This window comes from Marichromatium sp. AB31, from assembly GCF_003718685.1.
Lineage (GTDB): Bacteria > Pseudomonadota > Gammaproteobacteria > Chromatiales > Chromatiaceae > Marichromatium > Marichromatium gracile.
Map to the genome: position 1 here is coordinate 57,672 of NZ_RHFI01000009.1, position 57,671 is coordinate 115,342.

General features: G+C 67.0%; 46 protein-coding genes, 1 tRNA gene and 1 pseudogene (2 of these 48 cut by a window edge). 30 read left to right on the plus strand and 18 right to left on the minus strand.

Annotated elements, in window-relative coordinates:
* Both ychF and EBL84_RS08730 read left to right on the plus strand, forming a co-directional pair.
* Nucleotides 1-64, plus strand: partial view of a redox-regulated ATPase YchF gene (ychF, locus tag EBL84_RS08725; RefSeq protein ID WP_123140470.1) — the final stretch only. Its footprint begins 1,028 nt before the window's first position; only the last 64 of its 1,092 coding nucleotides appear in the window; its start codon lies beyond the left edge, outside the window; it ends in the stop codon at nucleotides 62-64.
* Between the two features lie 51 nt (nucleotides 65-115).
* Nucleotides 116-192, plus strand: a tRNA-Met gene (locus tag EBL84_RS08730).
* Nucleotides 193-919: 727 nt separating this feature from the next.
* Here the strand turns inward: EBL84_RS08730 and EBL84_RS08740 are convergent.
* Nucleotides 920-2,089 carry a class I SAM-dependent methyltransferase gene (locus EBL84_RS08740; RefSeq protein WP_123140471.1) on the minus strand — a complete coding sequence of 390 codons (1,170 nt, stop codon included), beginning with the start codon at nucleotides 2,087-2,089 and terminating at the stop codon, nucleotides 920-922.
* A 282-nt stretch (nucleotides 2,090-2,371) separates the two neighbouring features.
* On the opposite strand from EBL84_RS08740, the gene EBL84_RS08745 reads away from it, so the two are divergent.
* Both EBL84_RS08745 and EBL84_RS08750 read left to right on the plus strand, forming a co-directional pair.
* Nucleotides 2,372-2,839, plus strand: a complete 468-nt coding sequence (locus tag EBL84_RS08745) for a BON domain-containing protein (RefSeq protein WP_123140472.1) — start codon at nucleotides 2,372-2,374, stop codon at nucleotides 2,837-2,839.
* A gap of 339 nt (nucleotides 2,840-3,178) precedes the next feature.
* Nucleotides 3,179-4,552: a mechanosensitive ion channel family protein gene (locus tag EBL84_RS08750; RefSeq protein WP_223806981.1), complete on the plus strand. Its 1,374-nt coding sequence runs from the start codon at nucleotides 3,179-3,181 to the stop codon at nucleotides 4,550-4,552.
* Between the two features lie 80 nt (nucleotides 4,553-4,632).
* Here the strand turns inward: EBL84_RS08750 and EBL84_RS08755 are convergent, their stop codons facing one another.
* The 3 genes from EBL84_RS08755 to EBL84_RS08760 all read right to left on the minus strand — a co-directional run bounded on the left by EBL84_RS08755 (nucleotide 4,633) and on the right by EBL84_RS08760 (nucleotide 6,755).
* The gene (locus tag EBL84_RS08755; protein ID WP_123140474.1) at nucleotides 4,633-5,382 is read right to left on the minus strand and encodes a Crp/Fnr family transcriptional regulator; all 750 of its coding nucleotides are present in this window, start codon (nucleotides 5,380-5,382) and stop codon (nucleotides 4,633-4,635) included.
* A 110-nt stretch (nucleotides 5,383-5,492) separates the two neighbouring features.
* On the minus strand, nucleotides 5,493-5,651 hold the full coding sequence (locus EBL84_RS17060; RefSeq protein WP_165913520.1) for a hypothetical protein: 159 nt from the start codon (nucleotides 5,649-5,651) through the stop codon (nucleotides 5,493-5,495).
* A gap of 387 nt (nucleotides 5,652-6,038) precedes the next feature.
* Nucleotides 6,039-6,755, minus strand: a complete 717-nt coding sequence (locus EBL84_RS08760; protein WP_223806982.1) for a Crp/Fnr family transcriptional regulator — start codon at nucleotides 6,753-6,755, stop codon at nucleotides 6,039-6,041.
* Nucleotides 6,756-7,032: 277 nt separating this feature from the next.
* Here EBL84_RS08760 and EBL84_RS17280 point away from each other — a divergent pair, with 277 nt between their 5' ends.
* From EBL84_RS17280 to EBL84_RS17555, 7 genes and pseudogenes are all read left to right on the plus strand, one after another.
* Nucleotides 7,033-7,221, plus strand: a complete 189-nt coding sequence (locus EBL84_RS17280; RefSeq protein ID WP_123140527.1) for a Thivi_2564 family membrane protein — start codon at nucleotides 7,033-7,035, stop codon at nucleotides 7,219-7,221.
* A gap of 307 nt (nucleotides 7,222-7,528) precedes the next feature.
* Complete coding sequence (locus EBL84_RS08770) at nucleotides 7,529-8,602, plus strand: DUF2333 family protein (protein WP_223806983.1); 1,074 nt, start codon at nucleotides 7,529-7,531, stop codon at nucleotides 8,600-8,602.
* 241 nt (nucleotides 8,603-8,843) lie between these two features.
* Nucleotides 8,844-9,284, plus strand: a complete 441-nt coding sequence (locus EBL84_RS08775) for a hypothetical protein (RefSeq protein ID WP_190287921.1) — start codon at nucleotides 8,844-8,846, stop codon at nucleotides 9,282-9,284.
* A gap of 167 nt (nucleotides 9,285-9,451) precedes the next feature.
* Nucleotides 9,452-9,628, plus strand: a complete 177-nt coding sequence (locus EBL84_RS17065; protein WP_165913519.1) for a Thivi_2564 family membrane protein — start codon at nucleotides 9,452-9,454, stop codon at nucleotides 9,626-9,628.
* Between the two features lie 115 nt (nucleotides 9,629-9,743).
* Entirely contained in the window at nucleotides 9,744-10,034 is a 291-nt protein-coding gene (locus tag EBL84_RS08780; protein WP_123140477.1) for a hypothetical protein, read from the plus strand.
* A gap of 235 nt (nucleotides 10,035-10,269) precedes the next feature.
* Nucleotides 10,270-18,906 (plus strand): glycoside hydrolase family 94 protein, encoded by an 8,637-nt coding sequence (locus tag EBL84_RS08785; RefSeq protein WP_223806984.1) that lies wholly within the window; start codon nucleotides 10,270-10,272, stop codon nucleotides 18,904-18,906.
* 92 nt (nucleotides 18,907-18,998) lie between these two features.
* Nucleotides 18,999-19,517: pseudogene (locus EBL84_RS17555) on the plus strand (IS3 family transposase); the annotation flags it as partial.
* A gap of 171 nt (nucleotides 19,518-19,688) precedes the next feature.
* Here EBL84_RS17555 and EBL84_RS08790 read toward each other — a convergent pair.
* The 4 genes from EBL84_RS08790 to EBL84_RS08805 all read right to left on the minus strand — a co-directional run bounded on the left by EBL84_RS08790 (nucleotide 19,689) and on the right by EBL84_RS08805 (nucleotide 25,218).
* Nucleotides 19,689-19,901 (minus strand): entericidin A/B family lipoprotein, encoded by a 213-nt coding sequence (locus EBL84_RS08790; protein ID WP_338086186.1) that lies wholly within the window; start codon nucleotides 19,899-19,901, stop codon nucleotides 19,689-19,691.
* A 593-nt stretch (nucleotides 19,902-20,494) separates the two neighbouring features.
* Complete coding sequence (locus EBL84_RS08795; protein WP_123140529.1) at nucleotides 20,495-22,189, minus strand: diguanylate cyclase; 1,695 nt, start codon at nucleotides 22,187-22,189, stop codon at nucleotides 20,495-20,497.
* Between the two features lie 30 nt (nucleotides 22,190-22,219).
* Nucleotides 22,220-22,594, minus strand: a complete 375-nt coding sequence (locus tag EBL84_RS08800) for a response regulator (RefSeq protein WP_123140479.1) — start codon at nucleotides 22,592-22,594, stop codon at nucleotides 22,220-22,222.
* The gene (locus tag EBL84_RS08805) at nucleotides 22,591-25,218 is read right to left on the minus strand and encodes a CHASE domain-containing protein (protein WP_123140480.1); all 2,628 of its coding nucleotides are present in this window, start codon (nucleotides 25,216-25,218) and stop codon (nucleotides 22,591-22,593) included. Before EBL84_RS08805 ends, EBL84_RS08800 begins: the two co-directional genes overlap by 4 nt.
* A gap of 714 nt (nucleotides 25,219-25,932) precedes the next feature.
* On the opposite strand from EBL84_RS08805, the gene EBL84_RS17560 reads away from it, so the two are divergent.
* On the plus strand, nucleotides 25,933-26,445 hold the full coding sequence (locus EBL84_RS17560) for an IS1 family transposase (RefSeq protein ID WP_223806985.1): 513 nt from the start codon (nucleotides 25,933-25,935) through the stop codon (nucleotides 26,443-26,445).
* Here the strand turns inward: EBL84_RS17560 and EBL84_RS08820 are convergent.
* The 4 genes from EBL84_RS08820 to EBL84_RS08835 all read right to left on the minus strand — a co-directional run bounded on the left by EBL84_RS08820 (nucleotide 26,408) and on the right by EBL84_RS08835 (nucleotide 30,302).
* On the minus strand, nucleotides 26,408-28,633 hold the full coding sequence (locus EBL84_RS08820) for a copper-translocating P-type ATPase (RefSeq protein ID WP_123140481.1): 2,226 nt from the start codon (nucleotides 28,631-28,633) through the stop codon (nucleotides 26,408-26,410). The two genes, EBL84_RS17560 and EBL84_RS08820, sit on opposite strands and share 38 nt — an antisense overlap.
* 20 nt (nucleotides 28,634-28,653) lie before the next feature.
* The gene (locus EBL84_RS08825; protein WP_190287922.1) at nucleotides 28,654-28,911 is read right to left on the minus strand and encodes an SHOCT domain-containing protein; all 258 of its coding nucleotides are present in this window, start codon (nucleotides 28,909-28,911) and stop codon (nucleotides 28,654-28,656) included.
* A gap of 222 nt (nucleotides 28,912-29,133) precedes the next feature.
* Nucleotides 29,134-29,424: a hypothetical protein gene (locus EBL84_RS08830; RefSeq protein ID WP_123140482.1), complete on the minus strand. Its 291-nt coding sequence runs from the start codon at nucleotides 29,422-29,424 to the stop codon at nucleotides 29,134-29,136.
* Nucleotides 29,425-29,906: 482 nt separating this feature from the next.
* The gene (locus EBL84_RS08835) at nucleotides 29,907-30,302 is read right to left on the minus strand and encodes a hypothetical protein (RefSeq protein WP_123140483.1); all 396 of its coding nucleotides are present in this window, start codon (nucleotides 30,300-30,302) and stop codon (nucleotides 29,907-29,909) included.
* Nucleotides 30,303-30,577: 275 nt separating this feature from the next.
* Here EBL84_RS08835 and EBL84_RS08840 point away from each other — a divergent pair, with 275 nt between their 5' ends.
* Together EBL84_RS08840 and EBL84_RS08845 are read left to right on the plus strand one after the other, a co-directional pair.
* Entirely contained in the window at nucleotides 30,578-31,255 is a 678-nt protein-coding gene (locus EBL84_RS08840) for a heavy metal response regulator transcription factor (protein ID WP_123140484.1), read from the plus strand.
* Entirely contained in the window at nucleotides 31,252-32,670 is a 1,419-nt protein-coding gene (locus tag EBL84_RS08845; protein WP_123140485.1) for a heavy metal sensor histidine kinase, read from the plus strand. The genes EBL84_RS08840 and EBL84_RS08845 overlap by 4 nt, the downstream gene beginning before the upstream one ends.
* Nucleotides 32,671-32,779: 109 nt before the next feature.
* Here EBL84_RS08845 and folK read toward each other — a convergent pair whose 3' ends face one another.
* The 3 genes from folK to metE all read right to left on the minus strand — a co-directional run bounded on the left by folK (nucleotide 32,780) and on the right by metE (nucleotide 37,462).
* Nucleotides 32,780-33,322 carry a 2-amino-4-hydroxy-6-hydroxymethyldihydropteridine diphosphokinase gene (gene folK / locus EBL84_RS08850; protein WP_123140486.1) on the minus strand — a complete coding sequence of 181 codons (543 nt, stop codon included), beginning with the start codon at nucleotides 33,320-33,322 and terminating at the stop codon, nucleotides 32,780-32,782.
* Nucleotides 33,323-33,433: 111 nt separating this feature from the next.
* Nucleotides 33,434-34,681: a serine hydroxymethyltransferase gene (glyA, locus tag EBL84_RS08855; RefSeq protein ID WP_123140487.1), complete on the minus strand. Its 1,248-nt coding sequence runs from the start codon at nucleotides 34,679-34,681 to the stop codon at nucleotides 33,434-33,436.
* A 486-nt stretch (nucleotides 34,682-35,167) separates the two neighbouring features.
* The gene (metE, locus tag EBL84_RS08860) at nucleotides 35,168-37,462 is read right to left on the minus strand and encodes a 5-methyltetrahydropteroyltriglutamate--homocysteine S-methyltransferase (protein ID WP_123140488.1); all 2,295 of its coding nucleotides are present in this window, start codon (nucleotides 37,460-37,462) and stop codon (nucleotides 35,168-35,170) included.
* A gap of 112 nt (nucleotides 37,463-37,574) precedes the next feature.
* On the opposite strand from metE, the gene EBL84_RS08865 reads away from it, so the two are divergent.
* From EBL84_RS08865 to EBL84_RS08935, 16 genes are all read left to right on the plus strand, one after another.
* The gene (locus EBL84_RS08865; RefSeq protein WP_123140489.1) at nucleotides 37,575-38,483 is read left to right on the plus strand and encodes a LysR family transcriptional regulator; all 909 of its coding nucleotides are present in this window, start codon (nucleotides 37,575-37,577) and stop codon (nucleotides 38,481-38,483) included.
* Nucleotides 38,484-38,533: 50 nt separating this feature from the next.
* The gene (locus EBL84_RS16890) at nucleotides 38,534-38,830 is read left to right on the plus strand and encodes a hypothetical protein (RefSeq protein WP_148040279.1); all 297 of its coding nucleotides are present in this window, start codon (nucleotides 38,534-38,536) and stop codon (nucleotides 38,828-38,830) included.
* A 102-nt stretch (nucleotides 38,831-38,932) separates the two neighbouring features.
* Complete coding sequence (locus EBL84_RS08870; RefSeq protein WP_123140490.1) at nucleotides 38,933-39,619, plus strand: hypothetical protein; 687 nt, start codon at nucleotides 38,933-38,935, stop codon at nucleotides 39,617-39,619.
* 483 nt (nucleotides 39,620-40,102) lie between these two features.
* A complete protein-coding gene (locus EBL84_RS17070; protein ID WP_132230197.1) occupies nucleotides 40,103-40,714 on the plus strand; it encodes a DUF502 domain-containing protein in 612 nt (203 codons plus the stop codon).
* Nucleotides 40,715-41,013: 299 nt separating this feature from the next.
* Nucleotides 41,014-43,797, plus strand: a complete 2,784-nt coding sequence (locus EBL84_RS08880; protein ID WP_190287923.1) for a PAS domain-containing protein — start codon at nucleotides 41,014-41,016, stop codon at nucleotides 43,795-43,797.
* Between the two features lie 232 nt (nucleotides 43,798-44,029).
* Entirely contained in the window at nucleotides 44,030-45,478 is a 1,449-nt protein-coding gene (locus EBL84_RS08885) for a sigma-54 dependent transcriptional regulator (RefSeq protein WP_123140493.1), read from the plus strand.
* A 310-nt stretch (nucleotides 45,479-45,788) separates the two neighbouring features.
* Nucleotides 45,789-45,983, plus strand: coding sequence for a CsbD family protein (locus EBL84_RS08890; RefSeq protein WP_123140494.1), 195 nt, complete (start codon nucleotides 45,789-45,791; stop codon nucleotides 45,981-45,983).
* Between the two features lie 70 nt (nucleotides 45,984-46,053).
* Entirely contained in the window at nucleotides 46,054-46,221 is a 168-nt protein-coding gene (locus tag EBL84_RS08895) for a DUF1328 domain-containing protein (protein WP_123140495.1), read from the plus strand.
* Between the two features lie 53 nt (nucleotides 46,222-46,274).
* A complete protein-coding gene (locus tag EBL84_RS08900; RefSeq protein ID WP_123140496.1) occupies nucleotides 46,275-47,252 on the plus strand; it encodes a YihY/virulence factor BrkB family protein in 978 nt (325 codons plus the stop codon).
* A gap of 26 nt (nucleotides 47,253-47,278) precedes the next feature.
* Nucleotides 47,279-48,313 (plus strand): sodium:calcium antiporter, encoded by a 1,035-nt coding sequence (locus EBL84_RS08905; RefSeq protein ID WP_123140497.1) that lies wholly within the window; start codon nucleotides 47,279-47,281, stop codon nucleotides 48,311-48,313.
* Nucleotides 48,314-48,397: 84 nt separating this feature from the next.
* Nucleotides 48,398-50,056 (plus strand): magnesium transporter, encoded by a 1,659-nt coding sequence (gene mgtE / locus EBL84_RS08910; RefSeq protein WP_123140498.1) that lies wholly within the window; start codon nucleotides 48,398-48,400, stop codon nucleotides 50,054-50,056.
* A gap of 237 nt (nucleotides 50,057-50,293) precedes the next feature.
* On the plus strand, nucleotides 50,294-50,812 hold the full coding sequence (locus EBL84_RS08915) for a hypothetical protein (RefSeq protein WP_123140499.1): 519 nt from the start codon (nucleotides 50,294-50,296) through the stop codon (nucleotides 50,810-50,812).
* Between the two features lie 76 nt (nucleotides 50,813-50,888).
* Nucleotides 50,889-51,077, plus strand: a complete 189-nt coding sequence (locus EBL84_RS08920; protein WP_123140532.1) for a CsbD family protein — start codon at nucleotides 50,889-50,891, stop codon at nucleotides 51,075-51,077.
* Nucleotides 51,078-51,485: 408 nt separating this feature from the next.
* Nucleotides 51,486-51,896: a DUF1523 family protein gene (locus tag EBL84_RS08925; protein WP_123140500.1), complete on the plus strand. Its 411-nt coding sequence runs from the start codon at nucleotides 51,486-51,488 to the stop codon at nucleotides 51,894-51,896.
* Between the two features lie 318 nt (nucleotides 51,897-52,214).
* Complete coding sequence (locus tag EBL84_RS08930; protein ID WP_190287924.1) at nucleotides 52,215-53,807, plus strand: sensor domain-containing diguanylate cyclase; 1,593 nt, start codon at nucleotides 52,215-52,217, stop codon at nucleotides 53,805-53,807.
* Nucleotides 53,808-53,817: 10 nt separating this feature from the next.
* Entirely contained in the window at nucleotides 53,818-55,512 is a 1,695-nt protein-coding gene (locus EBL84_RS08935; protein ID WP_165913516.1) for a diguanylate cyclase, read from the plus strand.
* On the opposite strand, the gene EBL84_RS08940 is transcribed toward EBL84_RS08935, so the two are convergent.
* The 3 genes from EBL84_RS08940 to arsB form a co-directional block, all read right to left on the minus strand.
* Nucleotides 55,485-55,721, minus strand: coding sequence for a thioredoxin family protein (locus EBL84_RS08940; protein WP_123140502.1), 237 nt, complete (start codon nucleotides 55,719-55,721; stop codon nucleotides 55,485-55,487). The genes EBL84_RS08935 and EBL84_RS08940 overlap by 28 nt on opposite strands.
* Before the next feature lie 10 nt (nucleotides 55,722-55,731).
* Nucleotides 55,732-56,685: a permease gene (locus EBL84_RS08945; RefSeq protein WP_123140503.1), complete on the minus strand. Its 954-nt coding sequence runs from the start codon at nucleotides 56,683-56,685 to the stop codon at nucleotides 55,732-55,734.
* Between the two features lie 207 nt (nucleotides 56,686-56,892).
* A protein-coding gene (arsB, locus tag EBL84_RS08950; RefSeq protein WP_123140504.1) for an ACR3 family arsenite efflux transporter crosses the window boundary here: on the minus strand, nucleotides 56,893-57,671 show its 3' portion. The gene runs 304 nt beyond the window's last position; 779 of the gene's 1,083 nt are visible here — the last part of the coding sequence; its start codon lies beyond the right edge, outside the window; the stop codon is at nucleotides 56,893-56,895.

Here is a 57,671-nt window from a genome sequence, read left to right on the forward strand (position 1 = left end):
TTCCGAGGGTAAGGAGTACGTGGTCAAGGACGGCGACATCGTCCACTTCCGCTTCAACGTCTGAAAAAGGGGTTGACAGCAGAGGCCGGGGTCCGTAACATTCTCGGTCTCTTGAGGCTACGTAGCTCAGTTGGTTAGAGCATCGCACTCATAATGCGAGGGTCCCCTGTTCGAGTCAGGGCGTAGCCACCAAATTTCAAAGACTTAGACGCGCATGGATGCGCGTCAGTTGTCTCAAACCGCGTCCTGCGGTGGTACTTGGATTGGTGCTCAGCCTTTAGATCCCTCGATCAAGATCTCCACGGCCTGCCTTCCTGCTTGTTTCTAGCCTTCGCATACGCTTCTGTTGCGGGGTTACGTTCTCGTCTCTGCGAACTCGAGAAGCGCGTGCTGCTCCTGGCTGTGTCCCCAAGAAATATTAGTACTACAGTCGCACATTTTCACGGCGCCCCAGCCCCACGCGCTCGATAATGACACGCCCTGACATGCGCCTGATGCCGTCGTCGCCGATCCGACTAGGCGATGATGGCCTCCGGCGGGGCGCGTTCGCGCCACAGCAGTACCTCGCGCGCCGCCTCGGCGTCCCAACGCGCCGTATTGAGCAACCTTGCACCCTGCCCGGACGCCGCTCGCCCAAGGTTTCGGTCAGCTGCCAACCGTTCTTGCGCGACACCGTCGTCGTCAGCAGCCCTTGCAGATAACCCCGGCGCGGGCGCACGGCTCGGGGCGACGAACACATTCCGTCAACCGCTGATGGAGCACATCCAATTCTGCCTCCCAGGCAGAGGCCTCACTGTGCTTCAGTGTGTTTGCAAATCAAGCTGTTGAGTGCGGGGATCACAACACAAAGTGACGTGCGGCTGTCGTAGGATGCTCCGTCCCGCCGTGGAGCCGTCACCCGAAGCGGTCCGCCCGACCCTTATGTCTCCCGCGGAAGCTCCAACACCACTCGAAAGGCCTCCGCGCCGCAGCTCAGAAAGGCCTGGGCCGAGCCCCAGAGATAGAGTCGGAAGCGGCGGTAGAGCGTCTCGCCCCAGCGGGCGATGATGTCCGTGCGGGCAGCCTCCAGATTCTCTGCCCATGCCTTGCATGTGAGGAAATAGTTGTAGCGGTCGTTGTCAACCTTCAGCACCTCCAGCGGACTTTTCGCTACCGCGCGCAGGAAGTCATGCAGACAGAGGAAGGCGTGGTCGGCAGGAAAGATATAGCGGGCGATGAAGTTGGGCTTGTCGTACTTCTCCCGCGAGGCGCTGGCATCGAGATAGACGCGCCCACCCGGTTTCAGCAACCGCCGGAACTGTCGCAGTACCGCCGAATAATCGGGCAGATGCTCCATCACGCCCAGAATGACGATGGCGTCATAGGGCTCGGGCGAGCGGTAGGCCAGGAAGTCCTGGTTGACGACTCGGCAGGGCAGTTGGCGCCGCTCGATCAACTCCGTCAGGAAGGCCTCCGACTCGCGGGAGATCGTCAGTGAGGTGACCTGAATCCCGCGGGCGCCGGCCCGTTCCGTGAAGCTCCCCCAGCCGCCGCCGACATCCAGCACACGATCCCCTGGCGCGAGTCGACAGGTGTCGATCGCGACATCCAGCTTACGGCGCTGTGCCGTCTCCAGGGGCTCGTCATCGCGCTCGAACAGGGCCTGCGAATAGCAGCGGGTCGGGTCCAGGAACTGGAAATAGAAGTCGCTGGCGAAGTCATAGTGCGCGGCGATGGCGTGCCGGTCGGTCGTGATCCTGCCGGCGAGCCAGGGGGCGACCCGTTGCCACAGGTGGTGGACCGGGTGACGGTCATGCAAGCCGGGGCGCAGACTGGCGAAGCCCAGCATGTCGCCCTGGACATCCAGACTCCCGTTCATATAGGCCTCGCAGATGCGTAGCTCATCGAGCCGGCGCAGCGCGCTCAAGCCCTGGCGATCCTTCACCAGGATCTTCACCGCCGGCTCGGCATCGCCGAAGCGATAGGTTCGGCCGCCCCACAGGCGAATTTCCAAGGGGATTTTGACCCGGTCGCCGAAGACCCGTTTCTGAATCAGGCGAGCGAGTCGGTCGTGGGCCGAAGCCCCGGAAAAGGTTGCGCATTGGCTCATCGAGGGTGCCTCCGCAGGGTAGGGCCGGCACCCGCTTGGTCAGCCCGCGGCCAGATGCTCTGCCCGGTCACGGCCGTCAAGTGGGTGTCGTGGATTTCGATTCCACCTCGAGTCTGCCCGAGACGTTCTTGTTCGTCTGTTCGGTCGCGAACATAAGAAATGTGACGTCTATGTTCGTTGCCGAACCGAACGCCATCCGTCGTTCGCGTATTTTTATCCTCGGTAAAGGGAAATCAGATTTCACGCCGATGTGATGGCGCAATGCATTGACAGGATAAACAGATGAACCAAGAACAGATCAGCAACCTTCAGATTGAAGGCCGGTACGAAGCAGCCAGGGGCTCGTCGTTGCTGACCCTATCGGGAATCGTGGTCGTGGCCGCCTGCCTGTCGGTCAGTCTCGGGCTCGCTGGCTGTGAAAAGGAGGGCGGCGCCGAGGAGGCCGGCCGCAAGATGGATCTGGCCGCGGAGCGAATGGGCGATCAGCTTGAGGCGACCAAGGAGTCCATGGACGAAAAGGCCGCCCGCGGCGGCAGCTATCTGGAAGACGCGGCGATCACCGCCAAGATCAAGGCCGCAATCCTTCGAGAGCCGGCGCTGAAGGTCTTGCAGATTGACGTGACCACCACCGACGGCGTGGTGACGCTGAGCGGAACCGTCGATTCGCCGCTCAGTCGTGAGCGGGTGACGGAAGTGGCACGCAATCATCAGGGTGTGAAATCGGTGGAGAACAACCTGGTTGTCAAATAGGGGCTGGACTTTTTCGGCTGGTCCTCACGGGGATCGGCGGGAGATCAGAATCGGCAGGGACGCCCGTAGGCTCAGGCACCGACCAGACGCGTGCTCACCGAGGTGCCAGAACGAGCAATCCCAGCGTAATCCGCGACGCATGGATCTGCACACACGAATCCATGCCCGGCCGACCGCAGAAACAGCAAGACGTTGGCGGGCAAGTACCCTCGGGGTCTCTGGGATCCCCCGCGTCCGATGGAGGGCGTTCAAGTGCGACGATGGCGCTGTCGCGGGGCTAGGTCCTGTGTGCTGGCGATATTGCTCGGATCCATGTGCAGCGGAGGCATTGATGCCGTCATGGCGCAGGCAGCGGTCGACAACGGAGCGTCGCCGCACAAACTCATCACCCCCACCAAGGAGGAGCTTTCCCCAGCAGCCGCCCAGGTTGACGTCAAACCCGTTGCGCAAGACGAAGAGATTCGCAAACGGCTGCAAACCGTGTTGAACGCGACCGACTGGTTCACCGACCCTCGGGTCAGGGTTGAGGAAGGCGTCGTCTTTCTCAATGGTCAGGTAGCGTCGGAGGAGCTCAGAGCATGGGCTGGCGATCTGGCGCGCAATATTCAGGACGTCGTCGCCGTTGCCAACCGGCTCGAGGTACCGGAGCCCTCGGCCTGGGATTTTCGCCAAGCGTCTAGCGGTATCTCCGCTCTCTGGCGTGATTTCATTCGCGCGATCCCCTTTGTCCTTTTCGGATTGCTCATCCTGGCGCTGTCGGTGGGGATCGCTCTGTTGGTGACACGAGGCGTCCGCGCACTGCTCCGCCAAAGGGTTCGAACGAACCTCTTGCAAAATGTGATCGCGCGCGCGGTAGGCGGGCTCGTGATCCTCTGTGGCGCCTATCTGATTCTGCGGGTCGCCGGCCTGACTCAACTGGCATTGACGCTGGTCGGAGGGACCGGATTGATCGGCTTGGTCCTCGGTATCGCATTCCGCGACATCACCGAGAATTTCCTGTCCAGCATCTTCCTGAGCATCCAGCGGCCGTTCGAGGCGGGTGACCTGGTCGAGATCTCCGGCGTGACCGGGTATGTGCAGCAGTTGAATATGCGCACGACCATCGTGATGACCCTCGATGGCAACCTCGCGCAGATCCCAAACGCCACCGTTTACAAGAGCATCCTCAGCAATTTCACGACCAACGCCAACCGGCGCGAGGACTTCGTTGTCGGCATCGGCTACGACGATGCGATCCACGAGGCTCAGGAGATCGCGCGCAAGGTGCTGGCGAACCACCCGGCGGTGCTGAAAGACCCGGAGCCCTCGGTGCTGGCGGACAGCCTCGGCAGCGTGACAGTCAACCTGCGCGTTTACTTTTGGCTGAACGGGCGCGCGCACAGTTGGCTGAAGGTGCGATCTTCGGTCATCCGGCTGGTGAAGCGAGCCTTTCAGAACCAAGGCATCTCGATGCCCGCCGAGGCCCGAGAGGTCGCCTTTCCTCGCGGCTGCTCTGTCGCCATGCTCGCCGAGAAACCGGCGGACGCTCAGAGTCCCGTGCCGGGACAGCGGCTCCCCGCCGAATCGCTGCCCGAAGAGTTTGAAGTGGTGTCGACGAAAGCGGAAGCGGGCTTGTACAGCGAATCGATCGTCATCGAGGAGCAGGCACGAGAGGCAAGGCCATTGCAGGAAGGGGAAAATCTCTTGCCTGTCGCCTCGTCGGAAAGGGTTTGAACTTCGCCGCCTTGCCGCCAGCGGTCACGTGCGGCACGGGTTGAAGACGTCGTCCCGCTGAGTGCCTTCAGTAAAACGCCCTATTTCCCGGGCGTTTCGGGAAGCAGGCGCTGGAACTCCTTTCTGACCACCTCGTAGCACTCGCACACGCGCGCCTCCAGACCCGGTCGATCCAGCACCGTGATGTGCCCCCGGCTGTACCGGATCAACCCGGCCTTCTGCAAACGTCCGGCCGCCTCGGTCACGCCCTCGCGCCGGACCCCCAGCATGTTGGCGATTAACTCCTGAGTCATGTGCAGCTCGTTAGCGGGCAGGCGATCGAGGCTGAGCAAGAGCCAGCGACAGAGCTGCTGGTCGACCGTGTGGTGGCGGTTACAGACGGCGGTCTGGGCCATCTGGGTCAGCAAGGCCATGGTGTAACGCAGCAACAGCGGCTGCAGCGCCCCATGACGACGCCCGCCGAAGCGGCTGAATTCCTCTTTGAGCACCCGTCCCTTCAGGCGATATGCGTGGCCCGCGCTCTGCACCACGGCGCGATTCGGCACGGTGCCGCCGCCCATGAAGAGGGCGATGCCGACGATGCCCTCGTTGCCGACCACGGCGATCTCGGCGGAGGCGCCGTTCTCCATGACGTACAGCAGCGAGACGATGGCGTCGGTGGGAAAATAGACATGGTTCAATTCCACGCCCGGCTCGTAGAGGGCCATGCCGAGTGGTAGTTGGACCAGCTCCAGCTCGGCGCTCATGTGCGTGTATTCGCCCTCGGGCAGGGCGGCGAGCAGATGGTTTTGGCGTGGGCTGGGAGGTGGTCGATCAGGCGTGCTGGCCATGCGTCAACTCCAGGATCGGACGGCGTGTATTGCATCCCTGGTGACGGCGCGTTGTCAATACGGTCAGTGTGTACGCAGGCGTACAGACCGAAGGTCGCCGGTAGCGTCCGCTACTCGCCCAGCAACTCCGCCATCGGCTGCAAGGGCTCGACATGCTTGGACACGACCTTGACGATGATCAGCACGCTGAGCTGCATGCTCCAGATGCCCCAGAAAAGCAGCGAGATGAACACTGCCGCGGAATTCATGCGGGCGATCCGCCCGGTCATCCCGGCGCTACGATCCAGGCCCCGGCGTTGTCCAGAGCGAGCCAGCGGAACGCGATCCAGCCGAGCAGCGCGACCAACAGGTTGGTGATCAGCAGCATGTGCATATAGCGCTGGACGAACGATTGATATCACCGAGGACCTGCACGGTGCTCTTCTTGCGCGCGAACAAGGCCATGGCAACCACCGCCACACCTTGTACATCGACGGCGAGACGGGCGCGGCGCCACGCGGGAGACTGTGTCCGTGCCCGAGGTCGCCGAATCGCGCTGGTCGTTGGCGCCCGTCTGCGCAGTCGTCACGGTGAACACCGTCAGGAAGGGGGCATCGCAGCTCATGCTGCCCTTTCAACAAGAGACTCGCCCGCTCGCGCTTCCGCGCCCTGCAGCCTCAACCCAAGACCTGCTCATACAACGCCTCCGCCGCGCCATAACAGCCGCAGGCGGTGCCTTGCAGGCCGGCGCGGTTGAGTACGGTGATCTCCCCGCGCCGGTAGTGAATTAGCTCGCGCGCCTGCAGCGCGCTCGCCGCCTTGGTGACGCCAACGCGGCGCACCCCCAGCAATAGGGCCAGGATTTCATGGGTGACATGGAAGTGGTCCGAATGCGCCCGATCCTGCGACATCAACAGCCAGCGGGCGAGGCGTGCCTCCACCAGGTGGAAGCGTGTGCAGGCGAGCAACTGCGTGCACTGGTTCATCAACACGTCGAGATAACAGTGGAGCCTCGCCTCTAGGGCTTCGCTCTGGCGCAGCGCCTCGTGAAATCCTTCGTTAGACAGACGCCAAGCCGGCCCCGCGCCCTGGACGAAGGTTCGGATCTGGGTGATCTCGACCCCCAGTATGAGCGGTGTCCCGATCATGCCTTCATTGCCGACCAGTCGCACCTCCAGGCCACTGTGATCCGCGGGCGGGGTCACGAGGGAGAGGAAGCAGTCGGTGGGGAAATAGGCATTGCGAATCCGCTCGCCCGGCTCGCTGATCACCTCGCCACGACGCAGCTCGACAGGCTCGCTGCGTGACAGGATCAGTCGCCGATCGCGTGTTGGCAGCGCGGCCAGGAGCCGATTCTCAAGGCGGGCGGGTGTCTTCTCGGAATCCGGTGGCACGTGCGCGCTCCTTGTTGATCCGCGATGGTCGAAGAACAGCCAACACCAGAGGACGGATTGTTCGCAAATCGGCTGTGATGGGTAAGCAATACGCCCAATGATCCGTCCAGTCGGTACGCTGGCAAACATAGCGCACGCTTGATACCAGGGTCGGACAGGCGAGGGCGCACCTGACCGAAAGTACATGGCTTTGTGTGTTAGCGAACAGACGCTGGCCAATGGCAGGGGCCATCGTGACGCGTACCCAATGCTTATATCGTCTGACAGGGGAAGCGCCATGTCTTTAATAACATTGATCGTTACGCTCGTCGTCGTAGGCCTGATTCTTTGGGGAATCAACAACTACATCCCGATGGATGGAAAGATCAAAAAGATCTTGAATTTGATTGTCGTGGTTGTTGTGATCCTTTGGCTGCTGTCGGTCTTTGGACTCATAACGCCGATATCGGGAATGCGGATCGGGTAGCGCTTGGTGAGTGACGTTTCAGCCATTGAAAAGGTAGCAAAGCGAATGCCATCAAGATTGCCGCGATTGTCTTGATCATCATCGCAGGCTTGAGTTTGGGTTGTGACGGATTCGGCTATACGCGGGAATCGCAGCAGGCCATGGTGGGGTCAGTCGAGTTGAATGTGAATAGCCAGTAGTAGAGCGGCATTGCGATTTGGGCGGGCATGGCGGCTACCGTGGTTGCTGGTGGTGCCCAAGAAATCCAGGCGCGACTGATGGTATAGAACACATCACGCCTTCCTTTGGGAGGGCCATGGAGATTGCCGTGAACGCCGATACATTATCTAAAAGTCAGGTGCTGACCAAGAAAGCCGCCAAGGTCGCCACTTACTACCATCCCCGCACCTGGAAGGAGAAGGGTGTCTGGTGGACCGGCGGGCTGTTTCTGGTTACCTATCTGATTGTCGTCTTCATCCTTGGAATCTATTGGTCGCGCTCGCCAGGCGTGTATGACGTGCGCGAGCAGGCGCTGTCTTTGGTGAATCAGGACGAGAACCAACTGGTGACCGGGACGGCCACCACGGCCACCGCTATCCGCATCGGCGAGACCCTGCTCGACAAGCCCGGCGGTTATTTGACCAACGACATCAGTCCTCCGGGTCTCTACCTGGATAACATGCCCAACTGGGAATTTGGTGCCCTGACCGCGTGGCGCGATCTGCTCAACGCCCTGCGCAACGACTTCAGTCGAGCTCAGTCGCAGTCGGTCGAGGAAAAGGATCTGGCCATCGCGCAACCCCAGTCCAACTACCAATCGGATTCATGGATCCTACCCTCCACCGAGTCCGAGTACCGTAAAGGCATCGCCGCTCTCTATCGGTATAACCAGGGACTCTCAGACACCGCAGTCACCCATTCCCAGTTCTATGCCCGCGCCGACAATCTGACCACCTATCTCGAAGTGGTCGAAAAGCGCCTCGGCAGCTTCGCGCAGCGTCTGTCCTACGCGGTCGGCCAGGCCAGTCTCGATACCGCATTGGCCGGCGATCCTAGTGCTCGTCAGTCAAAGCCGGTTCCCACTCAGACGCGGACCAAGACCCCCTGGACCAAGATCGACGACATCTTCTTCGAGGCGCGCGGCTATACCTGGGCCTTGCTACATGTGCTGCAGGCGATTCAGATCGATTTCGCCCCGGTGCTCAAGGACAAGAATGCCGTGGTTTCGGTGGAGCAGATCACCCGCGAATTGAAAAATACCCAGAACACCATCTGGAGCCCACTGATTCTCAACGGCACTGGATACGGGCCAATGGCGAATCATTCGCTGGTGAGCGCCTCCTATATCTCACGGGTCAATGCCGCGATCACCGATCTGCGCAGTCTGTTGCAGCAGGGTTGAGTCATGGCTTGAAATAGAGTGTCCGTTGGACGGCTCGCGCATGTCACGGTGAAACAACCAAAATCCATCAACCACGGGCGGATATCACCATGTTCCATCTGCACGGAATCAATTTGATGGCAACGAGATTGGTCTTGGGCGCTGGCCTTTGTCAGCCGGTCGGCGCGCATCCGGGGTATGAAGCACCGGCCCAGCTAACCCTCGGTGGAGGAGAGGTGCAGTTGGCGGATGCCTCGCGCGAATGGGCTATTCGCCCGGTCGTAGAAGCGAATCCCATCTCGCAGGGCGCGGATGCCGCCAGGCCCAGGGGGTGCCGACAGACGGGCAGTCGTCACAGATCAAGACCGATGGCGGCATTCGCTACGTCTCGGGCGGCGTGGGCGAGAGCGAGCGCAGTGAGCTCAATGCCCTGTCCAGCCAGTTCAACCTGCACCTGATGTTTGCGACGCAGGGCAGCGGTGAGTCTTTCTCGGCGATGCGGGTGAACATTCTTGATGGGCGTCATGGCTCTGTGCTGACGGCCGTTTCTCAAGGTCCCTGGTTCTACGCACAACTGCCGCCTGGGGACTACAGCGTGGAGGTTATCCCCTCCGGCGAGCGAGGCGAAGACCAGATCCAGCGCAAGGCCGTGCATCTCGACGGGGCGAATCCATCCAAGTTGGATTTCTACTGGAAAAGATAGGGGCGAGAGGGCTCGGCCTTGGCCATGAGTGCGGCCAGTCGGTGGGAACGGCGTGCGATTCGAAAATCGATCCTGCTGCCTTTTTCGTCCTCTGTACGCTGGCGAACAGACGCCGCTGCTGGTGTGCCATAGAGTTCCTCTAAGTGGATTTGATAAGGAGTCACGTCGTGGCCTACATCCAGCTCATGATCAACCTGATCGCCTTCTCAGCCATCCTCTGGGCAGTGAATGTGCATATCCCAATGAACGCGACCGTCAGGAAGGTCGCGAATACGATCGTCGTCGTCATCGCGGTGCCATTCGTGCTTGGCGCCTTTGGGTTTTTTGGACCGATAGCGTGGTGATTGTATCAGGGCACGGTAAGCCAATGGCGGCGATGCAGATGCCGCGCCCATGCGATGACTAGGTCGTTGTATTCCGGCAGCCCGCCGGGCGAATGATCAAAAACAGGAGGTTCTCATGTTTTCGTCAAAAGATGACTATGTCGCAAAAATGAAGTCGCAGCTCGATGAATGGAATGCGAGCATTGCTGCCATGGAGGAGAAGGGGGATGAAATCAAGGGAGAAGCCAAGGTGAAATATCAGGAACAGCTCGCTGCGCTGCGCGTTCAGCGTGCGGAAGGCGAGAAAAAGCTGAAGGAGGTACAGGCCGCCTCCGAAAACACCTGGGAACAGGTCAAGCGGGAAAGCGACAATGTCTGGGAGGCGTTCAAGGACTCCTATCAGGCATTCGCGGCGCATTTCAAATAGCCCCCCCTGCGGCAAGCCGACCTGAAGAGAGCGCGCAGGTTCTGAATATCTCTCCGGGCATCGGGTCCGGAGAGGGCATGCACTCGAAAAAGGAGTCTGCACCTTGAATCTGAGCAGCCCGTCCCTGCGTGAAGTCCTGCTCAACCTGAGGGTGCGGCTCCCCGATGGCCGCGTGATCGGTCAATCCATCGGCGCGGAGCCACCCTTGCGCTCGGAATTGTTCAGTGCCGTTCAGATGGAGCAGCATGGCAAGGAGCTTGCCGCCGCACACCTCCTGATGCAAGGGCATCCGCCGGACCGGCTGCTGGCACGTCTCACCGCGAATGAAAGAGTTCTGCAGGATGTCTGCCGGCTCCTGATGGTTGCGGTCACGGAGAATCGTCGGATCGCCCCGGCCGGCGAATGGCTGCTCGATAATTTCTATCTGATCGAAGACCAGATCCGCACCGCCAAGCGACATCTCCCCAAGGGCTATAGCCGGGCGCTGCCGCGTCTACGCCAGGGTTTCGCGGCGGGTCTGCCGCGCGTCTATGACCTGGCGCTGGAGAGCATCGCCCACGGCGATGGCCGGGTCGACCTGGAGAACCTCAACCGTTTTGTCGCCGCCTATCAGAGGGTCACCACACTCAAGCTCGGAGAGCTCTGGGCGATCCCCATCATGCTGCGTCTGGCGCTGATCGAGAATCTCCGGCGTGTCGCGTCGCGGATCGCCGCCAGCCGCACCGATCAGAATCTGGCCGACGCCTGGGCCGACCGGATGCTCGCGATGGCCGAGCGCGATCCCAAGAACCTGATCCTGGTGATCGCGGACATGGCACGCTCCGATCCGCCGATGTCCGGCACGTTCGTCGCGGAGCTGGCGCGCCGACTTCAGGGCCAGAGCGCCGCACTCGCCTTGCCGCTGACCTGGATCGAGCAGCAGCTCGCGGAGTCGGACCGCACGATCGAGCAGTTGGTGCAGGCCGAGAACCAGCAACAGGCCGCCGACCAAGTCTCCATCGGCAACAGCATCGGCAGTCTGCGCGCCCTCGGGGCGACGGACTGGCGCGCCTTCGTCGAGACCATGAGTGTGGTCGAGCAGACGTTGCGCGGCGATCCCGGCGGGGTCTATACCCACATGGAGTTCGCCGCGCGTGATCGCTATCGCCATGTAGTGGAGACGGTCGCGAAGGACAGCCAAAGCGCCGAGGCCGAGGTGGCCCAGGCGGCGGTCGAGCTGGCGCGCGAGGGTGCGCGCGGTCCCGACGCGGCCGCGCGCGAGGCGCATGTTGGCTTCTACCTGATCGGTCGCGGATTGCCCTTGCTCGAACGCCGGATGCAGGCCAGTCCCGGTCCCCTGGAGTCATTGCGACGACAGGGACGCCAGTTCCCCTTGTCGCTGTATCTGGGGGCGATTGCGCTGCTCACGGTCCTCTTCACCACGGGCTTGCTGGCATCCGTGCGGGCCGAGGGACTGCCGGGTTGGGTGCTCGCGGTGCTGGGGTTGCCCGCCCTGCTGGGCACCAGTCAACTGGCGGTGGCCCTGGTGAACTGGGTGGCCACGCTGCTGGCGACCCCCGAGCCCCTGCCGCGCATGGACTTTTCGGGCGGCATTCCGCCGGATCGGCGCACTCTGGTCGTGACCCCGACGCTGCTCACCAGCGCCGGGGGCATCGAGTCACTGGTCGAGGCGCTGGAAGTGCGCTTTCTGGCCAATCGCGACGAGGGTCTGCACTTTGGCCTGCTGACCGATTTTCGCGATGGGCCGGCGGCAACGCAGCCGGAAGACGCGGCGCTGGTTGGGTTGGCCGCGCAGCGCATCGCCGCGCTGAATGCCAAGTACCCGCGTGCGCGCGGCGACACCTTTTTCCTCTTCCACCGCTCGCGCCGTTGGAATCCGCGCGAGCGGATCTGGATGGGCTACGAGCGCAAGCGCGGCAAGCTCGCCGACCTCAACGCGCTGCTGCGCGGCGACGCGGGAGAGCGCTTCGACTCGATCGTGGGCGAGACGGCGATCCTTGCCGACGTGCGCTACGTTATCACCCTGGATACCGATACCCAGCTTCCGCGTGACGCAGCCCGCCAGTTGGTGGGCGCCATAGCGCACCCGCTCAATCGGGCGGTCTACGACCGCGACCGCCAGCGCGTGCGCGAAGGCTACGGCATCCTGCAGCCCCGGGTGGCCGTGAGCCTGCCCGGCGCCAGCCGTTCGCGCTATGCGCGCCTGCACGGCAGCGATGCCGGGATCGACCCTTATACCCACGCCGTCTCCGACGTCTACCAAGACTGGTTCCAGGAAGGCTCCTTCATCGGCAAGGGCATCTATGACGTCGATGTCTTCGAGCAGACGCTGGCGGGGCGCTTTCCCGAGAACCGCATCCTCAGTCACGACCTGCTTGAAGGCTGTTACGCCCGCTCCGGGCTGCTCTCCGACGTGCAGCTGTACGAGGACTTCCCTGCCTGCTACGGCGCCGACGCGAGCCGCCAGTATCGCTGGATGCGCGGGGACTGGCAGATTGCGCACTGGTTGCTGCCGTGGGCTCCCGGGGTCGATGGACGTGCGCGGCGCAATCCGCTCTCGTCCCTGTCGCGCTGGAAACTGGCCGATAACCTGCGGCGCAGTCTGGTGCCCGCCGCCCTGACCCTCTCGTTGGTCCTGGGCTGGGTCGTGCTGCCGGCGCCCGCTCTCTGGACCCTGGCCGTGATCGGCATCCTGCTGCTCCCGGCGCTCATGACCGCGCTGCTGAACCTGGTGCGCAAGCCGGGCGACGTGCACTGGCACACCCATCTCGCAGCGGGTCTCCGCGCGGTGGTGCGGCAAGTCGCGCAGGCGCTCTTCTCGCTCGTCTGTCTCCCCTATGAGGCCTTTCTCGGTCTGGACGCGATGCTGCGCACCCTCTGGCGATTGTGGATCTCCCACCGCGGGCTGCTGGAATGGGTCTCCTCCGCCGATCAGGATCACCAGGGCTGGGGTGTCGCCTCCTTCTATCGTCGAATGTGGGTCGGCCCCGCGCTGGCCGCCGTCACCGCCCTGGGGCTGGCGATGGCCAACCCCGTCGCTGTCTGGCCAGCCGTGCTCTGGGCGGCGGGACCCATCTTGGCGCTTTGGCTGAGTTCGCCGGCGATTGCCTGGTGGTTGAGTCAGCCGCTGACGCATCGCGAGGCCCGCCTGACGTGCGAGCAGGTCCAGTTTCTGGGCCGGGTGGCGCGCAAGACCTGGGCCTTCTTCGAGACTTTCGTCGGCCCGGATGACCATTGGCTGCCGCCGGACAACTACCAGGAGCATCCCGCGCCCGTGGTGGCGCATCGCACCTCGCCGACCAATATAGGGCTCTCGCTGCTCGCGAATCTGGCGGCCTATGACTTCGGATATTCGACCGTTGGCGGGCTCATCGCGCGTACGAGCGGTGCCTTGAGCACCATGTCCGCTCTGGAGCGCTATCGCGGTCATTGCTACAACTGGTACGACACCCGGACGCTCAAGCCGCTGCCGCCGCTCTATATCTCCTCGGTGGACAGCGGCAACCTCGCGGGCCATCTGCTGACTCTGCAACCGGGTCTGCTGGGGCTGATCGACGCACCCATCCTCAGCCCGCGCTGGCTGGAGGGGATCGACGACAGCTTCCGCATTCTGGTGGAGGCGCTGGCAGCGGGCTCCGAGCATCGCAGGAAGCCGGTCTTGGCCTTGCCCGATGCGTTGGTGCCTTTCCGGCAGCGGCTGGAGTCGGCCATCCAGACGCGGCCAACCGGGCTGGTGGCAACGCGTGACTGTCTTGGGGCGCTGGCGACGGCGGCCGAGGCGGCGGCACTGGATCTGAGCGCGCGCACCGAGGCTGATGTGATCGCCTGGGCGGGGTCCTTGGCCCGGCAGTGTCGGGGAATCCTGGAAGATCTGCTGTTTCTGGTGCCTTGGCTCGAGGATGAGCCGGGTTTGGGGCCGGTTGATGCGGTGGCTGGGCTTGGTGCGATTCCGACTCTGCGGGAGTTGGGGCGGGCAGGGTTGGTTTCGGACGATGCAAAGGAGAGTAAGCACAGTCAGGACGACAAGATCCAGGTCGCCGGTCGGCGCGCCCGGGAACGGATTGCGGTCATCGAGGGGCTGGCTCAGCAGGCTGGCGAGCTGGCGGCGATGGACTACGACTTCCTCTTCGACGAGGCGCGTCAGCTGCTGGCGATCGGCTACAACGTCAGCGAACGCCGCCAGGACACGAGCTACTACGACCTGCTGGCCTCCGAGGCGCGTCTGGCCAGTTTCGTGGGGATCGCGCAGGGGCAGTTGCCGCAGGAGAGCTGGTTCGCCCTGGGGCGTCTGCTGACCCTCGCCGTCGGCGAGCCGACGCTGCTGTCCTGGAGCGGCTCCATGTTCGAATACCTGATGCCGCTGCTGGTGATGCCGACTTACGAGCACACCCTGCTGGATCAGACCTATCGCACGGCGGTGGCGCGACAGATCGCCTATGGCAAGGAGCGCGGCGTGCCCTGGGGCGTCTCGGAGTCCGGCTTCAACATGGTCGACCTGCAGCTCAACTACCAGTACCGCGCCTTCGGCGTGCCAGGACTGGGGCTCAAGCGCTGGCTGGCGGAGGATCTGGTGGTCGCTCCTTATGCCTCGGCGCTCGCGCTCATGGTCGCGCCGGAGGCCGCCTGCCAGAATCTCCAACGCCTCGCGAACAGCGGTTTCGAAGGCCGTTACGGCTTCTACGAGGCTATTGACTACACCCCCTCGCGCCTGCCCCGTGGCCAGGCAAACTCCGTGGTGCGCTCCTTCATGGCCCATCACCAGGGCATGAGCTTCCTCTCCCTGGCTTACTTGTTGCTGGAGCGTCCGATGCAGCGCCGTTTCGCCTCGGCGCCACTGTTTCAGGCGACCGCCCTGCTGCTGCAGGAGCGTATCCCCAAAACGCCGGCCTTCTACACCCACGCCAGCGGCGAGCCCACCGACATCCGCACTACCGCCAGCGGTCAGGAGTCGCAGATGCGGGTGTTCACCAGCCCGCACACCCTGACCCCCGAGGTGAAGCTGTTGTCGAACGGGCGCTACCACGTGATGGTCACCAACGCCGGTGGCGGCTACAGCCGCTGGAAGGATCTCGCCGTGACCCGCTGGCGCGAAGACACCACCCGCGATGCCTGGGGCAGCTTCTGTTATCTTCGCGACCTGGCGAGCGGGGCGCTCTGGTCGACCGCCTATCAGCCCACGCTCAAAACACCGGAACGCTACGAGGCCATCTTCTCGGAGGGACGCGCCGAGTTCCGCCGCCACGACCACGAGATCGAGTCCTATACCGAGATCTCCGTCTCGCCCGAGGACGACATCGAGCTGTGCCGGGTGCGCCTCACCAACCGTTCACGGGTGCGCCGGGTCATCGAGGTCACCAGCTACGCCGAGGTCGTGCTCGCCCCGCCGGCCGCGGACGCCGCGCATCCGGCCTTCAGCAACCTCTTCGTGCAGACCGAGATCCTGCATCCGCAACCAGCGATCCTCTGTACCCGTCGGCCACGCTCCAGCGGCGACGCCGTGCCCTGGATGTTTCACCAGATGGTGCTGCGCGGGACACCCTGCGACGCCATGTCCTATGAAACCGACCGCATGCGCTTCATCGGACGCGACCGCACGGTCGCTGATCCCTGGGCGATGGAGGGGGATACGACCCTCTCTGGCAGCGCCGGCTCGGTGCTCGATCCCATCGTCGCGATCCGCTGCTCGATGACCCTCGATCCCGACCAGACCGCGACGTTCGACCGGGTCACCGGCATCGGCGAGAGTCGTGCGATCGCCCTGAGTCTGGTCGAGAAGTACCAGGATCAGCGCCTGGCCGATCGCGTCTTCGATCTCGCCTGGACCCACAGCCAGGTGGTGCTGCGCCAGATCAATGCCAGCCAGTCCGACGTGCAGCTCTACGGGCGCCTGGCCAACTCCATCCTCTATGCCAACGCCTCCTTGCGGGCCGAGCCGAGCATCCTCGGCCAGAACCGCCGCGGCCAATCCGGGCTCTGGAGCCACGCGGTCTCCGGTGATGTGCCGCTAGTGCTGGTGCAGATCGGCGATCCGGCCAACATCGAACTGGTCCATCAGCTGGTGCAGGCGCACGCCTATTGGCGCCTGAAGGGGTTGACTGTGGACCTGGTGATCTGGAACGAGGATCGCGCCGGATATCGCCAGCAGCTCCACGACCAGATCCTGGGCCTGATCTCGGCAGGCGTCGAGGCGCATGTCATCGACCGGCCCGGCGGTATCTTCATCCGCCCGGCCGATCAGATCAGCCAGGAGGACCGCATCCTCTTCCAGACGGTGGCGCGGGTGATCCTGAGCGATACCCGGGGCACCTTGGCGGAGCAGCTCAACCGGCGCGGCCCCATGGAGCCGAGCGTGCCGCGTCTGCGCCCGACCCGCACCCGCTTTTCCGAATGGAGCCGGGGGGACGAGAAAGTGAGCGGTGGGCAGCGCGCAGCGGACAGTGACGATCGTCCCGCTCGTCTGTTCGACAACGGGCTGGGAGGCTTCAGCCCGGATGGGACCGAGTACGTCATCACCACCGCGCCCGGCCAGACGACGCCCGCGCCCTGGGTGAATGTCCTGGCGAATCCACACTTCGGGACGGTCATCTCCGCCAGCGGCACGGCCTACACTTGGAGCGAGAACGCTCACGAATTTCGCCTCACGCCCTGGCACAACGACCCGGTGAGCGACGCCAGCGGCGAGGCCTTCTATCTGCGCGACGAGGAGAGCGGCCACTGTTGGTCGCCGACGCCGCTGCCCGCCGGCGGCCGGTCCGACTACGTCTGCCGGCATGGCTTCGGCTACAGCGTCTTCGAGCACACCGAGGACGGCATCCACTCGCAGCTCTGGGTCTACGTGGCGGTGGATGCACCCATCAAGTTCTCGGTGCTCAAGGTGAGCAATCGGTCGAATCAGTCGCGCCGGCTCTCGGTGACCGGTTATGTGGAGTGGGTGCTCGGCGATCTGCGCCCCAAGACCAACCTCCATGTCATCACCGAAGTTGATGCGACCAGCGGCGCTCTGTTCGCGCGCAATCCTTACAACACCGAGTTCGCCGACCGCATCGCCTTTTTCGACGTGGACGATCCGACCAGAGCCGTCAGCGGCGACCGGACTGAGTTCCTCGGGCGCAATGGCACCCCGCGCGCTCCGGCCGCGCTGAAGCGCGTGCGCCTCTCGGGCAAGGTCGGGGCCGCGCTGGATGCCTGCGCGGCGCTTCAGTCGACGCTCGAGCTGGAGCCTGGGCAGACGCGCGAGACGGTCTTCCGCCTCGGCGTGGTCGGGCGCCGCGGCATGGATGACGCCAGCTCCCTGGTGCATCGCTGCCGGGGGGCGAGCGCCGCGCGGGCGGCGCTGGAGAAGGTGCGCCAGCAGTGGACGCACACCCTGGGCGCCGTGCGGGTGCAGACTCCCGATCCGTCGCTCGACATCCTGGCCAACGGCTGGCTGCTCTACCAGACCCTGGCCTGCCGGCTATGGGCGCGCAGCGGCTACTATCAGTCCGGCGGCGCCTTCGGCTTCCGCGACCAGTTGCAGGACGCCATGGCGCTCATCCATGCCGAGCCGCTGCGCCTGCGCGAGCAATTGCTGCTCTGTGCCAGCCGCCAGTTCCGCGAGGGTGATGTCCAGCACTGGTGGCATCCGCCCTCGGGCCGAGGGGTGCGGACCCGTTGCTCGGACGACTATCTCTGGCTGCCGCTGGCGACCTCTCGCTATGTCGTGGCCACCGGGGATACCGGGGTGCTGGAGGAGTCGGCGCGGTTCTTGGAAGGCCGCTTGGTCGGCGGCGAGGACGACGCCTACTACGACCTTCCCGGTCTGTCGGACGAATCCGCCAGCCTCTACGATCATGGCGTGCGCGCCATTCTGCACGGCCTGCGGTTTGGCGAGCATGGTTTGCCGCTGATGGGCTCGGGCGACTGGAACGATGGCATGGACCGGGTGGGGATCAAGGGCCGGGGCGAGAGCGTCTGGCTGGGTTTTTTCCTCTACGAGGTGCTGATGGGCTTTAGCCAGGTTGCGCGACTGCAGGGCGATCAGCCCTTCGTCGAGCGTTGTGAGCGGGAGGCGGAGCAACTGCGCCAGAGCCTCGATGCGCATGGCTGGGACGGTGGCTGGTATCGGCGCGCCTACTTCGACGACGGGACCCCGCTGGGCTCGGCGGGTCAGGCCGACTGCCAGATCGATTCCATCGCCCAAAGCTGGTCGGTGCTCTCCGGGGCCGGCGGTCGGCAGCGGGCGCGGCTGGGGATGGATGCGCTGGATGCGCGTCTGGTGCGTCGGGATGCCGGGCTGATTCAATTGCTGGATCCACCCTTCGATCAGTCGGCCTTGAATCCCGGCTACATCAAGGGCTACGTCCCCGGCGTGCGCGAGAACGGCGGGCAATATACCCATGCGGCCATCTGGGCGACGATGGCCTTTGCGCAACTGGGCGATCGGGCGCGCGCCTGGGAGCTCTTCGACCTGATCAACCCGATCCATCATGCACGCTCTCCCGCGGAGGTTAAGACCTATAAGGTCGAGCCCTATGTGGTCGCGGCCGATGTCTATGCGGTCTCCCCGCATGTTGGGCGCGGCGGCTGGACCTGGTACACCGGCTCGGCGGGCTGGATGTACCGATTGATCCTGGAATCCCTGTTGGGGTTGCGGTTGGAAGGGGAGACCCTGCGCATTGAGCCTTGTCTGCCCGCGGACTGGGAGGGGTTCACCTTGCAGTACCGCTATCGCGAGACGCTCTACCGCATCGCTGTGACACAGACGCCCGAAGGGGAAGACGGACCACGAGTGATCGTGGACGGAATCCCGCGCGACGATGCCGTCATCCCCTTGTTGGACGACCGTCTGGAGCATGCGGTCGAGCTGAGATTCTGCAGTGGGCGGCGGGGCTGACCGGCCCCGGCTGTCTTCGTCACCACGCATCCTGGTCGCACCCCACCATTTCCGGATCGACGTGTATCGCGGCGCGCACGGTCTGCGTCGGCTGTGCGCTGCTGGGGATGAGCGTCAGCGGCTATCGGGCCTGGCCGCGCGGCGGCCAGCGCCAGGGGGGTGAGTGACGCGCAGCTGGCGCTGCTGCCGCAGGGCATCCACGCCGAGACTGGTGGCGCCTACGGCAGTCCGCGGATAGCGCGGGCACTTCGCGCCCATGTCCTGAGCGCCGGGAAGGCGCGCGTGGAATGGCTGTTGCGTGCGCACGACGGGCGACGGGGGTGTCACCGGCATCGCGACCGCGTCACGACCGACTTGAGCTACCGTCTTCCCGTGGCCAAGAACCTGCGTGCTCGCCCGTGACTTCCGGCCCAATGCCCCGAACCCGCCGACATCACTGAACTCTGCACTGACGAGTGCTGGCGCTATCTGGCCGTCGTCCTCGACCTGTTCAACCGCGAGGTCGTCGGCGGGTCATCAGCGCCCTCGACATGGCCGATGCCCGGCGCCGACCGCCACCGGGGCACTCCGGCCGGGGTAGCCAGTACGTCAGCCACGCCTTCCAGCATCGATGCCTTCTACAGGCGCAAGCGACTGCACTCGACACTCGGCGATCGTTGCCTCGTCGAGTTCATGCAGCATTGGCAGGCGAGCCAGAGTCACGACCAGACGACCGCATGAGCCCAACCCCTTGGGGGACGGACCAAAAAGCGGGGAAGCTCAATCTTGGCCTCCGTGCCGACTCACATCTCTTTCTTGACGTCCCTGGCCGCATCGCTCACGGCATCACCGCCGCTTTGGATATCCTTGCCGGCGCCCTCGATGGTATTACAGCCGGGCAAGCCGACCAGCGCGATCAGAAGAATCAGTGCTACGAGCTTTTCCATCACCATCACCTCTTGTGTGTCTATGCCATCCGTTGGTGTTGAGCCACCGTCGGTCAATCCTGTTGCCATCGGTTTCCAAGGGGGCGGCGCAGGCCTATCGACGACCTTCAGGCATCGGTTTCTTGCGTCGCGGGTTGGGGCGTGTGCAAGTCACTCCGAGGGGACTCGGGGGCATCTGCGGGGTTGGTGTCTGCCAAGGATCGCAACCCGTGATGTGGACGCTATGCCGAATAGGCAGCTTCTTCAGTGCGTTAGCGAACTTAAGACGGTGTTTCGTCCGGTCTGAGCGTGTTCTCCTCGCAAAGCTCGGCAACCTCGGCGCGTAGCCGTCACAGCGCCATCTCCTCGGGTATCACCGCCTTGCCTGCGCTCGCCACCGGCTTGCCGGCCTGGCCTTGCTGCGCCCAGTTGCGCACCCTCTGCTCCACCAGGCCCATCTCGCGTGCGCCCCGACTACACCGGCTTGACCACCTGCTCCTTGCACTCCCGCGCGTATCTCCGCTGCGGGATCTTCTGCCGCGTGCTCTCCAAACGGGATGCGAAGGTACGCGACAGATTCAGCATGAAGCCGGCTCATGCCGCTCGATGGGCGCTGTTGTGAGCGTTGTCGCGTCGCTGAACCCTGAGGCTGATCGGGGCTATCGGTTTCAGGATTCGTGCCGTCAAAGAGGCGCCGCTAATTCTTTGTCTCCGTTGGCGCACACGACGCGATTGCGCCCGAGTCGCTTGGCCTGGTAGAGCGCCGCGTCGGCGGTTGAGGTCAATGCGATGCTGGAATAATGGTCGTCAAGCTCGGCGAGTCCGGCACTGAAGGTGCACTGAAAATGGCCGCTTGCGTTGGGCAGACGCAGCAGGGCGAATTGCTCGCGCAGGGCGTTCATGACCTTCTCGGCCGCGGCGATCGTGGTGTCGGGCATCAGCACCGAGAATTCCTCGCCGCCATAGCGGCCGATGACGTCGTGGCGTCGCAGACGTTTGCGCAACATCTGCGCCAGACTTCTGATGACCCGGTCGCCAACGGGATGACCATAGGTGTCGTTGACCTGTTTGAAATGATCGATGTCGAGTATGGCGAGCACAAGTGGAGCGTCGCTTCTGCTCGAGCGGGCGACCTCGGTCTCGAGATGCAGGTCGAAAGCGATGCGGTTCAGCAGTCCCGTCAGACTGTCCTGACGGATGAGCGCGGTGAGCGAGCGGAAGCGTGAGACACGCAGCTCGACCGCCCTCACCAGATCGACGTCCGGGATGGGCTTGGTGAGGAAGTCGTCGGCACCCGTCCCCATCGCGGACAGTTGCTGCTGGCGATCGGATTCGCCGGACAGAAAGACGATGGGGATGCCGGCATGGCGCTCCTCCTGCCGTACGACGCGTGCGGCCTCGATGCCATTGCAGTCGGGCATGTAGAGATCCAGCAGGATCAGCTCGGGCTCGAACGTGGCGATGCTGTCGAGCAATGCGCTCGGCTCGCTGATCGCGTATGCCAGCATGCCCGCGTCTCTGAGCACCGCCACGTAGTAGTCTCCCAGTGGCACCGAGTCGTCGAGGATCAGCACACGGTAGGGGTCGGAGGCGTGCGTGCAGGTCAGCTTGTCGAGCAGGTCGGCCAGACTATGGACGTCGATCGGTTTGGACAGACAGGCATCGGCGCCGCTGCGCACCGCGGCCAGGCGGCTGTCCCAGTTCCAGTGACTGGACACCATGATGAGTGGAGGCTCGGTGCCGGTCCGGTTTGGCGAGGTGCTGGATGGGGTTGCCGATACCCCCCCTTCGGGAAGGGGCGAGCAATCCGAGACGATCGCCCGAATCCGCTGCGTCTCCAACACCGCTCGAGCCCGTGCTAATGACTCGCACCAGATGACATCCCAGCCGTAGTAGCCAAGTTGCTCCACCAGGTCTTCGGCACTCGCCCGATCCTCTTCGATCAGCAGCAGACAGGAGGGGGCCTCCCCCCTGGTCTCCGCCGGGATCGGTTCGAGGCGTGCCGGCTCGACCGCTGCGGCGGTCTCGAGGGCCTCCGGGATCTGCAACGCATACCGTCTCAAGGCCTTGAGGCGGGCACCGATGCGCTCGAACAGCTCCAACCGGACGGATTCTTCTTCGCTCTGGTCGAGGCGCTCGAGCACGTCCTCGATCTCCCTGGCCTGGTCGCCGAGCCCGGGCTGCCCGAATGTCCCCGCGGTTCCGGCCAGGCTGTGCACCGGTCGGTGAAATGCCTCCAGGGCGGCCGGGCGGCCTGCTGTCTCAAGCACATGCGACCAGCCGCGCTCCAGTTCATCGATTCGTTCCGGAAGCTCCGCGAGGAAGCGCTCCCGCATTCGGCGCAGTCTCTCGCCACGGCTCGTCTGAGATGTCGACATGAGCGCCTCCATGATGGCTAAGAGATGGGGTCAGGCAGCCGAGTGCCCCAGGAGGGCGCGAATCTCATCGCCCAGGCGCATGGGGTCGAAAGGCTTGGAGATCACTCCGAGCGCCCCTGTCGCTGCGAGCTGCTCGCACTCTTTCGGTTGGACCTTGGCGGTCATGAAGATGACCGGGGTTTGGGCCAGATGGGGCAGCTGGCGCAGCCGTTGGAGCGTGGTCGGACCGTCCATGCCCGGCATCATGACGTCGAGCAGGATGAGGTCCGGCGCGAGTTCGGGCGCGCGGCTCAGCGCCTCGTCCCCGGATGCGCACTGGGTCAGCCGAAAATCCTCCTCCAGCGCGAACTCGGCGATCTGCCGGATATCGGACTCGTCCTCGATATGCAGGATGTGCAGTGTCATGGCGTGCTCCTGGGATTCGGATCGTCCTCGTTTGTCGGTGCGGGGCTATCCGCGCGGTCTTCGCTCCATTCGGGCAGATCGAAGTAGAAGGTCGTGCCCCCGCCTGCCCGAGAGGTATAGCCGATGCATCCATGGTGTCGCTCCAGGATCGCTTTGGTGATCGAGAGCCCCAGGCCGGTTCCGCCCTTTTCGCGGCTATCGGAGCTGTCGGCCTGGGCGAAGCGTTGGAAGATGTGATCCTTGAAGGACTCGGGAATGCCTGGGCCCTGGTCCTCGACCAAGGCGCGGAATCCTTGTGCGTGACGCCGCAGCCCGATCTGGACCTCCCCGCCTTGAGGCGAGTATTTGACCGCATTGGAGATGAGGTTGGCGAAGACCTGCAGCATGCGATTGTCGTCCGCCAGCACCGGGGCGCGCTCGAGCTCCACACGACCCGTAAGCTTCACCTGGAGCTGGCGGGCGTAGCCCTCGTTGGCCTCCAGTGCCTGGCGGGCGAGGGCGGCGAGATCGGTGGGGTGGAGATCGAAGTGCATGCGCCCGGAGGCGATCTTCTCGAGATCGAGGATGTCGTCGATGAGCAGGGTCAGGCGCGCGCTGTTGCGCTCGGCCATCTCGAGCATGGTGCGAACCTTCTCGGGCAGGGTCTCGGCGTAGCGACCGACCACCAGCCCGAGCGCGCCGCGGATGGAGGTGACGGGCGTGCGCAGCTCGTGACTGACGGTCGAGATCAGCTCGCTCTTCATGCGCTCGAGCTGCTTGCGCTCGGTGATGTCGCGGATCATGCCGATGAAGAAGGGCCGGCCGCCGCGCTCGATGCGCGAGACCGCCAGTTCCATGGGGAAGACGGTGCCGTCCTGGCGCCGCCCCTTGAGCTCGCGGGTGACGCCGATGACCCTTTTGTCACCGGTGCGCAGGTGGTGGCTCATGTAGCCGTCGTGGCCGCTGCGATAGGGCTCCGGCATCAGCATGCTGAGGTTGCCGCCCACCACCTCGGCGGCGGTATAGCCGAAGATGCGCTCGGCGGCCGGGTTGAAGGAGATCACCCTGCCGTCGGGACCGGCGGTGACGATGCCGTCGATCACATTGTCGAGGATGGCCTGGGTGTGCTGCGACTGGTCCCTGAGCGCCAACTCCGCCTGCCTGCGCGCGGTGATGTCGGTGAAGACCGCGTAGACCTGGTACACCGCGACGCCGGAGGCGTCCTGCCTGGGGTAGGCGTCGACCTGGACCCAGCGCCAGGGGGTGGCGCGGGCGTGACGGATCCCCATCACCACGCCGGTGACGGGTGCGCCGAGCCGCAAGGCCTGGATGACCGGGTAATCGATGCTGGAAAAGGCGCGCCCGTCCTCGCGAACGACCTGCCAGAGCGAGTCGATCGAGGTGAGCTCGCGCATCTGCTCCAGGGCGGCGCCGAGGATGCGCTGGGCGGCTGGATTGGCATCCAGGATGCGGCCCTCGGCGTCGTGGATGACCACACCCTGGCCCAGGTGCAGGAAGACCGAGCGGAAGCGCTCCTCGGACTCCTGGCGCCGCGCCGTCATCTCCTCGGCCAGTGCCAGCGCCTGAGCGCGGCGGTCCAGCAGCAGCCGGGTCACGGCGAACAGGGCCAGACTGATGCCGATACCCAGTCCCAGCACCAGCCAGATGGTCGCCATATCGGTCTCGGCGGCAAAGCCCGGCCGGCTGTAGAGGTTCAGGGTCCAGGTGCGGCCGTAGGCCTGAATCCGCTGCAGGCCGGTGTGGCTCGGGTTCGGGTTCGGCTCCGGGTCGTGCTGCTCGACGGAGTCGTACATGAGGGCGTCCGGATCGGTGCCCTCGCCATCGTAGATCCTGAAGTCGATCGCCAGGCTGCGCTTGCCGAGGATCCCGGCCATGAGGTCGTCGACCCGATAGGGGCTGTAGACGAAACCCCGCAGCGCCGCCCAGCGCTCCGCCGCCGTGTCGAGGGGCAGACCGGGCCGATAGATGGGGACGTACATGAGGAATCCGGCCTGTTCCTTGCCGTGAGTCTCCTGCACCAGCCGGACCTTGCCCGAGATGGTGGTGGCGTCGGTGTCGACGGCCGCCTGCATGGCCGCGCGGCGGATCTCCTGCGAGAACATGTCGTAGCCGAAGGCCGCCAGGTTGCGCCCGGAGAAGGGCTCCAGATAGACGATGGCGGTATAGAGCGCACGCTCGCCGGGCGGCTTGAGCCGATAGTCCGGGAAGCCCTCGGCGCGCACGGCGGCGACATGGGCGGCCAGCTGGTCGGGTCGGACGAGCTGGCTGTAGCCGACGCCGAGGATGCCGGGATAGTTCTCCGTCAGGCGCAGGCGCTCCACATAGGTATGCCATTCCTGGCGAGAGACCGTCTCGCTGGCGTCGAAGAGTCCGGCGCCGCCGAGCAGGATCTGCTCGTGGTCGTGCAGACGCTCGTCGATCGCCTCGCGGATCTCTTGGCTAAGCAGATCGAACTGCCGGTCGGCGATCAGCTGGCGCTGCTCGATCAGCCCCTGCCAGGCCAGCAGGACCGGCAGCAGCGCCGCCAGCAGCACGATCCAGGCGAGATAGCGACGGCTGTTCGTGCTCCTGGGCCGCGCGGACCGGGCGAGGCGCTTCGGGGAGGGGTGGGTTCTGTCTCGCATCCTGATGTCCGCACGTTCCGATGATCCGTTCCAGACGAACAGCGCTTTGCTGTCTTCGGGCCAGGACGCCATCCCGTCGGATTGGCTCCCGGGGCCGCGCTCCATCAGCACGAAATGCCGATGGAAGGCGCCGATCGCAAGAGACGGCCGTTACGTCTCGACGATGAAAGATACCTGTCACCGTGGTTGTCGGTGAGGCGATGAAGCTCTGCTCTGCAAGGTGATGTCTATCCCGGCGCTATGTCTCCCCGCCCCGAACAGCGGGGGATTTTGTGCGCCATTGCTCGCATGCCTGGCGCAGCAGCTGGAAGCTTGTCTCGGCGACGTTCGGCAGCTCGAGCAGGCTGGATGCGAGCGCCTCGCGATCCTTCTCCTTGGCGGCCCTTTCGATTTCCTGCGCCAGTCGTTGGCCGCAGTGCGCCAAAGCTTCCTGCGCCGGCGAGAGCGTCGTGGAGAGTCGGTGCGGGCGGTGCGAGGCGTCCTCGACGTCACTTGTGCACCGTCAGGGGCGAGAGGTTGTAGCGCTCAGCCAAGACCATGGTCGGCAACGTCGAGGTCTGCAGCTCACGACGAATCGCCGGGGTGGTGCAGGCGGATGTCCCTCGACGATCAGGCTCCCGGGCTGTGGACTGTTGCGCGAGCGGTGGCTGCTTCGTGAAGCAGAAGCTCAAGCACCTCGCGGGCTCGGAACAATGGATAGCTTCGACGGGGAATATGATCACACGGGACGTAACAGCTAAAAAAACACCACACCCTCGCGGAGTGATCCTGGAGTGCGACGAGCTGTGGTCCCTTGTCGGAAAACGTCTGAACAAACAGTGGATCTGGCTCGCCATGGATCGCCCGACTCGGCGTATCGTCGGGGTCCATGTTGGCGATCGTACAGAGCGCTCCGCACAGGCTCTGTGGGATTCCATCCCGACGCAATATCAGACTTCCGCTCCCGTCTACCCCGATTTCTGGGACACCTATGCGCGGATCATCCCTGCACGCCGGCATTGTCCCAGTGCGAAGTCCCAAGGGGAGGCCGGACAAGCGCCGCGCTGGAACACCCCGCCTGTCACACGGGGCCCGTTCCAACAGGAAGCGGGAGAGGCGGCCCGGTCGCCCAGGTCGGGCCGAGCGCCCGATGCGCCTGCCCCGCGGCAATCGCGCCAATCCCGGCGCATGTCTCAGCTCCCTGCGCATGTCACAGCCGCTCCCGGCTCAGCCGCAGCGCGTTGGTGATCACCGACACCGAGCTGAAGCTCATGGCGGCCGCGGCGATCATCGGCGAGAGCAGCAGCCCGAAGAACGGATAGAGCGCGCCGGCGGCGATCGGCACGCCGAGGCCGTTGTAGCCGAAGGCGAACATCAGGTTCTGGCGGATGTTGCGCAGGGTGGCGTGCGAGAGTTGGCGGGCGCGGGCGATGCCGCGCAGATCGCCCTTGACCAGGGTGATGCCGGCGCTCTCCATGGCGACGTCGGTGCCGGTGCCCATGGCGAGGCCGACCTGGGCCTGGGCCAGCGCCGGGGCGTCGTTGATGCCGTCCCCGGCCATGGCCACGATCCGCCCCTCGGCCTGTAGCTCCTTGACGATCGCGCCCTTGCGTTCGGGCCGCACACCGGCCTCGAAGCGTGCGATGCCGAGCTGCTCGGCGACCGCTGTGGCGGTGGCCCGGTGGTCGCCGGTGAGCATGATCACCTCGACGCCCTCGGCGGCCAGTACCGCGAGCGCCTCGGGGGTGGTCGACTTGATCGGGTCGGCCACGCCGAGCAGACCGACCGCGCGGCCGTCGAGCGCCACCAGCATCACCGTCTGCCCCTGTCCGCGCCGCGTCTCGGCCGCTTCCCGGAGCGGACGTCCGTCGATGCCCAGCCCCTCGAGCAGTGCCGCGGTGCCCACCGCCACCATACGTCCCGCGACCCGGCCGGTGACGCCCTGGCCGGTGTGGGAGGCGAAGTCCTCCGGCGGTTCGAGCGTGAGTTCGCGCGTCTGGGCGCCGCGCACGATGGCGGCGGCCAGCGGATGTTCGCTCGCCTGCTCCAGACTGGCGGCCAGGCGCAGCAGCTCCGCCTCATCGAATCCGTCCGTGGCCTCGACCGAGACCAGACTCGGGCGCCCCTCGGTGAGGGTGCCGGTCTTGTCGATCACCAGGGTGTCGACCTTGCTCATCAGTTCGAGCGCCTCGGCGTTCTTGACCAGGATGCCGAGCCCCGCGCCGCGTCCGGTGGCGACCATGATGGAGATGGGCGTGGCCAGTCCCAGGGCGCAGGGGCAGGCGATGATGAGCACCGCCACCGCGTTGACCACGGCATGGGCCAGACGCGGCTCCGGTCCCCACAGCGACCAGACGCCGAAGGTGATCAGCGCGACCAGTACCACCGCCGGCACGAACCCGCTCGCGACCCGGTCGGCCAGTCCCTGGATGGGCGCGCGCGAGCGTTGCGCCTCGCTGACCAGCGCGACGATCCGCGCCAGCAGGGTGTCGCCGCCAACCTGCTCGGCGCGCATCACCAGGGCGCCGGTCTCGTTGAGCGTGGCGCCGATCAGCCGGTCGCCGGCCTGCTTGGGCACGGGGACGGGCTCGCCGGAGATCATCGACTCGTCGACCCGGCTGCTGCCCTCCAGCACCACCCCATCGACCGGGATCTTCTCGCCGGGGCGCACCCGCAGCCGGTCGTCTCGGGCGATCCGATCCAGGGGGACGTCCTCCTCGGTCCCGTCCGGGCGAATCAGGCGGGCGGTCTTGGGCGCCAGACCGAGCAGGAGTTTGATGGCGTCGTTGGTGCGTGAGCGCGCGCGCAGCTCCAGCACCTGTCCCAGCAGTACCAGGGTGGTGATGACCGCGGCGGCCTCGAAATAGACCGCGACCGTGCCGTCGGCGCGGCGCATGAGCGCGGGAAAGAGCTCGGGCAGCAGCAGTGCGATCAGGCTGTAGGACCAGGCGACGCTGACGCCGAGCCCGATCAGGGTGAACATGTTGAGATTCCAGGTCACGAGCGAGCGCCAGCCCCGCGCCAGCAGCGGCCAGCCGCCCCAGAGCACCACGGGCGTGGCGAGGAACAGCTCGATCCACTGCACCTGGCGCATGGTGACGCCGGCGGGGAGCCACTGCGGCGCCAGGTCGGCGAGCATGGCCAGCACGAAGAGCGGCAGGGCGAGGGCCGTGCTCACCCAGAACCGCCGGGTCATGTCGGTGAGCTCGGGGTTGGCCGTCTCCCCGGGCGCGGCGGTGCTCGGCTCCAGCGCCATGCCGCACTTGGGACAGTCCCCGGGGTGGTCCTGAACCACCTCGGGGTGCATCGGGCAGACGTATCGGGTGTGGGCGGGCGGCGCCCCGACGGACTCCAGCGCCATGCCGCACTTGGGGCAGTCTCCGGGGTGGTCCTGGACCACCTCGGGGTGCATCGGGCAGGTGAAGGTCTGGCTCATTCGATTCCCCCGTGTCGAGTTCAGTGATCCGCGCCGGTCATGCGCGTGTCCCGAGTCAGCTGCTTGCGCTTGCGCCCGTATTCCTCGGCATCGATCTCGCCGCGGGCGAAACGCGCGTCGAGGATCTCGCGGGCGCTGCGCTCACCGCGGTTCGTGGCCGGTCCCCGTCCCGAGAGGCCCCGCACCAGCCAGACGATCCCCAGGATCAGCAAGCCCCAGAACAGGACCATGCCCAGCCCGTGAATCCCGGCGCCCGCGCCAAATCCGCTGCCTATCATGGTGATCTCCTCCGTTTCGAGTGGTGTCGCGGAGCGACGACCGGACGATGGCCGCCCGCTCCAGTCGGTGTGTGACGGCGCGCCGCCACCGGCCTTCGCCTGATTCGCCCATCGCCCCGGGCACGCTGTGCCGGAGTGGGTGTGACCAGAAGTGGGGCGGTCGCAGGGGCCGCGGGCACGGCGCGGGGGCAGGGAGCCGCACGCCTCGACGGCCAGCCAACCTCAGGGCGCGATGTCGGGGCTGGAGAGGCCCTGATAGGCGTCGAACGATGCCCTTTCGGCCCGCGCCGAGGCATCCGCCCGCTGCGGCACCGGGGAGATGTCCGGGCTGGACATTCCCTGGTGGAAGTCGAAGGGCGCCTGGTCCGATCCGGCCCGGGCGGTCTGGACCACCGGCTGGGGATGTCCGACCTCGAGGTCCGGGTTGCCGGTGCCGAAGGCGCCATAGCTGTGGCCGGCGGATGCCTGGCCGGCGAGGAGCGCGAGCGTGAGTGCGGTCAGTTGAGTCTTCATCGGGTTTAGCCCCTTGCGATTGCAGACGAGATGAACAGGTGTCCCGGATGTCCCGTGATGGCCGATGGCCCAGGGTCAACGTCCTGTCGTTGGGGAACAGTCTGCCGCTCGGTCGCAAACGCGCGGATGACGCGAGCATGACAAGGTTGTCATCGAGCCGCCGCGGGGCGGGGCGCGAGGATCGCTGCGGGAAACCGGCGGCGCGCCGGTTGCGCCTGCGCGCGGGTGCCTGTCGCGCGGGCGGGGCCCGTCATCGGTGTGGGGCCGGGGCGGGTGTGCGGTCGACTGGTGGGGAAGGGGCGTGTTGCTCGGGGCCGGGGTGTCAGGATGAGCCGTGCCCGCCGGGCACGGCGTGGTCACGCGGACATCGTTCCGCCCGAGCCCGACCCCGTGCATCGGGCCGGGCGCGAGCGCCGGGTCGCTCGGCGCGACTCAGTGCCGCCGGGCGACTGGACGCGGTATCGCCTCCGCCCGCGCGGCGATCACTCGGAGGCGCCCGCTCCCGCGTGGTCGTGAGGTCCCCGTCCGGCGCCGGATGGTCCCATGTCGCCCGACATGCCGCCCGACACCATGTCCATGTGGCCGCGCTTCTGCACCATGTTGCATCCGCTCATGGCGGTCGACATCTGGTCCATGTTGGCCTGCATGTCGTGCATCTGTTGCTGCATCAGCGCCATCCGCTTGCCGGGGTCCTGGGTGGCGCGGATCGTCTGCATCCGTTCCTGCATCGCCGTCATTCGTTGCATCATGGCGGGCATCTGCGCGGCGGGCGCGGCGCTCGCCGCCGGCGCGCTCGCCTCGGCCGCGGCAAGTCCGGGCAGCATCAGGACGGTGGTCAGCGCGAGGCCAGTGGGGGTGATACATCGGAATGCGTTCATCGGTCTCTCCCGAGGTCTCATAGGATGGAAGCCGAGCGGTGCGCGGTCTGTCGTCCGGGCCGCGGCGCCGTCTCGTCGTGCGGGGCTCGCCCCGGACATGACCGGCGTCCCTGATCGAGCGGCCAGTCATCGTCGTCTCAGAGTCTTGGACGCGACCCTGCACAACGCCATGACAGGAGGATGACAAGGCTGTCATCGAGCCTTGGACGCATCCGGACGGACCCCGCCGCGTGCCCGCAACGGCCCGCGGCGCCGCGTCACAGATCGGAGAGACGATGAAGATTTTGATTGTCGAGGACGAGCCGAAGACCGGGAGCTACTTGCGTCAGGGCCTCGGAGAGGCCGGCTACGTGGTGGATCTGGTCGACAACGGCTTCGATGGGCTCCACCAGGCCGAGAGCGGCGAGTACGATCTCGTCGTGCTGGACGTGATGCTGCCCGGTCTCGATGGCTGGCAGGTGCTCCAGGGGCTGCGTCGCGGCCATCCGCATCTCGCCGTGCTCTTCCTGACCGCGCGCGATCAGGTCGAGGATCGCGTCAAGGGGCTCGAGCTGGGCGCCGACGACTATCTGGTCAAGCCCTTCGCCTTCGCCGAGCTGCTCGCCCGCGTGCGCACCCTGCTGCGCCGCGGCCGCGCGCCGAGCGAGCCGTCCGTGCTGCGGGCCGCCGATCTGGAGGTCGATCTGCTGCGTCGCCGGGTGACGCGCGCGGGGCAGCGCATCGAGCTCACGGCCAAGGAGTATGCCCTGCTCGAGCTCTTCCTGCGCCGCCGTGGCGAGGTGCTGCCGCGCTCGCTGATCGCCTCGTCGGTGTGGGACATGAACTTCGACAGCGACACCAACGTCGTCGACGTGGCGGTGCGCCGACTGCGCCTGAAGATCGACAACGACTTCGAGCCGCGTCTCATCCAGACCGTCCGCGGCATGGGCTACGTCCTGGACGTGCCGGCGTGAGGACCCCGTCGCTGACCGTCCGGCTGAGCCTGCTGTTCGCGCTCTCGACCACGGCGCTGCTGGTCGGGCTCGGGTGGACGCTGGAGCGGGCGGTCGCGGCGCACTTCCGCGCCCTCGATCGCGAGGATCTCTCGGGCAAGCTCGCGCTGGTGGAACGCCTGCTGGGCACCACGGAGACGAGGTCCGCCCTGAAGAAACGGCTCGAGGACATCGTCATCGGCCACCCCGACATGGTGCTGTGGGTGCGCACGGCCGAGGGTGAGCTGATCTTCGCGCGTCGCGCCGGCCTGTTGCCGAGCAACACTTTCGAGCCGGGCGAGGCCGCGCCGCCGTCGCGCGCGGCGGGCGACCCGCCGCGCTGGCTCCAGTGGCGGCGCGGTCCGTACGGCTTTCGCGGGGTGCTCGTCGAGTTGCCGCTGGGGCCGCGGGGAGGCGAGTCGGCATGGGTGGCCATGGGCATCGATATCGGCCATCACCAGCGCTTCATGGCGAGTCTGCGCCATGTCCTGGGACTCTCCGTCGCGCTCACCGCTGTCGCCGCCGCCGGGCTCGGCTGGGGAGCGGTGCGCATGGGTCTGCGTCCGCTGCGGCGCGTGACCTCGCACGTCGCCACGCTCGACGCGAGCCGTCTCGACGCGCGTCTGCCCGAGGCCGGCGTGCCGGTCGAGATCAAGGTCCTGGTGGATGACTTCAATAACATGCTGGCGCGTCTCGAAGAGAGCTTCCGGCGCCTGTCGGACTTTTCCGCGGACGTCGCCCACGAGCTGCGCACGCCCCTCTCCAACCTGACGCTGCAGACCCAGGTGGCGCTCGGCGCCGTGCGCGAGCCCGAGCAGTATCGCGAGATTCTCTATTCGAGCCTGGAGGAATACGAGCGGCTCGCGCGCATGATCAACGACATGCTGTTCCTCGCCCAGGCCGACCACGGGCTGCTGCGGCCGGGGACGACGGTCGTCGATCTGGCCGATGAGGCGCGCGCGCTGTTCGAGTACTTCGAGGCCTGGGCGGAGGAGCGCGGGGTCGGTCTGGAGTTGGCCGGCGAGGCGCAGACGTGCGGCGACCCCTCGATGTTGCGCCGCGCGCTCAGCAATCTGCTGACCAATGCCATTGGCCATACCGAGGCGGGCCGCTCGGTGCGGATCGAGCTGGGGCACGAGCGCGCCGCGGTCTGTGTCAGGGTGGAGAATCCCGGTCCGGACATCCCCCCGGAGCAGCTCTCGCGCCTGTTCGACCGCTTCTATCGCGCCGATCCGGCGCGCACCCGCCACAGCGAGGGCGGCGGCCTGGGGCTGGCCATCGTCAGGTCCATCGCGCAGGCGCACGGCGGCACCGCGCGCGCATCCTCACAGGGCGGGCTGACCCGCTTCGAGTTGCGCCTCGGGCGTGCCGATCGTGAGACGTCCGCGGGCACCTGAGCCGCCGCGCCCTGGACGCGGGCGTGCCCACCCGCTGCGGACGCCGCCGGATCGTGGCCCCCATCTTTGATCGTCAGGCCGCGTCGATCCTCGGGCGGCATGCGCGGCCTCACGACCGAGGGCACGCGCAATGCGCACGCCCCGCATCCGCCTCGATCAACTCGTCCGCAAGGGTTAGATCCAAACGGCGCACCGTCGTGGCATCGACCTCGGCTGCGAGCGCGCGAATCGAGCAATCGAGCGCCGGATGGCGCAGGTCGTCGACCAGATCGAGCAGCGGGATCAGCACAAAGGCGCGACCGCGGATGCGTGGATGGGGCACCTTGAGCGCGGGCTCGTCGAGGACGAGATCGTCGTAGAAGAGCAGGTCGATGTCGATCAACCGCGGTCCCCACGGGGTGCCCTCGACCCGGCCGAGCCTGCGTTCCAGGGCCTTGAGCCGGACCAGCAGCGTTGGCGCGTCGAGTCTGGTTTCGCCGCGCACGCAGAGGTTGTAGAAATCGCGCTGATCGGTCAGCCCCCAGGGGGCGGTTTCATAGACCGGCGAGAGGACCCGCGTATCCAGCACCTCGGCGAGGTGCGCGACCGCACGCTCGAGGTTGCCGAGTCGGTCGCCCAGATTGGTGCCGAGACTCAGATAGACGGTTGCCATGATGAACAGCCTTGGAGGTGGGGCGGGGACGGTCGGTCCAGTGGATCGTCAAGCGCATCGAGGCGGGTTCGAGGCCGGCGGACACTCAGTCTCCGCCGGCTCGATGGGTCGCTAGCGATAGACCGGGAACCGCTCGGTCAGTCCCGACACCCGCTCGCGTACCTGGGCGATGACCGCGGCGTCCTGCGGTGCATCGAGCACGTCGGCGATCAGGTTGCCGACGAGCCTGGCCTCTTCCGCGCCGAATCCGCGCGTGGTCATGGCCGGGGTGCCGATGCGGATGCCCGAGGTGACGAAGGGCTTTTCGGGATCGTTGGGGATGGCGTTCTTGTTGACCGTGATGTGCGCCTCGCCGAGCAGCCGCTCGGCCTCCTTGCCGGTGAGGCCCTTGGCGCGCAGGTCGACGAGCATCAGATGGCTCTCGGTGCGCCCGGAGACGATGCGCAGACCGCGCGCGATCAGGGTCTCGGCGAGTACGGCGGCGTTGGTGACGACCTGCTGCTGATAGGTCTTGAACTCGGGCGTCATCGCCTCCTTGAAGGCGACCGCCTTGCCGGCGATGACGTGCATCAGCGGGCCGCCCTGGATGCCGGGGAAGATGGCCGAGTTGATGGCCTTGGCGTGCGCCTCGCGCATCAGGATGACGCCGCCGCGCGGGCCGCGCAGGCTCTTGTGCGTGGTGGTGGTGACGAAGTCGGCGTGCGGCACCGGGTTCGGATAGACGCCGGCGGCGATCAGCCCCGCGTAGTGGGCCATGTCGACCATGAAATAGGCGCCGATCTCGCGGGCCACCCGGGCGATGCGCGCGAAGTCGATGCGCAGGGCGAAGGCCGAGGCGCCGGCGATGATGAGCTTGGGTGTGTGCTCGCGCGCCTGGCGCTCAAGCGCCTCGTAGTCGATGTCCTCCTCGGCGTTGAGACCGTAGCTCACCACCCGGAACCACTTGCCGCTCATGTTGAGCGCCATGCCGTGGGTCAGGTGCCCGCCCTCGGCCAGACTCATGCCCATGATGGTGTCGCCGGGCTTGAGCGCCGCGAAGAACACGCCCTGGTTGGCTTGGGAGCCGGAGTTGGGCTGCACGTTGGCCGCCTCGGCGCCGAACAGGGTCTTGACCCGATCGATCGCGAGCTGCTCGACGACGTCGACATGCTCGCAGCCGCCGTAATAGCGCTTGCCCGGATAGCCCTCGGCGTACTTGTTGGTGAGCTGCGAACCCTGAGCGGCCATCACCGCCGGAGAGGTGTAGTTCTCCGAGGCGATCAGCTCGATGTGATCCTCCTGGCGCCGGTTCTCCTGCTCGATGACGGCGGAGAGCTCCGGGTCGATGCGGTCGAGTCGGTATTGGGTGCGATCAAACATGTTTGTTCTCGGAGAGAGTTGGAACCGCAAAGGCACGAAGGGCGCAAAGGGATTGGATGAGTCGTGTCGATAGGCGCTGTCACCCGAGCCGATGACTCGAATCGGGCGACACGCTCCTTTCTAACCCGTCCTCATTATTTGCGTCCTTCGCGCCTTTGTGGTTCGAAGAAAAGAGTTGGAACCGCAAAGGGGCAAAGAGCGCAAAGGGATTGGATGAGTCGCGTCGATGGGCGCCGTCACCCGAGCGGAAGACTCGAACCGGACGACATGCGCCTTCAATCCCTTCCTCATTCTTTGCGTCCTTCGCGCCTTTGCGGTTCGAAGAAAAGAGTTGGAACCGCAAAGGGGCAAAGAGCGCAAAGGGATTGGATGAGTCGCGTCGATGGGCGCCGTCACCCGAGCTGAAGACCCGAACCGGGCGACATGCTCCTTCAAATCCTTACCAATTCTTTGCGTCCTTCGCGTCTTTGCGGTTCAAAAAGACGATCAGCCGAGGCTCGCCCGCAGGGTCTTGGCCGCCGAGACCATGTTGGTCAGGGCCGGGATGACCTCGTTCCACTGGCGGGTCTTGAGGCCGCAGTCGGGGTTCACCCAGAGACGCTCGGCCGGGATGCGCTCGGCGGCCTTGCGCATCAGCTCGACCATCTGTTCCTCGGCCGGGATGTTGGGCGAGTGGATGTCATAGACGCCGGGACCGATCTCGTTCGGGTACTTGAAGTCGTCGAAGACGTCGAGCAGCTCCATGTCCGAGCGCGAGGTCTCGATGGTGATGGCGTCGGCGTCCATGTCGGCGATCGCGGCGATGATGTCGTTGAACTCCGAGTAGCACATGTGGGTGTGGATCTGGGTCTCGTCCGCGACGCCGTTGGCGGTGATGCGGAAGGACTCGATCGCCCAGCCGAGATAGTCATCCCATTGCGACTTGCGCAGCGGCAGGCCCTCGCGCAGCGCCGCCTCGTCGATCTGGATCACGCGCACCCCGGACCGCTCCAGGTCCAGCACCTCCTCGCGGATGGCCAGGGCCAGCTGGCGGCAGGTGACCGAGCGCGGCTGGTCGTCGCGCACGAAGGACCAGTTGAGGATGGTCACCGGACCGGTGAGCATGCCCTTCATCGGCTTGGTCGTCAGCGACTGGGCGTAGGTGATCCAGTCGACCGTCATCGCCTTGGGACGGCTGATGTCGCCGAAGAGGATCGGCGGCTTGACGCAGCGCGAACCGTAGGACTGCACCCAGCCGAACTGGCTGAAGGCGTAGCCGTCGAGCTGCTCGCCGAAGTACTCGACCATGTCGTTGCGCTCGGGCTCGCCGTGGACGAAGACATCCAGCCCCAGTGCTTCCTGCTCGCGCACGCAGCGGGCGATCTCGCCGCGCATCGCCTCGACGTAGGCCGCCTCCTCGATGTCACCGGCCTTGAACTGACGGCGGGTCTGACGGATCTCGGCGGTCTGCGGGAAGGAGCCGATGGTGGTGGTGGGGAACTTGGGCAGCTGGAGCCGCTCGGCCTGCTTGGCGGCGCGCTCGGCATAGGGGCTGTTGCGCTCTCCGAGCCGGGCGTCGATCTTGGCGAGCGCGGCCTTGACCGCGGGGTTGTTGACGCGCGGCGAGCTGCGACGCGCCGCGATGGCGGCGCGGTTGGCGGCCAGCTCGGTCTGGACCGTATGACGCCCCTGGTTCAGCGCGCCGGCCAGGATGCGCAGCTCGTCGAGCTTCTGCTTGGCGAAGGCGAGCCAGGACTTGATCTCGGGATCGAGCCTCTGCTCGCTGTCGAGGTCCACCGGCACGTGCAGCAGCGAGCAGGAGGGCGCGATCCACAGACGCTCGCCGAGCTGCGCCTGGATCGGCTCCAGCCACTCGAGCACCGCGTTCAGATCGGTCTTCCAGATGTTGCGTCCGTCGATCACCCCGAGCGAGAGGATCTTGCTGGACGGCAGCAGGTTCAGCAGCGGCACCAGGTCCTCGCGTCCGCGCACGACATCGATGTGCAGGCCCGCCACCGGCAGGTTGGCGGCCAGATAGCGCTGTTCCTGGAGCTCGCCGAAATAGGTCGCCAGCAACAGCTTGACCGGCGCGCTCTTGAGTTCGTGATAGGCGATCTCGAAGGCATGACGCCAGGGCTCGTCGAGTTCGGTGACCAGGATGGGCTCATCGATCTGCACCCAGTCGGCGCCGTGCTCGGCCAGCGTGTTCAGCAGCTCGGCGTAGACCGGCAGCAGGCGCTCGAGCAGCGCCAGCGGATCCGAGCCGTCCTTGGTCTTGCCGAGTGCGAGATAGGTCACCGGGCCGATCACCACCGGCTTGGCCCGCACGCCCTGCGCCTTGGCCTCGGCCAGTTGCTCGAGCAGACGCGAGGCGTCGAGCTCGAACCGGGTGTCGGCGGTCAGCTCGGGGACGATGTAGTGATAGTTGGTGTCGAACCACTTGGTCATCTCACCGGCGGCGACGCCGCAGGTGCAGCCGGCCTGCTCCTCGACCGCCGGGGCCGAGCGACCGCGCGCCACGCGGAAATAGGTGTCGAGTGCATCGCCGGCGAGACCGCGCACGCGCTCGGGCAGGTTGCCCAGCGTGAAGCTCATGTCGAGCATCTGGTCGTAGAAGGCGAAATCGCCGACCGGGACCAGGTCCAGTCCGGTCTGGTCCTCCCAGTGCTGCGCGCGGAGCTGGCTGCCGACGGCCTTGAGGTCCTCGATCGAGGACTGGCCCTTCCAATAGGACTCGAGCGCGAACTTCAACTGACGCTTGGCGCCGATGCGGGGAAAACCGAGATTGTGAGTGATGGCCATGTCGAATGTCCTGGTCGATGGAGAAGGGATGTGGCCATTCTCACCAGCATGAAACATGAAATAAAATGGTATTTTCTCATCTAAGCATGCATATCACTCATGGATTGCCCCGATGACACAACTCGAGCGCTCCCATCTGGCCATCGTTCGCGCCGTCGATCAGCAGGGCTCGCTGACCGCCGCCGCCGAGCAGCTCAACCTGACCCAGTCGGCCCTGAGCCATGCGGTGCGCAAGCTGGAGAACCAGCTCGGCGTGGCGCTCTGGACCCGCGAGGGGCGCCGCTTGCGCCCGACGCAGGCCGGGGAGTATCTGCTCTCGGTGGCCGATCGTCTGCTGCCGCAGCTCACCCATGCGGAGGCACGCCTGCGTCAGTTCGCCCTGGGCGAGCGCGGGACGCTTCGCATCGGCATCGAGTGCCACCCCTGCTACCAGTGGCTGCTCAAGGTGGTCTCGCCCTACCTGGCCGCCTGGCCGGACGTGGACGTGGACGTCAAGCAGGAATTCCAGTTCGGCGGCATCGGCGCGCTCTTCGCGCATGAGATCGATCTGCTGGTGACGCCCGATCCGCTCTACGAGACGGGATTGCACTTCGAGCCGGTGCTCGACTACGAGCAGGTGCTGGTGGTGGGGCCGCAGCACGCCCTGCGTACGGCCCCCTTCGTGCAGCCCGCGCAGCTCGCCCGCGAGACCCTGATCACCTATCCCATCGCCATCGACCGGCTCGACATCTACACCCGGTTCCTGCTGCCGGCCGGCATCCGGCCCAAGCGCCAAAAGCCGATCGAGACCACCGACATCATGCTGCAGATGGTCGCCAGTGGACGTGGTGTCGCGGCCCTGCCGCGCTGGCTGGTGGATGAGTACGCGCCCAAGCTCGAGCTGACCGCGGTACGGCTCGGCATGGAGGGGATCGCCAAGCAGATCTTTCTCGGTATTCGCGCGGCCGATGCCGACACCCGCTACCTGAGCGAATTCGTCGAGCTTGCGCGCAAACATCGCGACCAAGGGGGACGACGCTGAGGCCCCGCCCGGCTTTCGTCCCAAGGATCGACGCCGCCGCCGACCGAGCCTTGGCGAGCACGCTGCGTGGGCCGATGCGCCTGCCGTCGACCGCCGCGGTGATTCAGCCGGACCTGCAAGGCGTCACCTTCCTGATCAAGCGCGCGGTCATTCCCGCGTTCCATCACAAGACGCGGCTGCGTCCGATCCAGGAGGGGCGAACCGGGGATGGGCTCGGCGATCTGGAGTCGATCGGCGGCGGATTCCTTGGCTGGTCCTGCTCGATCCGCCACGTTGTTCCGCGCGCACCTTGGGTCGGCCAGGATCGGCCCGCTCCTTGCAGAAAAAATCCAGAAGACCTTGTATGAGCCAAGTGGCCGGAGCCCGTCGAGCACCGCGCGGGCAGGGCGCCGTGCGGCGCCCCGATCCGGCCCGACCACCGTGATGCGCCACCAATGCCGATGATCGTTATGTCATCAACACAGACCAACACCCCCGCGGGGGCCTCGCTTGACGCCGAGCGTGAGCGTCTCGCCGATCTGGAACGCCGTTCCCTGCTCGCCGAGCAGGCGCGACAACAGGCCCACAAGATGCGCACCCCCTTGAGCGTGATCAAGCTGGTCGCCGAGACCCTGCAACTCGAACTCGTCGAGGATCGGGCGCACCGCGAGCGCCTCCAGCGCCTGCTCGGTGCCGCCGCGACGCTCTCCGACGGACTCAGCGACTCGGTGCGCTCGACGCGCTTCGGCGACGGCCCGCCGCAGCGGCTCGATGCCGCGGCCCTGGGCGCCGGGGTGATACGGGTCCATGGTGGACGGGTCGTTCCGCTCGCCGAGGACGTCGGCGTGGTGGTGGAGGTCGAGCGCGACAGCCTCGAGGCGGCGCTGGTCCACTGTCTGCGGCTCATCGGTATCGGCACCGATTGCATTGGTGCCCGCGACCACCGGCCGCTCCTCGAGTGTCGGGTGGTGGCCGGGCGGCTCGTGCTGCGGCTGCGCGCCGAGGGTGGGCGGGCGGCGGAACTCCCCGTCGAGCGCGCCGATCTGCGCTTGATGGCGCAGGCGGCCGAGCGTGCCGCGCGCGACAGCGGCGGCACCCTCCACCTGGCCGAGGACACGGCGACCCTGGAGCTGCCGCTGGCGCCGTCGCCGGCGTAGTCGGTCGCGCCGACCGGTTCAGTTGTCCAGCGAGGCGACCGCGCGCAGCGCCTGTGCCTTGAGCGCCAGATGCAACACCTCGTTGTCGCGCTCGACCCCGTCGATCGTGCGCCGCATCATCCGCGCGGCGACTCCTGCGAAGCAGGCGTCGCGCCATCGCCTCGTGCGCCCATGTCGCCGTGCCGGGCGGTGACGGGCGCCGCGCGGGTGTCGCCCGACAGCGCCGTGCGGTGCAATTCAACCCGGGGCGGTTGTAATGCCCCGCTCGGGGTCGCCGTGATCGGGCCGCGCGCTCGCCGTCTCGCCCGTCGCCGCGCGCGGTCGTCGTCGTGGTGCGGTCTGGCATCGGCAGTGCTTGCGTGTGGAGGACGCGGGGGCCGCCCGCTTGGATGCGCCGGGACCGCTGGCCTGGATCACGGCGCACGATGCCGAAGGAGACATGCCGATGACGGAGTCACTGAGCCCGGAGGAGCGAGCGTCGAGATGAGTCGGAAAAACCTGTTCGAGAGACTGCGCAACTGGTTCCTGCAGGGGGTGGCGTTGCTCGCGCCCCTGGTCATCACCATCGCCTTCCTGGTCTGGCTCGGGCGCTCGGTGGAGCTGTTCATGGGGGATCTGGTGCGTGTGCTGATGCCCGCTGGCTGGTATCTGCCCGGCATGGGGCTGGTCGCCGGCGTGGCGTTGACGGTCGTCGCCGGGTTGATCGCCAACCTCTTCCTGGTGCGCTGGCTGCTCAGGTTGGCCGAGCGCGTGCTCGATCGCATCCCGCTGGTGAAGAGCCTCTTCCAGGGCATCAAGGACGTGTCGCGATTCTTTGCCAAGGATGGCGACGAGGGGTTGGGCCGACCCGTGGCGGTCGACATCCAGGGGATGCTCCTGGTCGGTTTCGTGATGCAGGAGCGCGTCGTCCTGCCCGGCGCCGATGACGGTGACGACCGGGTGGCCGTGTTCCTGCCGATGAGCTATCAGTTGGGCGGTTTCACCGTCTATCTGGAGCGCGACCGGATCGGCCAGCTCGATGTCGGCGCCGATCGCGCCATGCGCGCGGTGCTCACGGGTGGTTCACTGGGCGGTGATGCCGGTCTGGGGAGATGATGCGTCTGGCCAGCTTGCCGCGACGGCGTGCCGCTGAGCGTCTGGTCGGCCGCTGGGCCGTTACTGCGGCTGGGCTCAGGCGCGCCGAGCCCTCCTCAGGCCTCCCGCCTCTGTCTTAATCAACCGGATTGTATTGCGCGGGCGATCGATGTTCCGAATGAGCCCGGCACGCCGCTCGGGGTTATCCTGAACGCATAGGAGGAGGCCGGGCTCGGCGTGGCGCCATGTTGTACGCAGCAACCCGGGCAGATGGTGCCTCCACTGCAGACCTCTGGGTCTCCAACGAGGGGGCGACGTCGATGACCAGGGAGCGGTGCTCCACCGATGATGAACTGAAGACCGCCGGGGCAGGGCGACAGGTGCTCAACGATGAGTTGACCCGGCTCATGGACCGGGTGCGCGAGCTGGAGACGGCCAACGAGGTGCTCGACGCCCTCCTGGTCGGCACCGAGATGCCGGTGCTCTTCGTCGATCCGCGGTTGCGCGTGCGCCGCTGGACCCCGGCGACGGAGACGCTGCTGCGACCCGGCGGGGTCGAGCCCGGTTGCCCGCTGGCGGACCTCGGCTGGCGCCTGGAGGATGCCGGGCTGGTCGACGAGGCCGCGTTGGTGCTGGCGGGCACGCCGGTGGTGCCGCGCGAGGTCCCGGGCGACGGCGGGCACTGGTCTCTGCGCCGGATACGGCCCTATCGTTCGAGCGCGGGCCAGATCGACGGGGCCATCATCACCTGGACCGACATCACCGCGAGCAAGTGCGCCGAGGCGGCGCCGTCCGATCGCGACCATACCCTGTGCCGTCTCGCCGATGCGCTGCCGGTGTTGATCTCGCGGGTCGACGCGTCGCTGTGCTATCGCTTCAACAATGCCGCCTATGCCCGCTGGTTCGGGCTCGATCCGGCAGAGATCCGCGGCAGACCGGTGGTCGATGTCCTTGGCGAGGAGGCCTTCGCGCTGGTCCGTCCCCACATGGAGCAGGCGCTGGCGGGCTCGGTCTGTCGCTTCGACGCCTGGCTGCCCTATCAGGGCGCGGGCACCCGTTGCTGCCAGATCGAGTACATCCCGGACCGACGCGACAACGGCACCGTCGACGGCTTCTTCGTGCTGGTCATCGACATCACCGAGCGGCGTCGCAACGCCGAGGAGATCGCCCGACTCAATGCCGAGAACCGGGCGCGCGCCGGCGAGCTGCGCGCGGTCTTCGAGGCCGCCCCGGTGGGGATCTATATCGGTCGCGATCTCGAGTGCCGCAACATGGACATGAACCGCGCCGGCGCCGAGATCCTGCGCCTGCCCGAGCACAGCAACCCCTCGCTGTCCGGGCCCGATGCCACCGCGCTGCCGTTTCGCGTCTTCCACGCCGGGCGCGAGCTGACCACCGCCGAGCTGCCGATGCAGGTCGCGGCGCGTGAGGGCGAGCCGGTGCACGACTTCCACGAGGAGATCCACTTCGCCGACGGTGAGGTCAGGCATCTCATCGCCTCGGCCGCGCCCCTGCGCGACGAGACCGGCGAGGTCGGGGGCTGTGTCGGCATCCTCGCCGACGTCACCCGCGCCACGCGGGCCGAGCGGCGTTACCGCGAGACCCTGGAGCGGCTCAAGCTGCATGTCGACAAGTCCCCGGTCGCCTCGCTGGAGTGGGCGGCCGATACCACCCTGCTGCGCTGGTCGACGGCGGCGGAACGGGTGTTCGGCTGGAGCGAGGCCGAGGCGCTGCGCGGGTCGCTGCGTGGGCTGGGGCTGTTCCCCGACGAGGCGCGCGAGCCCTTCGCGGACATGGTCGGCGCACTGGTCGGCGGGCTGGTCGAGCACAATCAGGCGCTCCACCTCAACCGCCGCAAGGATGGCGAGACCATCTGGTGCGAGTGGCACAACTCGGTGCTGCGCGACGCCGACGGTCGGCTGGTCTCGGTGCTCTCGCTGGCGCTCGACGTCAGCGGCCAGCAGGCGCTGCAGACGAGCCTGCGCCGCCAAGCCGAGCAGCTCGCCGAGGCCGACCGGCGCAAGGACGAGTTCCTGTCGATGCTCGGTCACGAGCTGCGCAACCCGTTGGCGCCGGTGCGCAACGCGCTGGACCGTCTGGCGCTGGGCGAGACCGATCAGACCACGCTCGACTGGGCGCTCGGGGTGATCGACCGTCAGACCCATCATCTGGAGCGACTGGTGCACGACCTGCTCGACGTCGCCCGCATCACCCGCGGCGCGATCGAGCTGAAGGTGGCGCGCCAGGACCTGGGGCGATTGGTGCGCGAGGCGCTGGAGGTGGTCGAGCACGAGGCGCGCGCGCGTGAGCATACGCTCGCGCTCGACTTGCCGCCGGGGGCGGTGGCGGTGCGCGGCGACGCGACGCGGCTCGTCCAGGTGCTGAGCAATGTGCTGCACAACGCCGTCAAGTACACCGATCGAGCCGGGCGCATCGCCGTCGGTCTGGTCGCGGACGCCGGGGTGGCCAGGGTCACGGTCGCGGACGACGGGCGGGGCATCCCCCCCGAGTCGATCCCCACCTTGTTCGAGCCCTTCACGCAGGGGCCGCGTTCGCTGGCGCGGGTGGAGGGCGGCCTCGGGTTGGGGCTGACCCTGGTGAAGAACCTGGTCGGGCTGCACGGCGGCAGCATCGATCTGCACAGCGACGGGGCCGGCCAGGGTACCCGTGTCACGCTGACCTTTCCGCTCGATGCCGGCCCCGCGCCCGAGACCGACGTGGGGCCCGGCGCTGCGGCGGGGGACGATGCGCCGGGCGAGGGCAGACGGGTGTTGATCGTCGATGACAGCCCCGATGTGGTCGAGGCGGCGAGCGAGCTGCTGCGCGCGCTCGGCCACGAGGTCAGCGGCGGCGCGAGCGGGGCCGAGGCGCTGGAGGCGGTCTCCCGGGTGCGTCCGGACCTGATCCTGCTGGACATCGGCCTGCCCGATATCGACGGCATCGAGGTCGCGCGCCGCCTCGCCGAGCGCCCCGAGCGCCGGGCCTTCCGGCTGGTGGCGGTGTCGGGCTACGGCGTGTCGAGCCTCGGCGAGGAGGCGGCGCTGTTCGACGCGCACCTGCTCAAGCCGGTCGGCGTCGCCGACCTCAAGCGGTTGCTGGAGTAGCCCCGGGGAGACGGTCGCATTCCCCCGCTGCCGAGGCGTGCATTCGCCACCGATCGTCTCCAGATCCTCCACTGGCGCGCCGGTCGCGGCGCCGGGGATGCGTGGACGGGGCGCGGCCGCTGTCGAGGATGCCCCCGTGCCCGCGCCGTGGCACGCCATCGAGACTGGTGCGGCTTGATGCCCGAGGGTGTTCGCGCCTCCATCCCGACGCTGACGAGGAGACCTGACACTGATGGGGAATTCGCTGCTGATCATCGAGGACGACGCGGCCTTCGGCGAGGAGCTGGCCCGGCACTTCACCACCAAGGGCTGGGACGTCGAACATGCGACGACGCTCGGCGAGGCGCGGCGGCGACTGCTCGAGGAGTGTCTCGAGCCGCAGGTGACCCTTGCCGACATGAGCCTGCCCGACGGCAACGTGCTCGACCTGCTCGACGAGGTGCGTGAGGCGAAGATCGCCGGTGAGTGGATCCTGCTGACCGGCTACGGCGGTGTCTCCGACTCGGTCAGGGCGCTGCGCCTGGGGGCCTACGACTTCCTCGAGAAGCCCTGCGCGCTGAACCGGCTTGAGCTGGTGGTCTCCGGGGCGCGCCGCGCGGCCATGGCGCAGCGCCGTCTCAGTCGCGAGAGCCGCGACCGGCGGCGGCGCTACGGCGTCGAGTCCTATATCGGCCGCAGCGAGATCACCCGCGCGACGCGCGAGATGATCGCGCGCCTCGCCGAGGTGCCCTTCAGCGCCCTGGTCATCGGTGGCGAGACCGGTGTCGGCAAGGGGCTGGTCGCGCGCATCCTCCACCACGCCGGTCCCCGGGCCGACGGTCCGATGATCGAGGTCAACTGTGCCGCGCTGCCGCGCGAGCTGCTGGAGTCCGAGCTGTTCGGCCATGAGTCCGGCGCCTTCACCGGCGCCAAGGGGCGCCATCGCGGTTATCTGGAGCAGGCCAACGAGGGCACGCTGTTTCTCGACGAGATCGCCGAGATGGATCTCGACCTGCAGACCAAGCTGCTGACCGTGCTGGAGGACCATCGCGTCCGCCGGCTGGGCGCGGAGAAGGCGATCGACGTCGACGTGCAGGTGATCGCCGCGAGCAACCGCAACCTGGAGCAACGGGTGCGCGATGGCGACTTCCGCAGCGATCTCTACCATCGGCTCAGCGTCTTCCGGCTCGACCTGCCGCCGCTGCGCGAGCGCCTCGACGATCTCCACGAGCTGGTGCCGACGCTGGTCGACGAGTACAACGCGCGCTCGGGCAACCGCGTGCGCGAGATCCCGGAGGCGGTCTACGAGCGGATGCGCGCCTACAGCTGGCCGGGCAACGTGCGCGAGCTGCGCAACGTCGTCGAGCGCGCGGTGCTGCTGGCCCGTGGCGAGTGCTTCCCGATCGAGTGGATGCAGCTCGGCAGCGGTCTGGTGCCCGGTCCCGAGGAGGCGCCCGCGCCCGGCGTCGACGGCGACCTGCTGACCATCCCGCTCGATGGCAGCATGGCGCTCGACGAGATGGACAGCTACATCATCCGCACCGCGCTGGAGCGCAGCGGCTATAACGTCACCGCCGCCGCGCGCGCCCTCGGCACCACCCGCGAGACCCTGCGCTATCGCATCCAGAAGTACGGTCTCAGGGACGGCGAGCCGCGCGGCGCCGTCTCCGCGAACACCGCCGGCGCCGAGGGGAGCGGCTGAGCCGCTCCCGCGTCGTCGGATGCGTCCCCCGCCGCCTCCGCGCGTCTCTTGCCCGGCGACGGGGCCTTTCCACCGCAGCCACCGAGATGGCTGGCCATATCCACCAGTGTCGCGCGATCTCCCGCCGCCGCCGGCGTGCGTCCGTGGCGTCGCGCCCGCTCATGACGGGCGCGGGGCGCCGATGTCGAAAGCTGGCATGCAGGCTGCAAGCTTGATGACCAGCAGGCGTCGCCGGGCGTGGACAGCGCGTCCCGGTCGCCTGGAGGCGCGCCGATCGGGCGCGCCATCACGCGAAACCTGGAGGTCTTGCATGAACTGGAACGAGGTCAAGGGGAAGTGGACGGAGATGAAGGGGCACGTCAAGGCGCGCTGGGCCGATCTCACCGATGACGATCTGCTCGCCATCGAGGGCGAGCGCGACAAGCTCGTCGGCAAGATCCAGGAGCGTTACGGCCTTGCCAAGGAGGAGGCCGAGCGTCAGGTCGAGGAATACGAGAAGGGATGATCGCCTCCTCGGGCGGCGCGGCGTGCGCCGCGCGCCCGTCGACCGGATTCATGTCACTGAGGAGGTTGTGATGATCAGACTCGCGCTCGTCTTCCTGATCGTGGCGTTGATCGCCGGCGCACTCGGGCTGACCGGTATCGCCGGCACCGCGTCCAGTATCGCCTGGATACTCTTCGTCGTCGGTCTCGTCTTTGCGGTGGTGTTGTTCGTGTTCGGACGTCGGCCGCCGACGCTGTGACCGGGGTGAGGCCGCCGCGCCGCGCGCGCGGCCAGGCCAAGGGGAGGGATGTGATGGATGTCGATGATCGCGCCGACCGGGCGATCGGTCGCCTGGCCGATGCGCCCAACGAGATCCCGCCGGGCGGCTGGGTCCGAATCGCCAAGCGGGCCTGGCGGGCGGCGGGCGCCGACAACGTCTCGCTGGTCGCCGCCGGGGTCGCGTTCTACAGCCTGCTGGCGGTGTTCCCCGGCATCGCCGCGCTGATCGCCCTGTTCGGGCTGGTCGCCGACCCCGCGCAGGTCGAGGGACAGTTCTCCGCGCTCAGCGCCGTGCTGCCCGCAGAGGTCTATCAACTGCTCTCGCAGCAGATGCGCGAGGTTGCATCGGGCTCGGGGCAGAGCCTCGGCGCCGGGCTGGCGGGCGCGATCCTGCTGTCGGTGTGGAGTGCCACGCGGGCGACGCGGTCGCTGATCGCGGCGCTGAACATCGTCTACGACGAGCGCGAGCGTCGAGGCTTCCTGCGGCTGAATCTCACCGCCTTCGTCGTGACCTTCTCGCTGGTGCTGCTGGTCGCCGTGGTGCTGGCGCTGATCGTGGCGGTGCCGGTCGCGATGCGTTATGTCGGCCTGGGTGCGCTGGCGCAGGTGCTCGTCAATCTGGTGCGCTGGCCGGTGCTGGCCGCGTTGGCGCTGACCCTGCTCGCGGTCCTCTATCGCTATGGCCCGTCACGCCGTCAGGCGCGCTGGCGGTGGGTCTCGGTCGGCTCGTCGCTCGCCGTGGTGCTGTGGCTGGTCGCCTCGGCCCTGTTCTCGGTCTATGTCTCGCGCTTCGGTACCTACAACGCGACCTATGGCTCGATCGGCGCGGTCATCGTGCTGCTGATGTGGCTCTATCTCTCGGCGCTGATCACCATCCTCGGCGCCGAGCTCAACGCCGAGATCGAGCGCCAGACCGCGCGCGACACCACCCGGGGCGAGCCGCGTCCGCGCGGCGAGCGGGGGGCCTATGTGGCCGATCACCTGCCCGACGATGCGCCCTCTGCGGACTGAGTGGCGCGTGTTGAGGCGCGAAGACGATGCCCTCGGCTGAGCACTGGTCACTGGCGCTGATCGTCGTCGTGCTGGTCGCGAGCGCGGCGGTGATCGCCGTGGTCGGGACGCGCATGGCGCGGCTCGCCGACCGTCTCGCCGATCTGACCGGGCTCGGCGAGGCGGTGTTCGGCGCGGTGCTGCTCGGCGCCAGCACCTCGCTGCCCGGGATCATCGTCTCGCTCACCGTCGCCTCGGCGGGCAAGGCCGAGCTTGCGGTCGGCAACGCCGTCGGCGGCATCGCGGCGCAGACGGCCTTTCTCGTCGTCGCCGATATCCTCTATCGTCGCGCCAATCTCGAGCACGCCGCCGCCTCGGTGCCCAATCTCATCAACGGTGCGCTGCTCTGCGCGCTGCTCGCGGTGCCGTTGATGGCCGCAACGGCGCCGCCGGTGACGCTCTTCGGGGTCCATCCGGCCTCGTTCCTGCTGCTGGCGCTCTACGCACTCGGGGTGCGCCTGGCCGCCGTCGCCCGGGGTCAGCCGGCCTGGTATCCGGTGCAGACCGGCGAGACCCGCGAGGACGTCCCGGAGACGTCCGACGATGATGGGGCGGGGCAACGCCGGTTGTGGGCGGGCTTCGTCGCGGCGGTGATCCTGGTCGGCGCCGCGGGTTATCTCGTCGGCGTCGCGGGGATGGCGCTGGTGCGGGTGACCGGGCTCTCGGAGACCCTGGTCGGGGTCCTCTTCACCGCCGTGGTGACCTCGCTCCCGGAGCTGGTCACCGCGATCGCCGCCGTGCGCCACGGTGCGCTGACGCTCGCCGTCGGCGGCATCATCGGCGGCAACACCTTCGATGTGCTGTTTCTCGCGTTCTCCGATATCGCCTATCGGCCGGGATCGCTCTACCATGCCGTCGGGGATCAGCCGCTGTTCATCATCAGTCAGACGATTCTGCTGACCGCCACGCTGCTGCTCGGACTGATCCGGCGCGAGCGCAGCGGCATCGGCAACATCGGCTTCGAGAGCTGGTTGGTGCTGATCTTCTACGGTATCGGTCTCGGCGTCATCGTCCTCGGCTGAACCCATCGCCCGTCTCCTCGGGCGGCCGCCCTCGTGCGGGGGACCGATGACCCTCCATCCCGATAGCCGCAATGGAACAAGCCCTTGAAGCGAGACCTGCAACCCGATCCGAACGACCTGATCGCCACCGAGATCGACCATCTGCGTGAGCTGCTCGCGCAGGGTCAGGGCAAGCGCGCGCGCCGCCTGCTCAAGAAGATGCACCCGGCCAAGATCGCCAGCCTGCTCGAGACGCTCACCCCGGCGCAGCGGGTGGCCGCTTGGCATCAGGTCGAGGCGCGCACCGAGGACAAGGTGCGCGCACACCTCTCGGCCACGCTGCGCGCCCGACTCGCCCGCGACCTCGAGAGCGAGGCCGCCGCGGAGTCCGACCCCGACTCGCGACACCTCGACGGCCCGCCCGAGGACGAGCCGGAGACCCAGTTGCGCCTGGTCCTGGAGGCGCTGGAGGAGGGCAAGCTCAAGCGCATCGCGCGGCTGTTTCGCAAGCTCCACCCGGCGCGCATCGCCGGGTTGCTGGAGTCGCTGCCGGCGACCGAGCGCGCCGCCGCCTGGGACATGATCGACGGTGAGCGCACCGCCAAGGTCCTGCGCCACCTGCAGGAGGAGGTGCGCCGCCGTCTCGCCGCGGAGATGGATCTGGATCATCTGGTCGAGGCCGCGCGCGGCCTCGAGCCAGATGATCTGGTCGACCTCATCCAGGATCTGCCGATGGCCACCGGTCGGCAGATCCTCGAGGCGATGGACCGGCGCGAGCGCGAGCGCCTGCAGTCGATGCTCTCCTACCCCGAGGACAGCGCCGGCGGCCTGATGAACATGGACCAGATCGCGGTGCGCGCCAACATCCGGGTCGGTACCCTGCTGCGTTATCTGCGACTGCGCGAGGACCTGCCGCCGAACACCGACAAGTTCTTCGTCATCGACCGCAAGCAGCACTATCAGGGCGTGCTGCGCACGCGCCGGGTGCTGACCGCGCGCCCCGAGACGCTGGTCTCGGAGCTGATGGAGACCGACTTCGAGCCGGTGCCCGCCGACCAGCCGAGCGACGCGGTGGCGCGCCGCTTCGAGGAGGAAGACCTCAGCTCGGCGCCGGTGGTGGATGCCGACGGACGCCTGCTCGGGCGCATCACCGTCGATGACGTGGTCGACGTCATCCGCGAGCAGGCCGCGCACGCGATCATGGGCATGGCCGGGCTGGACGAGGAGACGGACATGTTCGCCCCGGTGCTGGCGAGCAGCCGACGGCGGGCGGTGTGGCTCGGCATCAACCTGATCACCGCCTTTCTCGCCGCCTGGGTCATCGGTCTGTTCGAGGGCACCCTGCAACAGGTGGTGGCGCTCGCGGTGCTGATGCCGATCGTCGCCAGCATGGGCGGTATCGCCGGCAGCCAGACGCTGACCCTGGTCATCCGCGGGTTGGCGACGGGGCAACTCGGTGGCGGCAACACCCGCATCCTGCTGTTGAAGGAGGCCGGGATCGGTCTGCTGAACGGCCTGCTCTGGGCGCTGGTGGTCGCCGCCCTGGCGATCCTCTGGTTCGGCGACTGGGCGATCGGCGGCATCATCGCCGTGGCGATCCTGCTCAACCTGCTCTGCGCGGCGCTCTCCGGGGTCGCCATCCCGCTGCTGATGCGCCGTTTCGGCATCGATCCCGCCCTGGCCGGGAGCGTGGTGCTGACCACGGTCACCGATATCGTCGGCTTCTTCGCCTTCCTGGGGCTGGCGACTGTGGTGTTGCTCTAGCCGCTCGGCTCCGCGTCGACGGCGGGGCATATGCCCCCGTCGGCGGGGGCTATCCCCCGATCGGTCGGGGCACCCGCGCATGGGGTCAGCCCTTGCGCCCCGTCATGGCGCGCTCCGGAAGGGTTGGCATCGGCTTTGCAGCTTCTCCACCGAGGGATGATGCCCCGCGAGCCTCGCGGCCATCTCCACGTGAACCGCCACCATTTTCCGGTCACGACCACCATGGAGGAGCACGACATGAAACCGATTCTCGCCACCAGCGCCGCACTCTGCTTCACCCTGTTCTCGCTCAGCGCGATGACCCAGGCGGAGATGTCCGATGAGAAGGGCATGATGCATGAGTCCGAGATGTCCGAGGACAAGGGCATGATGCACGAGCCCGGGATGCCGCCGGCCGAGGAGATCAAGCAGGACACCAAGGATCTGCTCGCCTCGCTCAAGGCCTATGGCGCCGATCAGCGCGAGGCGGCGGTGAAGGCGACCAAGGAGGCGCTGGAGGCCGCCGACGAGCGCATCGACGCCTTGCAGGCGCGTCTCGACGAGAACTGGGACGACATGAGCGAGGCCGCCCGCGAGAAGACGCAGGCGAGTATGACGGCGTTGCGCGAGCGTCGCGCCCAGGTCGCGGAGTGGTACGAGGACATGGAGAGCAGCTCCGACAGCGCCTGGGACGAGATCAAGGAGGGCTTCGCCGAGGCCTACGAGGCGCTGGGCGAGGCCTGGCACGAGGCCGTCGAGTCCTTCGAGGAGGAATAACCATCCGCGCAAGCAGCGACGAACTCACCGAACATCCACCAGCCAGAGACCGGTCGTGACCGGTCGGGAGAAGACCATGAACTGGGAACAGATCCGTGGCAATTGGGAACAGGCCAAGGGCGAGCTGAAGGTGCGCTGGGGCAAGTTGACCGACGATGACCTGGCGCTGATCGATGGCGAACGCGACAAGCTCGTCGGTAGCCTGCAGGAGAAGTACGGCGTCACCAAGGAGGAGGCGATCAAGCAGGTCGACGAGCTGCACTGATCGTCGTCGCCCGGGCCAGGGATGGTCCGGGGCGTGCCGCCATCGCGGACATGCCGGGCGAGCCCGTTCGACGGGCTCGCTTTTTTTGTGTCTCCGGTCGCTCCATCACGTCGCCCGCCGCGCGTCGTGCCACTGCGCCAGATCCGTCGTCGCGCGTGTGGACAGGGTCGGGCGGCCGGGGCAGGTGGATAACCACCGGTGCCCGTGGGAGCGGTCGGGGCAATTGCCCCGCGGGTCATTCGCGCACGTGCTCGATGATCGGTAATGCTTTGAATATCAGATTGATAGAGCTCTTTTTTGGCTGGCATCGCGATTGCAAAGTCTATACGGACGCCGCGAGTCCACGGCTTTGCCGTGATGATTCGCGGTCGCATACGGGTCAAGACACAAGCAAGGGGGTAGAGAGTCATGAAGAACAAGCTCAAGATCGGCGGCGCCGTCGTCCTCGCCATCGTGGTCTTCCTGCTCTGGCTGCGCTGGGGGCCGGACTCCTGGGAGGTCCAGATCACCGGCGTGACCGGCGATGGGCGCGACGTCCAGTACCGTATCGAGACCGTCTATGCCGATTCGGCCGAGACGCTGATCTTCCGCAACGAGGACGCCGGCTTCACGCCGCCCTATTTCAAGTTCGACTCCGCCGATCTGCAGTCGGTCGCCAGCCGCATCACCCGGGAGTGTCCCGAGGTGCCGGTCACGGTACACGGCTACAGCCTGCGTATCTCGTGGCTGGACATGTTCCCGAACGCCACCTCGATCGACGCGCCGCAGCGCTGCATCGAGGCGCCCTCCGATCCCTCCGAGGTGACGGGGTCGCAGTAACGCGGTCGATGCCGGGTCCGCTGATCGGACCCCGGGCGGGCGATGCCTCACGGCGCCGTCCGCCCGCTGTTCGTCTGGCGTCGGCCTCTTCCGTCGTGCCGCGCGCCCGGCCTCGGGGTCGGACGCGATCTCCCGTCTCCCGCGCGCCGGGACCATCCCTCGGCGCGCGTTGGCTGCGGCGAAACCGGCCCCATCATCAACTGCCGATCACCGCCGTTTCGGCGGGACCGGGGTACGGGTCGCCAGGGGAGTCGCAAGCATGTCTGTCAGCAGGGATCGTGTTCTCGTCTTGCGTCTCGCCGCGCCTCCGGGGAACGGATGAGCGGGCGCGGGTTCTGGCGGCTGTATCTGCCGCTGGCCCTGGGGCTGGTGGCGCTGCTGGTGCTGGTGTGGGGGTGGAGCGTGCGCCAGATGCACCGCGAGCTCGATGAGACGGCGCGGGCCGGGGTCGACGAACTGGTGCGGCTGATCGAGAACAAGCTCGACCATGTCGCGATCGATACGCTGACGCTGGCGCGCCAGCACATCGTGCAGCGCTATCTCGATACCGGCGACCGCGACTGGCTGCCGCTGATCGCCGCCGAACTGACCAACCGCATCCACTATGCCCGGCGCTATCAGAAGATCCGGCTGATCGACGAGACCGGGCACGAGGTGGTGCGTGTCGAGTCGCTCGCCGGCGAGATCCTGACCATCCCCGAGGAGGAACTGCAGGACAAGGCCGATCGTTACTATGTCGAGGCGACGCTGGGGCTCGAGCCCGGCGAGCTCTATGTCTCGCCGCTCGATCTCAGCATCGAGAACGGCGAGGTGCTGTTGCCCTTCCTGCCGCTGCTGCGGGTGGGGACCCCGGTGTTCGACAGCGCCGGGCGCGGTCGCGGGATGATCGTCATCAGTTATCGCGCCGGTCATCTGCTCGAGCGTCTCGAGGACTTCGGGCGCGCCGGTCCCATCCGCCCGATGCTGATCAACTGCGCCGGTTACTGGCTGCTGGCCCCGCAGCGCGGGATGGCCTGGGGTTTCATGGTCGAGGGGCGCGCCGAGCAGCGGATGCAGGTGCGCTACCCGGAGGTCTGGGCGCGGATGCAGCATCACCCGCTCGGGTTGATCCGCACCGCCGACGGCACCTTCGTCTATCGTGACGTGGTGCCGCTGCAGAGCAGCTATCCGGTCTACTCGGCGCTGTGCGCGCGACGCGACGATGCGGTCTCGCCGAACCTGCTGCGCTGGCACGTGGCCGCTTTCATCGCGCGCGAGCGCTATGTGCGCGCGGCGCTGACGCCGACGCTGGTGATCGCCGGGCTGGGCGTGCTGTTGCTGCTGGTCCTGGCCTTGGCGGTGCGCGCGACCGTGGCGTTGCGCGCCGATCGACGCGCGCGCATCGACCTTCTGCAGCGCCAGGCGCGCACCGACGCCCTCACCGGGCTGGCCAATCGCACCGCCTTCGAGGAGCGCACCGATCTCGAGATCGCGCGCGCGGCGCGCCACCACCGCCGCTTCGCCCTCTGCCTGCTCGACCTCGACGGCTTCAAGGCGGTCAACGACAGCCAGGGGCATCTGGTCGGCGACGAGGTGCTGCGTTTCGTCGCCGCCGTCCTCGTGCGTCATCTGCGCACCGGCTCCGATGATCTCGCCAGCCGCTTCGGCGGCGATGAGTTCGGGCTGTTGCTGTGCGAACTCCCCGAGGAGGTCGAACAGGTGCAGACGATCCTTGCCGATCTCTGTCGTCGCATCGCCGCCGGCGACTGGGGCGTGACGGCGAGCATCGGCGTCGCGCTCTATCCGGACCATGCCACCAGCCGGGTCGGGTTGCTGCGCGCGGCCGATGTCGCCATGTATCGCGCCAAGGAGCGCGGCAAGAATCGCATCGTGCTCGCCGGCGAGCATGACCAGGGCGCGCCGGCGCGCTGAGGGGGAATCGATGCGGACATTCGCGCAGCACAGCCCGCGGACGTCGGAGTCCGCCACCGACCGCGCCGACGGCGACGGCGAACGCGCGCCGCTCTCGGCGCGGTGGCTGTTCCTGTTGACCTACGCGCTGCTCGCCGGGGTGCTGGTCGTGCTGTTGGTGCTGGTGTGGCAGTGGCAGGTCGATAGCCTGTCTCGCGAGCTCGACGCCACGGCGATCGCCAGCGTGGAGGAGCAGGAGCGGTTGCTCGAGAACAAGCTCGACTATGTGGTCTCCGATGTGCTGACACTCTCGCGCCAGAACGAGCTGCAGCGCTATCTCGAGGGCGGCGACGAGGCGCTGCTCGATCGCATCGCGCGCGAATACGCCGCGCGGCTGCGCTACTCCGGGCTGTATCAACAGATCCGTCTGCTCGACGCGCGCGGTCGCGAGCGGGTGCGGGTCGAACTCGACGCCGAGGGCACGCCGCGGATCATCATCGCCGGACGCGGCGCGGAGACCTGGTTCGATACGGCCGCACTCGCGCTGAACGCCAACGAGATCTATGTCTCGGCGTTGGACCTCGACGTCGCCGAGGGCCGGATCGCGCGCCCCTTCGTGCCGATCCTGCGCCTGGCGACCCCGGTGATCGACGCCGCCGGGCGCAATCGCGGGCTGGTCGTCATCCACTATCTCGCCGGGCGGCTGCTGGAGCGGCTCGAGGATGTCGGCCGGGGCAACCCCACGCAGCCGATGCTGGTCAACTGCGAGGGGTATTGGCTGCTCGCGCCGGAGGCAGAGATGCGCTGGGGGTTCATGCTGCCCGAGCGCGCGCGCCAACGGATGCAGGTGCGCTTCCCTCGGGTGTGGCAAGAGATGGCGCGGGTCGATCGGGGCGAGGTGCGTACCGCCGCCGGGTTCTTCGCCTTTCACCGCGTCGAGCCGCTGCGCGTCGACTATCCGGTGCACTCGGCGCCCTGCGGTGGCGGGGCGACGATGAGCGAGGCGGTCCTGCCGTTGCAGTGGTACACCCTGGCCTTCGTCCCGCGTGCGCTCTATGAGCGCGCGGCGATGACGCCGACGGTGGTCATCGGGCTACTTGGGCTGTTGTTGCTTGGGGTGCTCGCCGCTGCGGTGCAGGCGATGGTCGCGCTCTACGACAACCGGCGCGCGCAGTTGCTTCAGCTCGAGCGGATGGCGCGTACCGACGCGCTCACCGGGATGGCCAACCGCATCGCCTTCGAGGAGCGCGCCACGCTCGAGATCGAGCGCGCCGCGCGCCACCGGCGCTGTTTCGCGCTCTGCGTGATCGATCTCGACGGCTTCAAGGCGATCAACGATACCCAGGGCCACCTGGCCGGCGACGCGGTACTGCGCTTCGTCGCCGAGGTGCTGGTGGGGCAGTTGCGCACCACCTCGGGCGATCTTGCCGGGCGCATCGGCGGCGATGAGTTCGGGCTGTTGCTGAGCGAACTGCCCGACCCCGAGACGGCGCGCGCGATCCTCGAGGACATCCGCCGGCGGATTGCCGCGGGCGACTGGGAGGGGCAACGGGTCTCGGCGAGCATCGGCGTGGCGCTCTATCCGCACGACGCCGGCCATCTCACCGAGCTGTTCCAGCTCGCCGACGCGGCCATGTACCGGGCCAAGTCGGCGGGCAAGGATCGAGTGATGTTCGCCGGCGCGCCGCCCCGAGCCGGTCAGCCCGAGACCCAGGCGCGCACCTGATCGGCCCGCGGTACGCCGCCGCTGTGTACCACCTCGCCGTCGAGCACCACGCCGGGCGTCGACATGACGCCGTAGCCGAGGATCTCGGCCATGTCGGTGACCTTCTCCAGCGCGATCTCGACGCCCGCCTCGGCCGCGGCGCGCGCGATCGCCTCGGCCGTGACCTCGCAGTTGCGGCAGCCGCCGCCCAGTACCTTGAACGTCTTCATGTGTGTCTCCTCATGCAATCAGATTGAAGCCCCACCCGACCAGGGTGAAGGCGACGGCCAGCACCGTGGCGAACAGCACCAGGGCCGGCCAGCGGATGACCTTGCGCAGGATCAGCAGCTCCGGCAGCGAGAGCGCCGCGACACTCATCATCAGCGCCAGGGTGGTGCCGATCGCCACGCCCTTGGTCAGCATCGCCTCGGCCACCGGGATGACGCCGGTGGCGTTGGCATAGAGCGGGATGCCCAGCAGCACCGCCGCCGGCACGCTGAACCAGTCGTCCCCGCCCAGGTGCTCGGTCACCCAGGCGGCGGGGACGAAGCCGTGGAAGAGAGCGCCGACACCGATGCCGAGCAGCACCCAGCGCCAGATCCGCCCGACGATCTCGCGTACCTCGCCGAGCGCGTAGCGGTGACGCCCGCGCAGGCTGGTATCGGGCTCGGCCATGGCCGTCTCGCCCATGCGGATCTTCCACACATAGTCCTCGACCCAGCGTTCGGGCCGGAAGGCCTGCATGGCGAGGCCGCCGAACCAGGCCACGAGCAGCCCGGCAAGTACATAGAGCGCCGCGAGCTTCCAGCCCAGGACACCGACCAGGATGACGGCGGCGACCTCATTGATCATCGGGCTGGCGATGAGAAAGGAGAAGGTCACCCCGAGCGGGATGCCGGCCTCGACGAAACCGATGAACAGCGGCACCGACGAGCACGAGCAGAAGGGCGTCACCGCGCCCAGGGTGACGGCCATGCCGCGCGCCTGCCAGTCCGGGCGACCGCGCACGAAGGCGCGCACCCGCTCCGGCGAGAGCATGGCGCGCAACAGCCCCATGACATAGATCACCAGCACCAGCAGGACGAAGATCTTGGCCACGTCCATGACGAAGAACTGCACCGCCGCGCCGCCGCGCGAGGTCGGCTCCAGCCCGAGCAGGCCGAAGGCGACCAGATCACCGAGTTGCTCAAACATGGGGGCCTGCTCGCGGTGAGCGGTGGGGATGGATATGGGGAGAGATGTTCATGCCTGTCTCTGAGTGTGAAGAAAGGAGCCACCAGGCCCCGCTTGTCCGTCGTCGTCGGTCATGCGCGCCAGTCCCGCCACCGCAGGCTATAAGCTGGTCGCTGGTCGCTGGTCGCTGGTCGCTGGTCGCTGGTCACTGGCGGCTGGCGGCTGGCGTCACGACCGCACCTGTGCCCCGCGCTCGTACCAGCCCCGGGTGCGGTTGACCACCCGCACCACCAGCAGCATCACCGGCACCTCGATCAGCACCCCGACCACGGTCGCGAGCGCGGCGCCGGACTCGAAGCCGAACAGCGCGATGGCCGCGGCGACGGCCAGCTCGAAGAAGTTGGAGGCGCCGATCAGCGCCGAGGGACAGGCGACGCTGTGACGCTCGCCGACGGCGCGATTGAGCCAGTAGGCCAGCGCCGAGTTGAAGAAGACCTGGATGAGGATCGGCACCGCCAGCAGCAGGATGATCAGCGGCGCATCGATGATCGCCTGCCCCTGGAAGGCGAACAGCAGCACCAGGGTGGCGAGCAGCGCGAGGATCGAGGCGTGGCCGAGGGTCTCGAGGGTGGCCTCGAAGCGTGCGCTGCCGTGGCGCAGCAGTCGGCGCCGCCACCACTGGGCGATGATCACCGGCACCACGATATAGAGCGCCACCGAGGTCAGCAGCGTCTCCCAGGGCACCAGGATCGACGACAGCCCCAGCAGCAGCCCGACGATGGGGGCGAAGGCGAAGACCATGATGGCGTCGTTGAGCGCCACCTGCGAGAGGGTGAAGTAGGGATCGCCCCCGGTCAGCCGGCTCCACACGAAGACCATCGCGGTGCAGGGCGCGGCGGCGAGCAGGATGAGCCCGGCGACATAGGCGTCGAGCTGCTCGGCCGGCAGCCAGGGCGCGAACAGCCCGCGGATGAACAGCCAGGCGAGCAGCGCCATGGAGAAGGGCT

Bases quoted from the DNA above. Each gene is read 5' to 3' on its own strand.
- EBL84_RS08740 (WP_123140471.1), bottom strand. From the start codon at position 2,089: ATGAGCCAATGCGCAACCTTTTCCGGGGCTTCGGCCCACGACCGACTC.
- EBL84_RS08745 (WP_123140472.1), top strand. From the start codon at position 2,372: ATGAACCAAGAACAGATCAGCAACCTTCAGATTGAAGGCCGGTACGAA.
- EBL84_RS08750 (WP_223806981.1), top strand. From the start codon at position 3,179: ATGGCGCAGGCAGCGGTCGACAACGGAGCGTCGCCGCACAAACTCATC.
- EBL84_RS08755 (WP_123140474.1), bottom strand. From the start codon at position 5,382: ATGGCCAGCACGCCTGATCGACCACCTCCCAGCCCACGCCAAAACCAT.
- EBL84_RS17060 (WP_165913520.1), bottom strand. From the start codon at position 5,651: ATGACCGGGCGGATCGCCCGCATGAATTCCGCGGCAGTGTTCATCTCG.
- EBL84_RS17280 (WP_123140527.1), top strand. From the start codon at position 7,033: ATGTCTTTAATAACATTGATCGTTACGCTCGTCGTCGTAGGCCTGATT.
- EBL84_RS08775 (WP_190287921.1), top strand. From the start codon at position 8,844: ATGGGCTATTCGCCCGGTCGTAGAAGCGAATCCCATCTCGCAGGGCGC.
- EBL84_RS08780 (WP_123140477.1), top strand. From the start codon at position 9,744: ATGTTTTCGTCAAAAGATGACTATGTCGCAAAAATGAAGTCGCAGCTC.
- EBL84_RS08785 (WP_223806984.1), top strand. From the start codon at position 10,270: ATGGAGCAGCATGGCAAGGAGCTTGCCGCCGCACACCTCCTGATGCAA.
- EBL84_RS08790 (WP_338086186.1), bottom strand. From the start codon at position 19,901: ATGGCAACAGGATTGACCGACGGTGGCTCAACACCAACGGATGGCATA.
- EBL84_RS08795 (WP_123140529.1), bottom strand. From the start codon at position 22,189: ATGTCGACATCTCAGACGAGCCGTGGCGAGAGACTGCGCCGAATGCGG.
- EBL84_RS08800 (WP_123140479.1), bottom strand. From the start codon at position 22,594: ATGACACTGCACATCCTGCATATCGAGGACGAGTCCGATATCCGGCAG.
- EBL84_RS08805 (WP_123140480.1), bottom strand. From the start codon at position 25,218: ATGCGAGACAGAACCCACCCCTCCCCGAAGCGCCTCGCCCGGTCCGCG.
- EBL84_RS17560 (WP_223806985.1), top strand. From the start codon at position 25,933: ATGATCACACGGGACGTAACAGCTAAAAAAACACCACACCCTCGCGGA.
- EBL84_RS08820 (WP_123140481.1), bottom strand. From the start codon at position 28,633: ATGAGCCAGACCTTCACCTGCCCGATGCACCCCGAGGTGGTCCAGGAC.
- EBL84_RS08825 (WP_190287922.1), bottom strand. From the start codon at position 28,911: ATGATAGGCAGCGGATTTGGCGCGGGCGCCGGGATTCACGGGCTGGGC.
- EBL84_RS08830 (WP_123140482.1), bottom strand. From the start codon at position 29,424: ATGAAGACTCAACTGACCGCACTCACGCTCGCGCTCCTCGCCGGCCAG.
- EBL84_RS08835 (WP_123140483.1), bottom strand. From the start codon at position 30,302: ATGAACGCATTCCGATGTATCACCCCCACTGGCCTCGCGCTGACCACC.
- EBL84_RS08840 (WP_123140484.1), top strand. From the start codon at position 30,578: ATGAAGATTTTGATTGTCGAGGACGAGCCGAAGACCGGGAGCTACTTG.
- folK (WP_123140486.1), bottom strand. From the start codon at position 33,322: ATGGCAACCGTCTATCTGAGTCTCGGCACCAATCTGGGCGACCGACTC.
- glyA (WP_123140487.1), bottom strand. From the start codon at position 34,681: ATGTTTGATCGCACCCAATACCGACTCGACCGCATCGACCCGGAGCTC.
- metE (WP_123140488.1), bottom strand. From the start codon at position 37,462: ATGGCCATCACTCACAATCTCGGTTTTCCCCGCATCGGCGCCAAGCGT.
- EBL84_RS08865 (WP_123140489.1), top strand. From the start codon at position 37,575: ATGACACAACTCGAGCGCTCCCATCTGGCCATCGTTCGCGCCGTCGAT.
- EBL84_RS08870 (WP_123140490.1), top strand. From the start codon at position 38,933: ATGTCATCAACACAGACCAACACCCCCGCGGGGGCCTCGCTTGACGCC.
- EBL84_RS17070 (WP_132230197.1), top strand. From the start codon at position 40,103: ATGAGTCGGAAAAACCTGTTCGAGAGACTGCGCAACTGGTTCCTGCAG.
- EBL84_RS08880 (WP_190287923.1), top strand. From the start codon at position 41,014: ATGACCAGGGAGCGGTGCTCCACCGATGATGAACTGAAGACCGCCGGG.
- EBL84_RS08885 (WP_123140493.1), top strand. From the start codon at position 44,030: ATGGGGAATTCGCTGCTGATCATCGAGGACGACGCGGCCTTCGGCGAG.
- EBL84_RS08890 (WP_123140494.1), top strand. From the start codon at position 45,789: ATGAACTGGAACGAGGTCAAGGGGAAGTGGACGGAGATGAAGGGGCAC.
- EBL84_RS08895 (WP_123140495.1), top strand. From the start codon at position 46,054: ATGATCAGACTCGCGCTCGTCTTCCTGATCGTGGCGTTGATCGCCGGC.
- EBL84_RS08900 (WP_123140496.1), top strand. From the start codon at position 46,275: ATGGATGTCGATGATCGCGCCGACCGGGCGATCGGTCGCCTGGCCGAT.
- EBL84_RS08905 (WP_123140497.1), top strand. From the start codon at position 47,279: ATGCCCTCGGCTGAGCACTGGTCACTGGCGCTGATCGTCGTCGTGCTG.
- EBL84_RS08915 (WP_123140499.1), top strand. From the start codon at position 50,294: ATGAAACCGATTCTCGCCACCAGCGCCGCACTCTGCTTCACCCTGTTC.
- EBL84_RS08920 (WP_123140532.1), top strand. From the start codon at position 50,889: ATGAACTGGGAACAGATCCGTGGCAATTGGGAACAGGCCAAGGGCGAG.
- EBL84_RS08925 (WP_123140500.1), top strand. From the start codon at position 51,486: ATGAAGAACAAGCTCAAGATCGGCGGCGCCGTCGTCCTCGCCATCGTG.
- EBL84_RS08930 (WP_190287924.1), top strand. From the start codon at position 52,215: ATGAGCGGGCGCGGGTTCTGGCGGCTGTATCTGCCGCTGGCCCTGGGG.
- EBL84_RS08935 (WP_165913516.1), top strand. From the start codon at position 53,818: ATGCGGACATTCGCGCAGCACAGCCCGCGGACGTCGGAGTCCGCCACC.
- EBL84_RS08940 (WP_123140502.1), bottom strand. From the start codon at position 55,721: ATGAAGACGTTCAAGGTACTGGGCGGCGGCTGCCGCAACTGCGAGGTC.
- EBL84_RS08945 (WP_123140503.1), bottom strand. From the start codon at position 56,685: ATGTTTGAGCAACTCGGTGATCTGGTCGCCTTCGGCCTGCTCGGGCTG.